A 57,216-nucleotide genomic window follows, 5' to 3' on the forward strand; every position below is an offset into this window, starting at 1 on the left:
GAGACGGTCATGACCTTCAACACCGAGACGGGTTATGTCTATCCACATCGCTGCTGGAGCTGCATGGTTCCTTGCCTGATTCGCGAGGATATCGTCTGTGATGAGGTCGACGGCAAAATCCAGACCTATTGCTCGGAACTCTGCCGCTGGACGCATAAGACGGCTTTCGCTGCCACCTATGAAGGCCGGCCGACACCCGCGATGGGCCGCTTCAGCGGCAGGCGTGAGTGGGAGGAATGCTACCACGGCTGGGATCTGGCGGATGCCATCCAGGATCTCGGCTTCGTGCGGGGCGACGGCAAGACGCTGGTGCCGCAGCCGCATCTGCGGTTCGACGATCGGGAGATGTGGACGCTGGATCATGTCCGCGGCCATACGCTCGGCAGCCCGCTGCTGACGATCCGCGGCATGACGCCCGAGGCGCGGGAAGCGCATCTGGCCGAATACCGCAAGGGCTTCAAGATCAATCCGGTTAACTGATCATTGCCATGCGAAGGGACCCGGCGTCAGCCGGGTCCTGCCCACCCCCGCATCCCGATAAGGGGCCGCCATGAACGATACCATTACCAAGACCGACACTGAGGTTGTGACCCATACTGTGCGTTTCGAGCCGATGGGCATCGAAATGACAGTGGATGAAGGGGAAACCGTGCTCGACGCCGCCTTCCGCCAGGGCATCTCCGTCATGCATGGCTGCAAGGAAGGACAATGCGCGAGCTGTAAATCGAAGCTCATCGATGGCGACATCGAATTGCTGAAATATTCGACCTTCGCTCTGCCGGAATCGGAACGCGACACGGATCATATTCTGCTCTGCCGCACGCTGGCCTATAGCGATATCACGGTCGAATTGCTCAATTACGACGAGGATCTGCTCAGCCGGTCCATCGCGGTGAAGGAGATTGCGGCGACGGTCGTTTCCGTCCAGCCGCTGACGCGGGATATCCGTCTTCTAACCCTGCAGCTGCAGGCGCCTTTGCGGTTCTGGGCCGGGCAATATGTGGATATCACCATTCCGGGCAGCGGGATCACGCGCGCTTTCTCCATGGCGAATGCGCCGGGTCCGCAATCTGCGGGCGGCGTCAAAACCCTGCAATTCATCATCAAACTTTATCCGAACGGCGCCTTCTCCTCCCGGCTGGACGGTGGTCTGGCGGCGGGCGATGCGCTGACAATCAAGGGACCGTACGGGACCTGCTTTCACCGCGAAGGCCGGCCTGGCCCACTGGTCCTTGTCGGCGGCGGGTCCGGCATGTCGCCGCTCTGGTCCATCCTGCAGGATCACATCGCGCAGGGTGACACACGCCCGGTGCGCTTCTTCTACGGTGCCCGCACCAAGGCCGATCTTTTTCATGTGGCTGAGTTCGCGGCCATCGGCGCGGCGCTGCCGGATTTCCAATTCATCCCGGCTCTGTCCCATGCGGAACCGGGGGACGATTGGACGGGGGAGACCGGCTTCATTCACGACGTCGTCGCGCGGGTTCTCCGGGCAGAGGGTTTGGATGGGGAGATCGACGCCTATTCCTGCGGACCGCCGCCGATGATCGATGCCGTGCTGCCGGTTCTGCAAGTGGCCGGTGTCGAGCCCGAGCGCATCTATTTCGACAAGTTCACGACCGCGACGCGCTGATCACCGCTCGTCCAAAAGCAAAAAAAGAAAGGAAAGACAGATGAGTGCAGCAGTGCAACCGCCGGTCAGCCCGGTAAAATCGGGCGCCGCAGGGGCCGCGACTTTTGCCGGGTCGGATAGCCGCAAATACAATTATTTCGATCCCAAGGGCCGGCGCGCGACGCATTACGAGGATATGACCGTCGATGTGCAGCCCGATCCCAAGCGCTATCTGCTGCAGGATTGGATCATTTCTTTCGCGGACGGCACGCCGACCTATTCGGAGAATTGGACGGAAGCCAAATCCTCCGATTGGCATGCCTATCGCAGCATCGATCAGGAATGGGAACGCACGCATTACCAGCGTCAGTCGACCATCTGCGGCATGATCCAGAATGTCGTGGAGAATGGGCGCCGCGCCGGCGCGCCGAAGCGCTTCGACCCCGCCTGGGTCAAGATCCTGCAGGATCATATCGGCGCCTATAAGCATGCCGAATTCGGCCTCGGCACCGCGACCATGCAGGCGCAGCGCTACGGCTATACGCAGATGATCAATAACGCGATCCTGACCAATTCCTCCTACAAAATCCGCTTCGCGCAGGACCTGACGCTGTACCTGTCCGAAATCGGCATGGATATCGAGAATTTCAACGGCGACGCCGGCAAGCAGCATTGGGTGGACGACCCGATCTGGCAGGATACGCGTCGCGCGGTGGAAACCATCGGCGGCGCCACGGATTTCCTGGAGCAGTATTTCGCGGTCAATCTGGTCTTCGAACCGCTGGTGGGTGAGCTGTTCCGCAGCGGCTTCATCATGCAGGCGGCTGCCTCCCAAAACGACTTCATTACGCCGGCCGTCGTGTCGGCGGCCGAGGGCGATTACGAGCGCAACCTTGCCAATGCCGTCGAACTCTTTCGCATGCTGATGCTGGATGAGGGGCATGGCGATCACAACCGCCGGCTGTTCGGTACCTGGCTGCATCGGCATGGCACGCTCGCCATGGCGGCCGCGCAAGGATTGCAGCCGATATGGTCGCAGCCGCGGGTGAAGGTCGCGCAGTTCCCGGAAGCTTTGGAGCTTGCGAAAAATCGTCTCCGCGCGATCGGTGCCGAAACCAATATCGATGTGCGATCGATCGTCGACGCCTGATCTCTTGCCCTGAACGCGAAGGAGCGACCGATGTCTCATACAGATAATATCTTCAAGTCCATGAAGGACATGCAGTTCGAGACGACGATTTCGGACCAGTGCGGCGTGACCATGAATGACAGTGTGGAAGCGCGCGTCATTGCCGAGGTCATGGGCGAAAAGCCCGGCGTGACTGTCACCTATATGCCGGCGATGATCCGCGTCGACGGCCAGGGCCGCATGGAATTCAAGATGGACGAGATTACCGAGCGGCTGGGGCGTGAGATGACGCCCCATCTTTTCGAAATCTCCACCTCCACCCATTACGGAAGGATGGTGATGGTAGACGATAATACCGTCGTTCTATTCGGCAATATGGACGATGTCCGCGACTTTATCTAACGACTCAAGCGAACGTCCGGGATTGGGGAAGAAAAATGTATAAAACAAAAGACGGCGAAGAAATCTTCGTGATCGACGGCCATGTTCATCTTTGGGATGCAAGCCCGGCGAACCAGCGCAATATCCACGGCGCCGAATTCATCAACTGCTTCTACGGCTACCACACCGCGCTCAGCCCCAAGGAGGAGCTGTGGTCGCGGGAGAAGTTCGAGAAATACGGCGCCGAGACGATGTATGAGGATCTTTTCGTCAAAGGCTATGACGATATGGCGATCTTCCAGCCGACCTATCTGAAGGAATTCTACACCAACGGCTTCAATACGCTGGAACAGAATGCCAGCCTCGGCACGCGCTATCCCGAGCGGTTCGTCATCAACGGTGCTTTCGACCCGCGTCACGGCGAAGCCGGGCTTGAGCAGCTGGAGGCGGATGTCGAGACATACAAGCTGAAGGGCGTCAAACTCTATACCGCCGAATGGATCGGCGACAGCAAGGGCTACAAGCTGTCGGATGATCACGCCAAGCGCTATCTGGAACGGGCGGAAAAACTCGGCATCAAGAATATCCATGTCCATAAGGGCCCGACCATCCTGCCCCTGAATCGTGATGCCTTCGATGTCGCGGATATCGATGACGCTGCGACCTGCTTTCCCAATCTGAACTTCATCGTGGAACATTGCGGCCTGCCGCGTCTCGATGATTTCTGCTGGATTGCGGTGCAGGAGCCGAATGTCTATGCGGGTCTGGCCGTGGCACTGCCCTTCATCCATAGCCGACCGGCCTATTTCGCCCATATCATCTCCGAATTGCTGTTCTGGCTCGGTGAGGATCGTATTCTCTTTGGCAGCGATTACGGTATCTGGACGCCGAAATGGCTGGTCGATGCCTTCATGAACTTCGAACTGCCGGATGACGTGCGGAAGGAGACCAAGGTCGATCTGTCATTGACCGCCAAGAAGAAGATTCTCGGCCTCAATGCCGCGCGTATCTACAATATCGACATCGAAGCCAAGAAGGCTGCTTTGGGGTATCGCCAAAGCGTTGCCGCCGAATGAGCCGCGACAGCGAGGTCTGGCGCCAGCTTGGGACGGTCGTTGATCCCGAGCTGGACGAATCCGTGACGGAGCTGCGCTTCGTCACGGCGGTCGCGATCGATGCGGCAGGGGCCGTGCAGGTCACCTTCCGTCTGCCGACCTATTGGTGCGCGGCCAATTTCGCCTTTCTGATGGCGGAGGATATGCGGCTGGCGGTGGCAAGCCTGCCCTGGGTGACCGAGGTTGAGGTCGTGCTCGGCGAGCATATGTATGCCGAAACCATCAATACCGGTATCGCGGCCAAACGCTCCTTCCAAAGTGCCTTCGGTGACGCCGCCGACGGCGATCTGGAAGCGGTGCGCCGCACCTTCCTCGTCAAGGCCTTCCAGCGCCGGCAGGTGGCGCTGGTGGAGCATCTGATGGCGAAAGGCTATGCGCCGGAAGCCCTCGCCGGTCTGGCCATCGCGGGACTTCGCAGCCTCGACAACGACGATGCGCTGACAACCCTCATCGCGCGCTATCTCGACCGTCGCGCGGTCGTGGGACCCGCCGATGATCTGGCACCCGCCTTCGTCGATGAGGCTGGTCTGGCGGTGCCGCCGACGGCCTTCCGCGCCCATATCCGCGCGTTGCGGCGGGTGGCGGTGAATGTGGAGTTCAACGGCGCGCTTTGCCGGGGGCTTTTGGCTGCACGCTTCAATGAGGAGGAGGCGGCGGACCGCGAACCCGGCCTGCTCGACTTCATCCATGCCTTGCCGGCCGAGAAACGCAGCGGAGAGACGCCATGGCCAAAATGATGCTGCATGACGACGAAGCGCGCCAGGCTCTGGGGCGCGGCGTCGCCAAACTGGCGCGGGCGGTGCGCGGCACGCTCGGCCCGCGCGGCATGAATGCGATCATCGACCGGCCGATCGGCACGCCGCTCGTCTCCCGCGACGGCGTCAGCATCGCGCAGGAGATCGAACTGCCTTGCCCCTTCGAGAATATGGGCGCGCAGGTGCTGCGGGAGGTTTCCAAGCAGACCAATGACGTCGCCGGGGACGGCACCACCACGGCGACCGTGCTGGCGGATGCCCTGGTGCAACAGGGCTTGCGGCTGCTGGCCGAAGGGGCCAGCCCGGTCGATCTCGTCGCCGGGCTGGAACTGGCCGTGGCGGAAGCTCTGACCGCTTTGCATCGCAGTGCCCGGCCCTTGTCCGGCGCTGAGGAGACCCTGGCGGTCGCGACCATCGCCGCGAATGACGCTGATCTGGGCAGAATGGTTGCCGAGGCTATCGAGCGCGTCGGCGCGGACGGCATCGTCACTGTGGAATTCGGCACCACGGTCGAAACCCTGCTGGAGGTCGTGGACGGCATGTCCTTCGACCGTGGCTATCTGTCCCATCACATGGTGACCGATATCGAGCGCATGCAGGTGGTGCTGGACGATCCGCTGATCCTGATGACCGATCTCAAACTCTCCAGTGCCGAGGATGCGAGTGCCATCGAGGCGCTGCTGGAAGGCAGTCGCCGGCCGCTGCTGATCATGGCGGAGGAGGTGGCGCCGGGCTGCATCATGCAGCTGCTTGGCCGGCGGGATCGCGGCCTGCCGCCGGTCGCCGCCATCCATCCGCCCGAATACGGCCATTGGCGTCGCGCCATGCTGGAGGATATCGCCATCGTCACCGGCGGCCGGGTCATCGCGCGGGACCTTGGCGGCACGCTGGCCGGCGTCACGCGGCGGGATCTGGGCGAGGCGCGGCAGGTGCGCATTTCGGCGAACCAGACCATCGTCAGCGCCGGCGGCGGGGACCCCGCGACCGTCGCGGCGCGGCGGACGCAGGTCATGCGGCAGCTGGACGCGGCGCCGCAGAATATCGAGCGTGACAAGCTGCAGGAACGGCTCGCCAAACTCTCCGGCGGCTCCGCCATCATTCTCGCCGGCGGCGCCACGCCGGTCGAGCAGAAGCGTCGGGTGCAGATGATCGAGGATGCGATCAACGCCACCCGCGCGGCTGTGCAGGATGGGGTGGTCGCGGGCGGCGGTACCGCGCTCGCGCAGATCGCGGCTGATCTCACGCCGATGATGGAGCGGCTGAGCGGCGGCAAACGCCTGGGGGCGCGGCTGCTGCAAACGGCTTTGACCCAGCCCCTGGCCAGTATCGCGACCAATTGCGGGCTGAAGGCGGAGGAGATCGTGCCGCGCGTTGTCCAGGCGCCGCGCGGCTATGGTCTGGACGCCAGGCAAGGCGAAATCCTGGCTCTGATGCCGGCGGGCATCCTCGACCCCGTGAAGGTGAGCGCCACGGCGCTTCGCAATGCGGCCTCCGTCGCCGGGTTGATCCTGACCACGCAAACCCTTGTCGCCAGTATTCCGGATGGGCATGACCCGACCGCAGGTCCCGCTTTGGGGGGTGGCGCGGAACGGTTGGGCCGGGCCTGATACGACAAGCTGGTAGTTCCCATCTGATCGGCGCTATCCTCCCGGCAAAAGAATGCGCCGCTCAGGCGTCGAACCGCTCGCGGGCTACCGCGAGCGACAGGGAAGGGGTAGCCATGCCAGGCCCACAGCCTGATCCGCAGGGCTTGCGACCGTTCAATATCCAGCACGGCAGTGCTGGCCGCGACACGATGTGCGCCTGGGAAAGGTTCCTGACGGAAGACCCGCAAGGCACCGACCCCGTGCGCAACGTCGTCGTCTCCTCCTGGCTGCGCAGCCGGGAGCTCGGCATCAATCCTCGCGGGCGTTCCGCGCCGCTCGCGGCCCGGGGCGATGCGATGGATCATCTCCGCGACCGCCATGCCGATCTTCTGGGCGCGGCCGCGGATGTTTTTGCCATGTCGGCGCCGCTCCTCGGCGGCTCGCGCTCGCTCATGCTGCTCACCAATCCGGACGGCATCGTCCTGGATGCCATCGGCGACAATCAGACGCTGGATGCCGGGCAGAGCATTCACCTGATGCAAGGCGGGGATTGGCGGGAGGATACGGTCGGCACCAACGGCATCGGCACGGCGCTCGCCACGCGCCGCCCGGCGCAGGTCCATGCGTCGGAGCATTTCTGCGAGGGTATCAAGGCCTGGACCTGCGCCGCCGCGCCGATATTCGAGCTGGGCACGGGGCAGGTTCTTGGCATCCTCGATATTTCCGGCCCGACCACCACCTATCAGCGCAATAATCTTAGCCTTGCGGTCTCGATCGCCCGGCAGATCGAGATGGTGCTGAACGAGCGGGCGAGCCGCGAAAGGATGCGGCTGCTGGAAGTCTGTCTGGAGCGTCTGTCGGCCCGCGACGTCGCGGGACTGGTCGCGATCGATCGTGACGGGCGGCTGGTCCATAACAGCGGGCGCCTGTCCAATCTGGTGCCATTGGGGCATCGGCTGCCGGGGCTGGATCGGCATGCCGCGGTCGAGGACTGGGCTTTGGCTTTGCCGGCGCCGCTCAGCGCCGATTGGTTCGATGTCATCAGGGTTGATGGGCGCGCCATCGGCGCGGTTCTCGTCATCCCCGAGCAACCTTCCCCGCGCTCTGCCCCAGTGGACTTGGCCGAGGCCGGTTTCGGCGCCATCATCGGCCGCAGCCCGGCCTTGGCACAGGCGCTGACCCGCGTCCGCCAGCTGCGCGGCAAGCGCGTGCCGATATTGATCGAGGGCGAGACAGGCACCGGCAAGGAGCTTTTTGCTCGCGCTTTGCATGGTGAGGTGCGGGACAGCCATCCCTTCGTCGTCTTCAACTGCGGCGCCGTGGTCAAGGATCTGCTGGCGAGCGAATTGTTCGGCTATATCAGGGGCGCCTTTACCGGTGCGACGGCCGCAGGCGCCATCGGCCGTTTCGAACAGGCCCATGGCGGCACGCTTTGTCTGGATGAAATCGGCGAGATGCCGCTCGACCTGCAATCCATCCTGCTGCGCGTGTTGGAGGACGGCATCATCTATCGCCTGGGCAGCGGTCAGCCGCATGTCGTCGATGTGCGTTTGGTCGCCATGACCAACCGCAATCTGTTGGAGGAGGTCGCGGCCGGGCGCTTCCGCCGTGATCTTTATCATCGTCTGAGCGTGACCCGCATTCAGCCGCCACCCTTGCGGGACAGGACGGGCGATGTCGATCTGCTGATCGCGCATTTCAACCGGCTCTTGGCGGCCAGACATGGCGTGTCAGAGCGTATGTTCGAGCAGCAGGCCATGCGGCTGCTGCGTGACTACGACTGGCCCGGCAATGTGCGGGAGCTGCGCAATCTAGTGGAAAGTCTGTTGCTGATGTCCGAGACCGCGTCGGTGACGGAGGAGGAATTGGTGCGGCTGCTTGAACCGGCGGCCATCCATTCGGACGGGCTTGGCGCCGCGCAACATGGCAGTGCCAGCCTTGAGGATGCAGAACGCGTGGCCATCATCCAGGCGACGGGCCAATGCCACGGCAATCTCGCGGAAGCCGCCCGCGCGCTGCGCATTTCCCGCAGCACGCTCTATCGCAAAATGGACCGTTACGGCCTGTCACATCGCTGACAGGTGGTCAGGCCTTGCTACTGATAGCGGCCGCCGCGCTGCAATACTTCGATCTTGTAGCCGTCAGGGTCGGTGAGGAAAAAGAAGCGGGCCAAAGGCTTGCCGTCATGCTCCATGGATTTCAGCGGCGTCGGCGTCAGATCGGCGGCCAGCAGGCGCGCATGCAGACCCTCGATATCCTCGACCGACACCGCCAGATGGCCATAGCCGTCGCCGAGGGTATAGGCCTCGTCACGACCTTTATTGACGGTCAGCTCCAGTTCGAAGCCGCTTTCGTCATCGGTCAGATAGATGAGGGAAAAGCTCGCGAAGTCATAACGGTCCTTCACCTTAAGCCCGAAGGCCTTGCCGTAAAAGGCGATCGATCTTGCATCGTCCAGCACACGGATCATGCTGTGGATGAGTTTCATGAGATCAGGCTCCGTACCATCGAGACAGGAAATTGCGGCGGACAAACGTCATCCCGCGTCAGCGATCCTACGCGACAATGAACCGGTCTCGATACTAATTCTCGTGGACCGGACAGGATATTCGGGGAATGTCGTTACCGGTCGGACCAGACGGGCAAAGCCGGTGGCGGCGTGATACCCGCTATCGTCTCGGCGAAGGCGAGCAAAGACGCGTCCTGACCGAAGCCCGCGACCAGCTGAACGCCGATCGGCAGGCGTTCTTTTGATACAGCAACCGGAAGGCTGATGGCGGGAAGCCCGGCGAGATTGATCCAGCCGGTGAAGATCGCATGGTCGCGCGGGCCGGCCTCGCGGCCATCGATGCGGTCAGGGTAAGGGGTATCGGCTGCCCAGGGCAGCGCCGCCGCACTCGGTGTCAGAACCAGATCATACTGCGTGAAAAGATCAGCGAGGCGCAGGCGGAAGGCCGTCACCCATTCCAGGGCTTCGGTGTAATCGGCGCCGGTGATCGCGCGGCCCTCTTGCGCCATGGTCTGCACGGTGGTGCCGGCCTGAGCTTCGAAACCCGGACGCCAACCCATAAGATAGGCGACGCCGGCGCGCGAGATGACGAACCAGGTGCGATTGGCGGCCGTAAGGTCGAAGAAGACCGTACCGTCGAAGACCTCGGCGCCCTGGCCCGCCAGGGTCGCCGCGAAGGCCTGGGTTGCGGACGCTACCTCGGGGTCGACCGGCGCCGCGCCGAATTGCGGAATATAGAGCACGCGCGGTTTGCGGTTCGGCCAGGGCGCCGGTTTCGCGAAAAGGGAGCGGCGGTCACGCGGGTCCGGCCCCTGCAGGATGCTGTCGAGCAGCCGCGCATCGGCCAGGCTGCGGGTCAGCGTGCCGATGACTTCGAAGTCGCTCAGGATCGCGGGAAATCCCCAAAGCCGGGGCATATGCCCGGTCGAGGGTTTCCAGCCGACAAGCCCGGTATGGCTGGCCGGGCGGCGGATCGAGCCGCCGCCATCCGTGCCGATTGCGGCCGGCACAAGCCCGGCCGCGACACCGGCTGCCGCACCGCCGGACGACCCGCCGGGGGTCAGGTCGCGGTTCCATGGGTTGCGGGTGACACCGAAAAGATCGTTCCGCGTATAGCCCTCCAGCGTCAGTTCCGGGACATTGGTCTTGCCGAGAATGACGGCACCGGCCGCGCGCAGACGGGCGACCGGAAGCTCATCCTGCTCCGGCATGAAATCGGCGAGAGCGCGGCTGCCCCAGGTCGCCGGCAGCCCGCGCACCAGGATATTGTCCTTGATCGACAGCGGCACGCCTTCCAATGGGGAGCGCGCGGCCCCTTGCGCCAATCTCGCGTCACTGTCGCGCGCGGCGGCCAGGGCGCTGTCCTTGTCGATGGCGACGAAGCTGTTAAGGCTCGGGTCGCGCTCGGCGATCCGCGCCAGACAGCGGTCGAGCAAAGCCTCCGCCGTCAGGCTGCCCTCACGCAAGGCCGCGGCGATGTCACCCAGATCCTCGGGCATGCGATCCTCCTTGGCCGGAACGAGTGTCACAGCGGCTTGCCGATGAAGGCAGGCAGTTTGGTCGATCGGCCGAGACCCGCCAGCACGGCGATCGCGATCAGATAGGGCATCATCTGCACGACATAGGAGCTGACGGGGATGCCAAATCCCTGCAGCCGAAACTCCAGCGCCTCGGCCGCTCCAAAAACAAGGCAAGCGGCGGCGGCGCCCCAGGGGTGCCAGCGGCCGACGATGAGGGACGCGAGGGCAAGATAGCCGCGGCCGCCGGTCATGCCGTCCGTGAAGGTGCCGACCTGTTGCAGGGACAGCACGGCACCGCCCAATCCTGCGATGGCGCCGCAACTGATGACGGCGATCATGCGCAGGCGCTGCGGATCGGCCCCGGCCACGAAGACGGCTTCGGGGTTTTCACCGGTCGCGCGCAGCAGCAGGCCGGTCTGCGTGCGAAACAGCAGGACGGACAGGCCGGCGCAGCCAAGCACCGCCAGATAGGTCAAGGGCGGGTGGGAAAACAGCAGCGGCCCCGCGACCGGAATGCGGGACAGGCCGGGGATGGGCCAAGGCCCCAGCGGATCGACCTGGATCGCGGCGGTCCCGGCCAGGATGTGCAAAAGATAGGTGGTCAGGCCGAGCGCCAGAATATTGGCGGTCAGGCCCGTCACCATATTATCGGCGCGGTATCGCACGGTGACGATGGCGACGATCAGGCCGATCGCGCCCCCGCCCAGAACGGCGAGCAGAAGCCCGACGGCAGCGCTGGATGACGCCCAGGCGCCGATGACGGCGGAGAATGCGCCCATCAGCATCATGCCTTCCAGCCCGACCGCGAAAACCCCGGCGCGTTCGGACAGGATGCCGCCGAGGGCCGCGAAAATGAGCGGCGTCGCGATCCGGATGGCGGCGGCGAGGAAATCGATCATGCGCGGCGCACCGTGGCGGTGAGGATGAACAGCATGGTGATGCCTTCGATGACGACGACCAGCGCCGAAGGCACGCCGATCTGCCGCTGCATGGCAAGCGCGCCCGTCTCCAGCAATCCCACGAACAGCGCGGCGGGGATCACGGCCGCAGGTTCCAGGGCGCCGAGCAAAGCGACCGTCACCGCCTTGAAGCCGAAACCGGTCGAGAAGCCTTCGATCAGGCGGTGATGAAGGCCGAGGATTTCCACGCCGCCACCGAGCCCGGCAAGGCCGCCGGCGGTCAGCATGACGCCCCAGGTGACGGCGGCGGTCGAAAATCCGGCATAGGCGGCAGCCGCGCGGGATCGGCCGGTGACGCGGATCGCGAAACCCCAGGGCGTCTTCCAAAGCAGGAAGGACAAGGCGAGCGAAGCAAACACGCCGATCAGGATGCCGATGTGAAAATAAAAATGCGGCACGCGCCACAGCCAGACGGCGCGCGGCATGGCCGGGGATTGCAGGAAGCCGGCGCCGGGCTGGCCGAGCGGACCCGAGAGGACGAGTTGCACGAACAGGAGAGCGACAAAGTTCAGCAGCAGCGTCACCAAAACCTCATGGACGCGGCGGCCGAGATGGATGGCGGTCGCAACGGCCGCCCAAAGCCCGCCGCAGAGAATGGCCGCGATCAGGGCCGCGATGGCGGTGATGACGGTCGGCGGTCCGGGCCAGGCCAGCACCGTCGCGGCCGTGCCGATTCCGCCCATCGCGATTTGGCCGTCCGATCCCATATTGATGACGCCGGCGCGAAAGCAAAGCGCGAGCCCTGCACCCGCGAGAAGATAAGGGCAGGTGCGGTTGAGCACGGTGCCGATCTGATAGGGGGACCCCAGCGCCCCGGCGAGCATCGCCCGGAAAGCGGTCAGCGGGTTATGGCCGGCAAGCGCCACCAAAACGGCGGCGCAAAGCATGGACAGGCCGATCGCCACCAGAATGCGCGGAAACAGACCGTCCCGGCGCAGGCGAAAGGCAAGGCGCGGGGCGCCAGCGGTTTCGCTCATGCGGCCCGTCCGGACATCCAAAGGCCAAGCTGCGGCATATCGATCGCCGCGCGGGCCATGATGCCGGCGATGGTGCCGCCGGCGATGACGGCGACGCGGTCGCTGATCGACAGCACTTCTTCAAGCTCCGATGAGATGTAGATCACGCAAGCGCCGGCGTCGCGCAAAGCGATCATGCGTTCCAGCACGAAATGCGTGGCCCCCGGATCCAGGCCCCAGGTCGGCTGATGCGCGATCAGCACGGCGGGATTGCGGTCCAATTCGCGGGCGATGACGATCTTCTGCTGATTGCCGCCGGACAGCCGGCTTGCCGGTGTCGCGGGGGAGGGGGCGCGGATATCGAAACGCTGCATAAGGGCTTTCGCCTTGGTAAGGCCGGCCCGGCCGGCGAGCAGACCGTGGCGGCGATAGGGCGCGCGCCGGCTGTCGCGCAGCATCAGATTATCCGCGATCGTCATGCTGCGGACGAGGGCGGTGCTGCTGCGGTCGGCGGGCATATAAGCGAGGCCCGCTTGCATGCGCGCGTTCACGGTCGCGCGTGTAATCTCCTGCCCGTCGAGGCTGATGCGACCGGCCGTCGCGCGGCGCAACCCGGCCAGGGTTTCTGCCAGTTCCAGCTGTCCGTTCCCGTCGACGCCGGCGATGCCGAGGATTTCGCCGCCGCGCAGGGTGAGGTCGATCGGTCCCAGTCCTGGGCCGCTCAATCCCTGGATATCAAGCCGGATCGGGCCGGGCGCGATCTCGCCGAGGATTTGCGGTGCGGTGACATCGCGGCCGACCATCATGCCAGCAAGCCCGGCGCGGCTGGCCCCGGCAACCGGCGCGCGGCCTGACACCTTCCCCGCGCGCAGCACGGTCACGGTATCGCAGACCGCCATGACCTCCGGCAGCTTATGGGTGATGAAGACGATGCCCTTGCCGTCCTGCCGCAAGCGTCTGAGGATCGCGAGCAGTTCGGTGACCTCGGACGGGGCCAGGTTCGATGTCGGCTCATCCAGAATAAGCAGTTCGGCTTCGCGCAGCACCGCTTTCAGGATCTCGATCCGCTGCCGGCGGCCGAGGGGAAGATCGGCCACGCGGGCGAAAGGATCAAGCGCCAGTCCGAAACGTTCGCTGGTTTCGCGGATGCGCGCGGCCATGGCGTGGCGACCCAGCCACCATCCGGATTCCTTCCAGCCGAGCATGACATTCTCGACGACTGTCATCGCCTCGACCAGCATGAAATGTTGATGGATCATGGCGATGCCGGCGGCCATGGCATCGCCCGGGCGATGGCCGGCCAGTTCCTTGCCGCGAAACACGATGCCGCCGCCGTCGGGTGGCACCATGCCGAACAGCACTTTCATCAGCGTGCTTTTGCCGGACCCGTTCTCGCCGAGCAGGCCGACGATCTCGCCGGCATGGACATCGAGATCGATGCCGTCATTGGCGCGCAGCTTGCCGTAACAACGGACTATTCCGCGCATTTCCAGAAGTGCGGCCATCGGACCTCGACCGGATCTGGCAGCGGTCCGGTGATCTGGACCGCTGCCTTGACCTGTCTCTCTCTTGCCTCAGCTACCGGGGCGGGCGTCGTGGTCGGTCGGCACGACCTTGAGCTTGCCGGAGGCGAAATCCGTCCCCATCGCGTCGATCTCGGTAACGACGGCTGCCGGCACCACAGGATTGAAGGCCTTGCCCGGCAGATAGCCGAAGGAAGCGCCGGTCACGGGGGCGGTGTTATAGCCATATTGCACGAAACTGCCGAGAAGCTTGCCCGCCTTCACCTGATCGGCGACATTGCCGATCATTGCCGGCCAGTCCTCCAGAATATTCGTCAGCACCAGATCGGGCGCGATCTTTGTCTGATCGAAGCCGCGCCCGGTGACATAGACATGCCGTTCCTTGGCGGCCTCGACCAGACCGGCTTCGGCGGCATTCAGCTTGCCGGTCAGGACGTCGGCCCCTTGATCGATCAAGGACAGGGCGGCCTCCTTTGCTTCGGCCGAATCTTCCATATCCTTGATATAGATGATCGAGACCTTGGCGCCGGCCTGGGTGGCGCAGATCCGGAACCCACCGGCCTGGGCGGTGATATTGGGCACGCCCTGCAGACCATAGACGCCCGCGACCTTATGGGTCTTGCTCATGCGCGCGGCCAGCAGGCCCAGCTGGCAGCCGAATTGCGCGTTGTTCCAGTCGATCGACATAACGTTCGGCGCCTGACCTTCGTTGCCGCTGACGGCAATGAATTCGACCTTCGGAAAATCGGGCGCGACTTCCTCCATGGCCGAGACGAAACGCCCGGAATGGCCAAGGACGATGTTATAGCCCTGGCTTGCATAGTCGCGCAGCGCATCCGTCTCGTCGGCATCGGCGACATTCTCGGAATAGGCGATCGTGAAGCCGTGCGGCTCCAGGCTTTTGACGATCGCATAGCCGAGCGCGTTCCAGCTTTGATCGTTGATGCTGCCGGGCAGCAGAATGGCGGCTTTGTCGGCGGCCTGCGCGGGGGACAAGCAGGTGGCGCCGAGCAGGATGGCGGCACCGGCGGCCAGACCTTGGCAGCGACGGACCAGGCGTTTCGTCGTCATGACATTGACCCTCGGGTTGTGACGCTAGTCCGTTTGTGAGATCCGGCTTTGGTCAAGGCCAGTGCGGTCGCCGGACCCGCACCGCGTCTATTCCCTTATAGCTTGACGATGACGGCGATCGGCGCTTCGCCGGGCCGGCATTGATGCTCGGTCCCACCGGAGATGAAAATTGCCGAGTCTCCGGTGACCGAGGTCAGCACGGCGCCGAGTGCCGCGCGGGCGTGACGTTCGTAATGGATATCGGCATCCGACAGCATGGTGGTGCGCCGTCCACGCAATAGGCCATTGGCCGGGGCTTCGGCTTTGGCGAAGATGGCCTGGATACGGTCGATTTGGGGTTGGACGGCGGGGTCGCCCGCCGCGTCCCGTGCCGCCATGTGCACGGCCTCGGCGTCGACGATATCGCGCAGCACGGCATGGCCGATGCGCAGATCGCCGCCGGCCTGGTCGGAATTGCCGAAGACGAGGATCTCGCAATTCCGCAACTCGCCGCCGGCCGAGGTATTCGCGACCGAGGAATAAAGGTCCATGCGCTGGGCGATGACGGTGTCGTCAAGCGCCGCCTCGTCAACCTCACCGAGTGCCAGGGCCACGCCGAGCGCGGTCGCCCCGCGGGCATAGGGTTTGGACCCGTTCGGATCGCGCGTCACCAGCGTCGCGCCGCGACGGTCCGCGTCGGCGACAGCAGCCGGGGTCAGCAACGGCCCCTTGACTTGGACATAGTGGACGTCGCGCGGGTCGGTGATCGCGGCCTCCGCCTGGGCGGACCGCACGGCATCCGCGACCAGGCGCACCTCGGCCATGGTGCCGACTTCCTCGGGCGCGAGGTCGCGGGTGACGGCGATACCCAGTGCCAGGCGCTTCTCGCCGTTGACCGGCGCCTCCGCCGCGCTGCGCGTGAAGATGGTGGCATGGGGGCTCAATACGCCTTCCGTGCCGCCGGACCAGACGAAGGCGATCCTGCGGCCGACCTCTTCCGCCGATATCGCCAGATGGCGGGCGAGAGCCAGGGAAAAGGACAGGGTCGCGAATCCGCGCGTGAAGTCGTTGGCGCCGCCATTGCCTTCCGTCTTGCCGATGAGGGCGACGATTTCGCGCGGATCGACCGCGCCGCTGTCGATCAGACGCTCCAGACCCGAGACATCGCTCGGATTTGCCATCGCTACCTTATGGACGCCTATGCGCAAGGCAAGCTCCTTTATCCTCTAGGCAAGAGTGGACGTCCTTGCTGCGCTGCGCAACTGGGCTGGGGCCGATTTTCTACGCGGCACCCTGCGGCCAGCGGAGTTCCGCTAGGATGCGCTGGCCGGACCGGGCGAGCGCCGCGCGAATAGGCCCGAGGTCGAAGCCAAGCAGCCGTCCGCCGCGTTTATGCCAGCGGCCGGCGATCATCACGCTGTCGATGCTGCCCGTATGGGCATGCATGATGAGCGTGGCGACAGGGTCATGCACCGGCCAAAGATCCAGATCATCCGCCCGCACCAGGATGAGGTCGGCCTGTAACCCTGGCGCCAGACGCCCGATCCGGTCCTGTTGGCCCAGCATGCGCGCGCCGTCGCGCGTAATCCAGGAGAGGGCTTCGCCTGTGCGAATGGTCGTGGTGGGGGGAATGGCGCCGGTCGTTACGCGCGATGCCGCATTGTCGAGCGCCCGTTGATGGGACAGCGCCGCGCGCGCGACCGCGATCATACTGCCGCCGACGACGCTTTCAATATCGACGCCAAGCGACGGCGCGACACCGAGCGCGCGTAATCGTCCGGTGATGGGATGGCCATGACCTTGGATCATCTCATTCTCGGGCGCGACCGAGAATGTCACGCCTTGGGCCGCGAACCGCGCGAGACGATCATCCGACAGGTCATTGCCGTGGACAATGTTGATCAGCGGCCCGAGGAGATTTTCGGCCTCCAGCACGTCCCAGCCTTCCGGCGTCTTGGCGGCACCGCCGCCCTGATGCATGGACGCGATGAGGCCGAACTCACGGGAGAGACGAAAGTCGGCAAGGGCGACCTCCAATGTCGCGTAATGCGGCCCAAGGATTGCCATGCCAAGGCTGAGCTTGCCGCTGCGCGACGAGAAGGGGCCGGCGAGCAGACGCTCGATCTCCCGGCGCGGATGGGGGATTTCGGAGAAATGCCGCTCGCCCGGTCGCGGGTCCGGTTTGGGCGAACCATGAAAGAAGGCCGCACGGATGCCAGATTCCTGCAGGGCCGCGACTGCCGCATCCGTATGGGCGGGCGTGGGGTTGTTATGGCACCAATCCACCAGGGTCGTCGTGCCGCTGTTGATTTGATTGAGGGCGCCGGCGAGCGTCGCGATGCCGATATCCTCGGGCGTGAAACGCGTCGCCAGTCCCGCATGCACCCATCGGAAATATTCGAGCAAGGTCCAATTGGCGGCGGCCGAGCGCAACCCCGTCTGCCAGGTATGCATATGGGCGTTGATAAAGCCGGGAGCGACGATCCAGCCTGGGGCTTCGACGATCTCGGTATTGACGTCGGATAGGTCGAGAGAGGGGCCGATCGCGGCAATGCGATCCTCCTCGATCAGGATATCTCCGCTGGAAAATTCGCCAAGGTGCTCGTCCATCGTGACGATGACGGCGCCTCGTATCATGATCCGATGCATGGCTTTACCAGTCATTTATATTGTGGAATTTGTTTTTGTTATTGCTTGATCAAATTACCAGATGGCCGAATTCAGGCGGTCCATTTGGACTCGTAGTTATTGTCTTTGAACCGGTTGAACAGAAACTCATTGAACAAGCGGACCTTGGCCGGCACATGTTCTCGCGTTGGAAAAGCGATATTCATTGTCAGGCGAGGCAGATCCCAATCGTCTAGTAGCCGGACAAGCTGACCCGATTCAAGCGCCGAATAAATAATATAGGCGGGCTGCGCCAAAATCCCGAGACCGCCGATGGCCGCCGCCTGGATGACCTGCCCGTCATTCGCCGATAAAAGGCTCTCGACCCTGACTGTAAGCTTGGAATCACCCTTGGAAAACGCCAATTCGTTCGGACGATCTGCGAGCGTGTAGAGCAGCATCTTATGATCCGCAAGTTCACTCGGGTGCCGCGGTGTTCCATGCTGCGCGATATAATCCGGCGAGGCCGCCAGCAAGCGCCGCGTTTCCGCCAGGCGGCGGATTGTGACCGAGGAATCGGCTTCAACCCTTCTGGTGCGGATCGCCAGATCCACGCCATTCTCCAAAAGATCATAGTATCGGTTTGAGGCAACGACATCGACGGTGACGTTCGGATAGCGGCGCGTGAAGTCCAGCACAATCGGGGTGAGATGTTCGATGCAGAAAGACAGCGATGCGCTGACGCGCAGTAAGCCGGTGGCGTTCAGCGCCTGTTCGGTCGCGGCCGCTTCCGCCTCACGCATCGTCGCCAGAACGGTTTTGCTGCTCTGGAAAAACTGCTGACCGACCTCGGTGAGATAAAGCTTTCTCGTCGTCCTTTGAACCAGGCGAACGTTCAGCCTTGTCTCCAAAGCCATGAGGTGGCGGCTCGCGGCGGAGTTGGACAGGCCTAACGTCTCAGCGGCCCTGGAGAGGTTTCCGAGTTCAGCCGCCCGCACGAAAAGCTCAATCTCCGCCCATCGATCCATGCCACCCTCATTCTTGCATCAATTGGGATAGTGTTTCCCTTTTTTGCGCTATTTCCCCGCCTTCATCAAGGGTAGTCTCCAAATCCAATGATAAGGGATGCAAGATCCCGGGGAGAAAGCGATCAATGATCCGACAACCTGCGCACGCGATAGCGGCGGCGAGGGACAGTGTGCTGTCCCACTAAAAGTTCAAGAATAAATCGATGAATTGCAGTGGAAGTTAGCATGATAAAGCACATCGTCATGTGGAACCTGCTTGGGGATAGTCCAGAGGAGAAGCTGTCGGCCGCGATGCAAGTCAAAACGGGTTTCGAGGGGCTTATCGGTCAGATTCCAGGCTTGATGCATCTTGAAGTCGGCATCGATATCAGCCGCGTGTCCTATGCCTGCGACATGGTTCTTTATTCTGAGTTTACCGACGGCGACGCCCTGGCCTCCTACGCCAACCATCCCGCCCATCTCGACGTGCGCGACCGCATCGCGGGCCTGCGGATCGCGCGCTATCAGGTTGACTATCCGGCGCCTTCCGATTCCCCGTATCAATCAGCATCAGATTTTCGCTGATCATCATAAAATTCAATTTATGAATAACGAAGACAAGGTCGGGCAGTATCGCATGTGAGGTCTCGTCGGGTAAACCGACAAAGTGCTGCACCGCAATAAGCCAGATGAGGCCAAGCGCGACCGAAGCCAGGTAATGTCATGCGCTTGACGTCACGACCTGCTATCGCGTAACGATTAAAAAAAGAACACTTGTGCGGTTTACGCACAATATCGGGAGGATAAATTGACCTCTATCAACCTATCTCGGTCAGTCTTGCGTGCTGCCGCTCTGGGCCTCGGTCTCGTTGTCGCCGGGGGCCAGGCGCAGGCAGCCGAACCCGTTCTCGGCTATGCGGCGGGCTTCCTCACCGACCCGTTTCAGGCGGTCCTGGTGCAACAGGCATTGGCGACGGCGCGGGCTGAGGGATTTCACACATTGCCGGCGACAAACGCCAATGGAGATGCCGGCAAGCAAATCTCGGACATCCACAATCTTATCGCGACCGGCGCCAAGGTTCTGATCATTAACCCCACGGATAGTGAGGCGATTATTCCGGCTCTTGCCTTCGCGGCCAAGAAGAAGGTTCCGGTGGTTGCGATCGATACGGCGCCGGCCGGCGGGTCGCTGGCCATGGTCGTGCGCGCCGACAATGCGGCCATGGGTGCGCAGGCTTGCCAGCAAATCGGCAAGGCGCTTGGCGGCCAAGGCATCGTGCTCTCGCTGATGGGTGACCAGGCCACGACCAACGGGCGCGACCGCACGACCGGCTTCAATACATGCCTCAAGGCCAGCTATCGGAATATCAAGTTGATTCAGGAGCCGACCAACTGGAAGGCGGACCAGGCGACGGCCATTGCGCAGACAATCGTCACCTCGACACCGAAGCTTTCGGCGATTTATATGCAGAGCGACTCCGTCATGCTGGCCGGCGTCGTCAATGTGTTGAAGACGGCCCATAAGCTCAAACCCGTAGGGCAGCCGGGCCATATCGTGCTTGTCAGCATCGATGGAACGCCTTTGGCTTTGCAGGATATCCGCAAGGATCTGCTGGATTCGGTCGTCTCCCAGCCGCTCAATCTCTACATCAAATACGGCGTCTACTATGCCAAGGCCGCTCTGGCAGGAAAGACCTTCGCACCCGGCCCGACCGACCATGACAGCACAATCATCGCCAAGGGCAAGATCGAGATGGATCTGCTGACGGCGCCGATCGTGACGAAGGCGAATGTCGATGACCCATCCCTGTGGGGCAATCAGACGAAAAGCTGATGATCCTGGTTGAAGGGATAGGCTCATGGTGAGCAGCGTTTTATCCTCCGCTCCGCGGGCGACCGATGGTGCGGCTGCTGCCTTCGCTTTGAAAACGGAGAAGGTCAGCCGCAGCTTTGGACCGACGCGCGTATTGCATGACGTGAGCTTTTCTGTTCCCGTCGGCGACTCGCGTGCTTTGGTCGGCCGCAACGGCGCTGGCAAATCAACCCTTGTGGCCATTGTCACCGGCATGCTGTCGCCGAGTGCGGGGGTGGTGGAACTGGCGGGATTGCCGGCCCCGGCCCTGGGTGACAGGGCGGCCTGGCGAGAGCGCGTAGCCTGCGTCTATCAGCGTTGGACGGTCATCCCCACGCTGACGGTGGCTGAAAATCTCTACCTCAACAGCCAGCCGCGCAATCGTCTCGGTTTGATCGGATGGAACCGGCTTCGCGAGCAGGCGCGTGCGACGCTCGCGGAATGGGGCCTTGACGTCGAGCCGGACCTCATGGCGTCGCGCCTGACGGTGGAGCAAAGACAGATCGTCGAAATCGGTCGTGCTCTGCTGCAGGGAAGCCGGTTGCTGATCTTGGATGAGCCGACGGCGGAATTGGAACGGCGCGAGGTGCATCGGCTCTTCGACCGTATCCGCCATCTGCAGCAGAGTGGCGTCACCTTCATCTATATTTCCCATCATCTCGAAGAAATCTATGAAATCTGCCGCAGCGTGACCGTCTTACGGGATGGTCTTCTGGTGGCCGATGCCCCGCTCGGTGACATGCCGAAGGGCGCGCTGGTGCAGGCCATGGTGGGTGCGGCGGCGGGGGCGGCGCGTGCCGCACCGGTCGGCCGCGAGACGGTCGGGCCGGCTGCGCTCACGGTCAAGGATTTGGCGATCGGCACCCTCGTCCAGGATGTCAGTTTCAATCTCCAGCCCGGCGAATGCATGGGGCTGGCAGGACTGGCGGGGTCCGGCAAGGAGGAGATCGGTGAGGCGATCATTGGCCTTCGCCGCTACAAGGGTCTTATCCAGACGGCACAGCCGGGCGACCGCATCGGCTATGTGCCGCGTGACAGGCATGAGCGCGGCATCCTGCCGCAGCTCTCCATTGCCGAGAATCTTACTGTCACCGTCACGGATAGTTTCGGGCGCTTCGGCTTCATCTCGCCGCGTCGGCAAAACGACCGCGCCAGCGCACTCGTGCGCAGCCTTGGAATCGTCAGCGCATCGCTGAAGCAGCCGATTTCGGAACTCAGCGGCGGCAATCAGCAAAAAGGGCTGATGGGCCGCGCGCTGGCTTCCGCGCCGAAGGTATTGGTTTTGGTCTCGCCGACACAAGGTGTCGACATCGCGTCCAAGGAGGCGTTGTTCGGGATCGTCGCCAAGGCCCAGGCGGAGGGCGCGGCGGTGCTGATCATTTCCGATGATCTTGACGAGCTTGCCGTCTGTGATCGCGTGCAAGTCATATTCCGGGGCCGTCTGACAAGGCAATTCGGTCGAGATCGCAACGACGAGGATATCGTCGCTGCGATCGAAGGATTGGAGGAAGAACAGCATGGTTGATGTTGCTATCGCCGCGCCGCGCGGCCGAGGGAAAAGCAGGGCCTGGGTTTCCCGGTTGCAATTGCGTGAGCTTGTCCTATTGCCTGTGATCATTCTGGCAATGATCGCGGGCGCTATCGTCAATCCGTCATTTCTGACGGCAGACAATCTCATCAATATTCTGCAGCAGTGTTCGGAACTCTCGATTCTGGTCATCGCCGAGTCCTTGATTTTGATGTGCGGCATGTTCGATCTGTCGCTTGAATCCATTGTCGGCTTCTGCCCCATGCTCGCTGCCTGGCTGATCGTGGCCGATACCACGGAGGGCGGCTCCGGCTTCGGGCTGAACGGCTTCGTCGCGATCGCCCTCGTTCTTGTGGCCGGTGCGGTCATCGGCGCCTTCAACGGCTTTCTGGTTGTGCGCCTCAAACTCAATGCCTTTATTGCGACACTCGCGATGCTGATCCTGCTGCGGGGCACCACAATCGGCATGACTAATGGGCGGACGTTGTTCGATCTGCCGCCGGAATTCCTCTATCTCGGCTCGGCGACCTGGTTCGGCATCCCGGTCTCCATCTGGATCGCCGGATTCCTGTACCTGATTTTCGGCCTGCTGCTGCGCTATCACCGGCTGGGTCGGGCGCTTTATGCGATCGGCGGCAATCCGGAAGCGGCAAGGATCGCGGGTATCCCTGTCGAGCGCATCACCTGGGGTGTTTTCGCTTTGGCCGGGCTATTGGCGGCGCTGGCCGGGCTTATGCTGACCGGCCGCATCGCCTCGGTGGTGGCAAGCCAAGGCCAGAACCTGATCTTCTATGTCTTCGCGGCAGCTGTTATTGGCGGCATCAGCCTGAACGGCGGACAAGGGCGACTGCTTGGCGCGCTGACGGGTGTCATTCTTCTCGGCATTCTGCAGAACGTCCTGACCTTGTCGCAGATCGCCGCTTTCTGGATCGACGCCGCCTATGGCGCCATCATCCTGCTGTCCCTGATCGTCACCCGCTTTACCGGTGAGGCGCCGCGCCGGGCCTGAAGCCTGGGACGTGACGCCGCTTAACTCTCTCGTGCGAGGTTGAAATGTCACTTGCTGATCTGATCCGGCTGGATGGTCGCGTTGCCTTGGTGACCGGTGCGGCGCGGGGCATGGGCGCTGCCATTGCCGAGGAGCTTCTCGCCTTGGGTGCGACCGTCGTCCTGTCCGATCAGTCGCCCGCCGTCCGCGACACAGCGGAAGCCCTGGGGCGTGGCGGCGGCAAGACGGACGCGATCGTGACGGACGTCACCGACAGCGCTTCCGTCGACAAGACGATTGCGGAGGTCGTCGCCCGCCATGGCAGCATCGACATTCTGGTCGCCAATGCCGGCATCGCCTATGAGGAGCCGACCACGACGCATTCCGATGAAAACTGGCGGCGTGTCATGGCCGTCAATGTCGACGGTGTGTTCTTCGCGGTTCGTGCGGCTGGCCGCCACATGGTCGCCGCGAAACGCGGTGCCATCGTCGCCATATCATCGATCGCGGGTGTCACCAGCGTGCGGCCGGAATTGCATATCGGCTATGACGTGTCGAAAGCGGCCGTCGCGCATCTTTGCCGGAATGTCGCGGTTGAATGGGCATCCTCCGGCGTTCGCGTCAATGCCGTCGGTCCGGCCTATGCGGATACGGAGATGCTGGCGGAGGTCGGTCGCACCCGGCCGGAAGTTATGCGCGCCTGGCTCGCGGATATGCCCATCGGACGGTTGATTGCACCGCGGGAAGTGGCCCAGACGGTCGCCTTCCTGGTCTCCGACGCGGCGTCCGGAATTACCGGGCAGAATCTGATGGTCGATGGCGGCTACTCCGCCGCCTAACACCCTTTGCAATCGAGAGAAGCTATGATCAGCGACCAGCGTATTCTTGCCGCCTATTGGACCCTGGCCGGGGACTGCTTTCCGGGCGGAAAGACCGAGGTCAGCCCTTATGCGTTTGAAACGCGGGTGGCAGCGGCGGCCGCCGCCGGCTATGGCGGCATCGGCCTTGTGCATGCGGATATCCAGCACTTGCGTGACGCCCTCGGCTTCAGCCGGATGCGGGCCATATTGGATGCCCACGGCATGCGTGATCTTGAGGTGGAGATTTTCAGCGACTGGTTTGCCAATGGCGAGCGCCGCGCGAGATCGGATGTGATGCGCGCGGATCTTCTCATTGCCGCGCAAGAACTAGGGGCCAGCCATATCAAGATCAGCGGCGATATGGACGGTGCCGACTGGCCGCTGCCGGTGATGGCGGATGCTTTTGGCACGCTCTGCGCGGAAGCCGCGCGGGCGGGCACGCGTGTCGGGATCGAGATCATGCCCTGGTCCAATCTCAGCACGATCGCGAATACCATGCCTGTGGTCAATGCGGCCAATGCGAAGAATGGCGGTGTATTGCTCGATGTTTGGCATATGGTACGGGGTCATGTGCCGTTCGAGGATATCGGCCGCCTGCCGGCCGACAAAATCATCTCGATCGAGTTGGATGACGGGCCTGCTCAACCGGCGGCGGACCTCTGGCATGAGACGCTGCATGACCGCCTTCTGTGCGGCGAGGGCGCTTTCGATATTCCTGGCTTCCTGTCTCAGGTTGCGCGGACGGGCTATGACGGCCCTGTCGGCGTGGAGATATTGTCGAAAGATCACAGAATCCTGCCGCTGGACCAGATGGCGCAGCGTGCGTTTGATTCGGTCAAGAAAGTCCTGGCTTAAAATCGGACAGATTGACAATTCCTGGAGAAAGACAGCATGCGCTTTGTGGTCCATTGCCTCGACAAATCGGGCGCACTCCCGCTGAGATTGCAGAATTATGAAGCGCATAAAGCCTATCTTGCCTCGGGGGTCGTGCGGACAGTGGTATCCGGCCCATTGGTCGCGGATGACAGGGAAACCATGATCGGATCGATGTTCATCTTCGAAGCGGACAGCAAGGACGATGTCATCGCTTTCAACACGGCAGATCCCTTTAACAAGGCCGGCATATGGGGATCGGTCAGTATCAACGCCTTCCTGATGCGCGTCGACAATCGCGGATAGATGAGGAGCACCGGCTATGGACGTCATGAATGCGAATATCGAACCGACAGTAGAGCACGGTGGATCCTGTCACACCTATTTCATGGTGCCGAAGGAGGCGATGAGGGCGGCGACAGAGAATTCCTACCTCGAATATATCTCTGAGTTCGAAATAGCGGCGGAGTCTCACCTTGAGCCGCATCGCCATAACACGCACGAATTTTACTACATTCTCAAAGGGCGTGGGATTATGCAGATCGAACGCGACAAGCGCGAGGTTGCGCCCGGCGATCTGATCCATATACCGCCGAATGCCGTGCACAGCATCGCACCGATCAGCGGAACGGGGCCAATCAGGGCCTTGGCTTTCGCGGCGAGTTTCTTGCCGCCGGGCGGCGCCGGAACCGAGGCTGATGCGGCTGAACTTCCGGCCTGATAGCGTTTCAGTCCGGGGCATAGACCTGGCGCAGATCGGCCTGCAGATGCAGAAGATGCGGCAGAAATGAGTCCCGCATCTTCTTCACGCTGACACGGGCGGCCTGAGCGCCGATGTTCAAAGCGGCGACGACATTGCCGCGATTATCGTATAAGGGCAAAGCGATGGAGCGCAGGCCAAGTTCCAACTCCTCGTCGATGATTGCATAACCTTGACGTTTGATCTTGGCGAGTTCGGCCATCAGCGGCAGGATTTCGGTTATCGTCTTTGCGGTCAGTGCAGGTCGGCTCGCTTTTTCGAGCAGCTTTCGCGCTTGGTCCGGCGGCATGAAAGCGAGCAGCGCGCGGCCCATTGAGGAGCAATAGGCGGGCAGCCGGCTGCCAACATTCAGATTGATCGACATGACGCGCTGTCGCGATGCCCTTGCGATGTACACGATGGATTGACCGTCCAATACTGAAACCGAGCAGCTTTCCTCCGTCTCGCGCGACATTTGTTCCAGCAGAGGCTGGACGATGCTCGGCAGCGAGGCTGTATGCAGATAGGAATAACCGAGCCGAAGAATGCGCGGCGTTAACTTGAAGAATTTACCGTCATGTTCCGCATAGCCGAGCGATACCAGCGTTAGCAAAAGACGGCGGCATGTTGCGCGATCCATGTCGGTTTCGCGGGCGACATCCGAAATGGCCAGGCGCGGGTGATCCCGGTCGAAGGTCTCGATAACGCGAAGTCCTTTGATAAGACCGCCGACCATATTGGAGTTGCGATCTTTTGAGACCTTGCTGTCTTCATCGTGCAGATCTGACATTGAAGCCCTTGCGGATATGACGTGCGATTAGCAACACAGATTGACAAAAACGGAAAGATGCGGTGATCTATCTGACAAGGAAACATTGTGCGTATATCGCACAAAATATTCAAGATCGCAATTCGCATCCGTCAAACAGGTTGCGCCAGAACGTCGCCGGTCAACGGGTCAATGGGTCAACGCCGACCGCTGCGGTCTCGCAACTGGCTGCGCCGTCAAATCGCACTGACGAACGGGAGGCTAAGGAGGAATTCGCATGAAGGCTTTGAGATTCCACAAGGCGCAAGACCTGCGGTTGGATGAAGTCGCGGCGCCCCCGGCACCGACGGGGCAGGATGTGCTGGTACGCATAAGCCTTTGCGGTATCTGCGGATCCGACCTTCACGAATATCAAGCAGGCCCCATCATCGTCCCGACCAGCCCGCATCCTTTTACCGGTGCCATGGCACCGCTTATCCTGGGCCACGAATTATCGGCCTTGGTCGAGGCTGTGGGACCGGATGTAGCGACGATCGCGGTCGGCGACCGTGTCGCGGCCATGCCGCATCTCAACAAGCCGGGTGAGTATTTTGCCCGCCGGAATCTCGGCCATATCAGCGCGGAGACCGGCATCATTGGCCTGAGCGGCCCTTGGGGCGGATTCGGGGAATATGCTTTGATCCCCGAGCAGAATCTCGTCCGCCTTCCCGCCGACGTGTCGGACGCACAAGGCGCCATCGTGGAGCCCGCATCGGTTGCCCTGCATGCGATAGATCGCGGCGGCGTATTCCCCGGTGCCTCCGTCCTCATCACCGGCGCCGGCCCGATCGGTGTGCTGGTGGCGCTCGCCGCGCGGGCTGCAGGTGCGACACGGATTTTTCTGTTCGAGCCCAATTCGCAACGCGCGGCACGCGTGCGGGGACTGCCGGGGATTTCCGTTTTCGACAGGCTGGGCGAGGATTTTGTCTATGCCGTGAAAACCGGAACCGCCGCCGGGATCGGTGTCGATATCGCCATCGAATGCGCCGGGCATCGTGATGCGCTGGCACTTTGTCTTGATAAGGTCAGGCGGGACGGCACCATCGTCCAGGTCGGTCTGTTCGTCAAGGAACCGACCTTCGACATGTACAAGCTTTGCGAGAAGGCGGTTCGGCTCATCGGCAATTGGGGCAATCCCATCACCATCGGCCCGAGGGTGGTGGAACTGATCGCCAGCGGGCTCTATCCGGTGGAGATGATCATCAGCGGTCAAGTGCCTTTGGCGGAGGCGGTTACCGAAGGGTTCGACGTACTCTGCAGACCCGGCAATGACAAGCTGAAGATCCTTGTCGCGGTTGGCGCCGCGTGACCGCAGCATCCCTCTCCCACAAGCCCGCAACGCCCGTTCTGGCGGCGCGCGATCTCAGCAAGCGCTATGGCGGGATCATGGCCTTGCAGAGCGTCGGGCTTGATCTGGGCGCGGGAGAGATCCATGGCCTGTGCGGCGAGAACGGAGCGGGGAAAAGCACCTTCATCAAGATCCTCGGCGGTCTGGTGCGGCCGGACAGCGGTGAGATCAGCGTCGATGGCCGACCGCTGGCACTCGGCCAACGTACGGATCCGCAGCTCATCTCGATCGTGCATCAAGAACTTGCCATCGTGCCGACGCTCTCCGTGCTCGACAATATCATGCTCGGCATGGGCGGCACTTCGCCGTTTTACTTCGCCCATCTTGTCCGCACGCAGGTTCGGCAAGGCTTGGACGAGGTCGGGCTTGCGCATATCCCCCTCGACAGGAAGGCGAGCGCGCTCAGTCTGGCCGAGCGTCAGCTCGTCGAAATCGCGCGCGGTGTCGCGCGTCGCGCCCGCGTTCTTCTGCTCGATGAACCGACAGCGACGTTGTCGGATGCGGAAATCAAACGTGTCTTCGATACGGCACGCCTGTTGCGGGATAAGGGCACGGCGCTTGTCTTTGTCAGCCACCGCTTGGACGAAGTCTTTGCGCTGACCGACCGCGTGACCGTCTTCCGCAACGGGCAGCATGTGCTGACGGAAAGAACCAGCGATCTGACGTCGCGTGATCTCGTGAAAGCGATGATCGGTCGCGACCTGGTGCGCGGAACGCAAAAGCCGCTGTCTGTCGCGGCAGACAGACCCGCGCGCCTCGCCATAGCGGGCTTGCGCTGTGGGGACGCGCTGAAACCCATCGACCTTGCTCTGGCACCGGGGGAGATTGCCGGTGTCGTCGGTCAATTGGGGTCGGGCGCCGATGTTCTTGTCGAAGCGCTGGCGGGTCTGCGCGGTCTGGTCGATGGGCAGATCGCAATCGACGGCCGCGCCGTGGTGATCGGCAGCGTGCGCGATGCGATGAAGGCGGGCATTGCCTATGTTCCCGAAGATCGCGCCGGCAAAGGCATTTTTTTGGATGCGCCGGTCTGGATGAATCTCACCGCCTCGGTCATGGGCCGGTTCAGCCGCGGGGGCGTGATGCAGCGGGCGGCCGAGCGCGAGCGGGGCTTGGAATTGGCCGCCATGTTTCGCATCGATCCCGGTCGGTTGGGCAGTGAGGTCGCAACCTTGAGCGGTGGCAATCAACAGAAGGTCGCGCTCGGCAAGGCTGCGGCGCTGACGCCCCGCATTCTCATCCTGAATGAGCCGACCCGTGGGGTGGATATCGGTGCGCGCAGCGAGATTTACGCGACCCTGCGGCGTCTGGCGGAACAGGGTCTCGCTATTCTTTTCTACTCGACCGATCTGGAGGAAGTCCTGGAACTCGCCGACCGCGTCGTGACGATCTTCCGCGGTGAGGTCGTTCGCAGCATCGGCCGCGACGCGCTGGACGGCGGGGAGATCCTGCATGATATCTTGAGGGGGCGAGACGACACTATCGTCTTGACGCAGTGATGGCCGAAGCAATGGCAGTCAAGACAACGGAGGGTTGGGTCAGCGAGCGCCTGCGTCGCATGGTCGCGACGCCGCATGAACTTCATGCGACCTCCATTCGCGGCGGCACACTTGTGCTGATCATTGTGGCTGTCCTCTTCGTTCCGCATTTCGCGGAATTCGGCAATCTCCAATCCATCATGTATTCCCTGGCGGCTGTCGGCATCGGGGCCGTCGGCATGGCGCTGGTGACCCTCAGCGGCAATCTTTTCATGCTGTCGATGGGCGCGACCGCCGCTTTCTCGACAGTTGTCTTTGCATCGCTGATCAGCCTCGGCCTTCTGCCGACGATGCTTCTGGTGGTCGCAGCGGGAACATTGATCGGGCTCATCCAGGGCGTGCTCATCGGTGCGGCGGATACCAATCCCATCATCACGACGATCGCCGCCGCTTCCATGATCACCGGCTTTGGCGTGCTTTGGACCGGCGGCATCACCGTCGTCGGCCATGGACAAGCGACCTGGCTGGGCTTTGGGCGCGTGTTCGGCCTCATTCCCAACCAGATCCTGGTCATGCTGATCTTTGCCGGCATCGCCGGTTTTGTGATGCAGAAGACCCGCCTTGGGCGCGAGATCCGGCTGATCGGCATGCAGCGGGACGTGGCGCGGGTCGCGGGTCTCAGGCTCATAGCCGCGACCATGTTCTGCTATGGTTTTGCGGGTGCGGCAGCGGCCCTTGCCGGCAGTCTCATCGCCTCGTCCTCGGCCCAGGGCAATCTGACCTACGGCATCGATCTCGACTTCAACGCGATTGCCGCTGTTCTGGTCGGCGGTGTCTCTATTCGCGGTGGGCGCGGTCGTGTCGGTGATGCGGTGGTCGGCGCCATGTTTCTCAGCATCATCGGCAATGTCCTGTTGGTCAGTGGCGTCAGTTACGAATACCAGCTGGTCGTGAAAGGCGCGGTCGTATTGGCATCGGTGATCATTGGCGCATTGCTTGGGCAATGGGCGCCAAGGTTGCGTCGTCGCGTGGGAGCAGCGAGATGAGCGGTGCTGCCTGGCTGACCCGATCGATCAGGCTGGTTCTGCTCGTCGCGCTGCCCTTGGGCTTTGCGCTGACCGTGAAACACTTTCTGTCGCTCGACAATCTTTACGCCATCTTCCAGTCCTTCGCATTCCTCGGCCTTTTGGCTCTTGGCCTCTCCGTCACGATGATTGCAGGTGAGTTTGATTTGAGCGTCGCGGCGATGGCGACGGTCGCCGGCCTCGTCACGATCAAGCTAGTCGTGCTTGGTCCGGTCGCCGCGGTGCTTTGCGCGGTCATGGTCGGCACCGTCATCGGCATCGGCAATGCGGTCTTGCTGCCTTGGCTGCAAATCTCCTCCCTCGTCACGACCGTCGGCACGATGATCCTGCTCAACGGCGTCGGCTTCTGGCTCGCTGGCGGGCGGGTGCTGAGTTACGACAATTTCGACGTCAGCGACGCCTTGGATCAGACGCTGCTGGGCATATTTTCACCCCGCAGCCTCATCACCATCCTGTGCTTCCTGCTGATCGCGGCCTTTCTCCAGTTCACCAAACTGGGGCGCGATATCTATGCCAGCGGCGGCCATCGCCGTGCGGCCATTCAGAGCGGCGCCCGGGTGGGTCTGGCCCTTGTCGTGTGCTTTGCGATCTCAGGCGCTTTCGCGGCCCTGGCGGGGTCCTTGATCTCGCTCAGCCTGGCGACGGCCTCGGCGACGCTGGACAGCACGACGCTGCTTCAGGCGGCGGCTGCGGCCATCATCGGCGGGGTGGCGCTCGGCGGCGGCATCGGGTCGCCGGCCAGTGTGGCCACGGGTGTGCTGATCCTGACCATCCTGAACAATGGACTTGGTCTTCTCAGTGCCAGCTCGACGGAACTGCTTCTGGTGAACGGCGCGCTTCTGCTCATCGTCGTGCTGTTGGACGGCAAAGCGGGACAGGCGCTGATGGATCTGCGTCGCAAGACAGCGCAAACAAAACGGAGGAACGTGACATGGCAAGGTTGACAGGTAAGGTGGTGATCGTCACCGGTGCCGCGCAAGGCATCGGCGCCGCTGTCGCCGAACTCTTTGCCCAGGAAGGTGCGACGGTCATCGCCGGTGACGTCAGGGACGTCGCGGCACAGACCGGTATCACGCCGGTCGCGCTGGATGTGTCGTCGCCGGCCGATTGGCAGCGGGTGACGGAGGAGATCATCGCACGGCACGGCCGGATCGACGTACTGGTCAATAATGCGGGCATCGTGGAAGCCTACGGGCCTATTCATGAGACTGACCTCGCAAGCTGGAACCGGGTCATTGCCGTCAACCAGACCGGAAGTTTCCTGGGCATTCAGTCCGTGCTGCCAACGATGCGACAGGCGCGGCGCGGGTCGATTGTCAATTTCTCGTCGATCTGGGGGAATGTCGGCGTGCCCGGGGCGGCCGCGTATAATGCCGCCAAGGGCGCCGTCCGCAATATGACCAAGAATGCGGCCGTGACCTACGCGCCTGAGAATATCCGCGTCAATTCCGTCCATCCTGGCCTTATTCGCACGCCGTTGGTGGAGGCACAGTCGGACGCGATGAACCAGGGCATCATCGGTCAGACGCCGATGGGGCGGATGGGAACACCGCTGGAGGTAGCCTATGGCTGCCTTTTTCTCGCCAGTGACGAGTCGAGTTTTGTGACCGGCAGTGAGCTGATCATAGACGGTGGATATCTCGCGCAATAGCAAGCCCTCTAACGGCGGCGCCATGGAGCCCTCCCCGATGACCGGATTTGTCTACACATCCCATCCTGCGCGCGTGATCTTTGGGTCAGGGACCTTGGCGCGGCTGCCCGAGGAGGTTGAGCGGCTGGATCTGCACCGTGTCCTGGTTCTGGCGGCACCGCAGCAGGCCGATGACGCCCAGCAGATCGCGGCCAGGATCGGGCCTAGGGCGGCGGCAGTTTTTTCGGGTGCGACCATGCATACGCCGGTCTCGGTCACGGAGGAGGCGATGCGCCTTGTCCAGACCGAGAGGATCGACGGGCTTGTCGCCGTCGGCGGCGGCTCTACCACCGGTCTCGGCAAGGCCATCGCTTTGCGAACGGACCTGCCGCAGATCGTGGCGCCCACAACCTATGCCGGCTCGGAAATGACGCCGATCCTGGGGGAGACCCGCGACGGGCAGAAAGTCACGCAGAAAAGCCCGCGCGTGTTGCCCGAGACCGTCATCTACGATGTTGACCTGACACTCAATCTGCCCGTCGCCTTGTCGGGGACCAGCGGCATCAATGCCATCGCCCATGCCGTGGAAGCGCTCTATGCGCAGGATCGCAATCCCATCATGTCTTTGATGGCGCTGGAGGGGATTCGCGCCATGGCGCGCGCGCTGCCGGTCATCGTGCAGTCGCCGGGGGATCGGGCGGCGCGATCGGATGCCCTCTACGGCGCCTGGCTATGCGGGTTGTGTTTAGGAACCGTCGGCATGGCGCTGCACCATAAGCTTTGTCATACTTTGGGCGGCACCTTCGATCTGCCGCATGCCGAGACGCATACGGCGGTTTTGCCTCATGCCGTCGCCTATAACGCGCCGGCGTTGCCGGATGAGATGGCGGCATTGGCGGCAGCCCTCGGGGCCACCGACGCAGCGCAGGGGCTTTTTGATCTGGCAGATGCCGTCGGTGCTCAGCATGCGTTGAAACATCTTGGCATGCCGGAGGCGGGTATCGAGCGCACCGCCGATATGGCCGTCGCCAATCCCTATTGGAACCCTCGTCCGTTGGAACGCCAGGCCATTCGGGATTTGATCGCACATGCCTATGCGGGAGAGCGCCCGCAGATCTGACCGGTGACTTGTCTAGGATCTGCGCGAGAAGAGGAAAAAAGACAGATGGCCAAGGATGATCAGGAAAAAGCGGGAACACCGCGCTATCCCTATTTCACGGAGGAGAATTCTGAACAGGTCGTCAATGCCCGCATGACGGCGGATACCGATCCGCGGCTGCGTGAGATCATGACGATTCTGGTGAAACACATGCATGCGGCGGTGAAGGAAATCAAACCGTCGCATGATGAATGGCTGAAAGGCATAGAGTTTCTGACCAGGATCGGTCACATGTGTACCGATTGGCGCCAGGAATTCATTTTGCTGTCTGACACGCTTGGCGTGTCGATGCTGGTGGATGCGATCAACCATCACCGGCCGGCTGGCACGACACCGAACACCATCCTTGGTCCGTTTCATGTCGACCATGCGCCGCATTATGACAATGGGGCCAATATCTGCCTGGACGGCAAGGGGGAGCCCATGGTCGTGCGCGGTCGTGTTCTGGATGAGCAGGGGGCGCCAGTCGCGGGCGCAACCCTGGATGTCTGGCAGACGAATGATGACGGATTCTACGATGTGCAGCAGAAGGGGCTGCAGCCGGATTGGAATTTGCGCGGCGTCTTTACCTCGGATGCCGAGGGTCAGTATTGGCTGCGCACGGTGAAACCGCGCTTCTATCCGATCCCGGACGACGGTCCAGTGGGGCAGATGCTGGCAGCACTCGGCCGTCATCCGAACCGTGCCGCCCATATCCATTTCATCGTGACAGCACCGAAATTCGATCCGGTGATTACGCATATATTTTCGCCCGACTGCCAATACCTCGCCGAGGACGCGGTCTTCGGCGTTAAGAATGAGCTGATCGGTGAGCTTCAGCGCATCACGGACCCTGAGGTCGCGGCGCGGCTGGGGGTCGCCGCACCGGCTTGGCTCGTCGAATGGGATTTCGTTCTGGCTCCACAAACCACAGGATCGGTGGAAAAAGCCGAACGCGTCTGACTGCGTCATCGTAATCCGCCGCATGAAGCGGCCAAAGGGAATAAGAAAATGAGCCAAGGGCATAAACGGCAAAACTATCTGCGCAATCTGATGCTGGGTACGGTCGCGGCAGGCCTGCTCGGCATCTTCGGTGGCGCGGCACCGGCATGGGCCGCGGCCAAAGGGTCCAAGGTCATCCTTCTGACCGTGAGCCAATCCTGCGAATATTGCGCACTGCATGAACGCGCCTTCCTCAAGGCAGCGGCGGCCGACGGCATCAACGTCGAAGTCAAGATCAACAATTTCGATGCCGGCCAGCAGGCAAGCCAGGTTGATCAGGCGGTCGCTGAGCATCCGGATGCTATCGTGGTTTGGCCTGCGGATGCCAGCGCCATTGTCCCATCGCTCAGGCGGATAAAAAAGGCCGGTATTCCCTTGGTGGTGACCAATTCCATGCCTAACCCGAAATATCAAAGCCTTTGGAACATCTACACCGGCCCGGACGATCTGGGGAATGGTCAACAGGCCGGTGAGGCGATGATCCAGGGATTGAAGGCCAAGGGCTATACCGGGAATACGGATATTTTCGTCATTCTCGGCGTTCTGGGCACGCCCCCGCAAATCAATCGTCTCGACGGTTTCACCGGTGTTCTGAAGGCAAAGGCGCCGATGGTGAAAATCGACGGCAGCCAGCCAGGCAATTGGGATCAGACGCAGGCGACGGACGCGGCGGCAGCTTTGTTTACGCAATATGGCGCCCATATCAAAGGGGTCTATGCGGAGGCCGATAACATGCTGGCCGGGGTTATAGTGGCCGCCCAGCGCGCCGGTCTTGATCCGAAAACGCTCGTTCTGGTCGGCAGCAATTGCAGCGTGGAAGGTGTCAATGCAATCACCGCCGGCACGCAATACGCGACCGTCCTGCAGTCGCCCATTGATGACGGCAATTACGCGGCGCAAGCCGTCGCCGATCTGCTGGACGGCAAATCGGTTCCGAAGACGCGCTTTCTGCCGCATCCCACGATCACGGCAGAGAATGTCGCCATGTGCAATGCCGCGATCGGCCGCTGAGGGAGACGGATGATGACAAGCGCTTTCTCCTTCGCTTTGCCCGGTGCGGTCGCCGTCTCGGGCGCATCTTCGGGTCTTGGTCACGCTGTCTGCCGTCTTCTGGCGGAAGCGGGTGTTCTGACAATCGGCGTGGATCGCGCGCCGGCCTTGAGCGATCTCCTGGAAACGGATGGCTATCGTCATATTCAGGGTGACGTGACACGCGATGAGACATGGGAAGCTGTCGCGCAAGCCCTGTCGGCCAGCGGGCGGGGGTCATATGGTCTCGTCACCGCCGCGGCCATGCTGGATGTCGGAACAATCATTGAAACCGGGCGAGACGATCTGCTGCGGACATTTGACGTCAATGTCGTGGGCACCGCGCTCGCCTTTCGCGCCATCCTGCCGCTCATGATTGCGCATGGTGCCGGCAGCATCGTCGCGGTCGCGAGCGTCGACGCGAGTTTTGCCGAGCAGCAACTCGCGGTCTATGCAGCGTCCAAGGCCGCGGTGCGACAGCTTGCCCGCACGGTCGCGATGGATCACGCGCGTCAGGGAGTTCGCGTCAATGTGCTCAGTCCCGGTCCGATGATGGCAGGGCTGTTCAAGCGCCATCTGGAATCGGCGGCCGATAGCGCTGCCTTCCTGGCCACGCGGTCGGCGCGCCAACCGGGGGGCCGCATTCTGGAGGCGGAGGAGGTTGCGCGCGCAGCCTTGTTCCTGCTGTCGGACGGTGCCGCCGCGCTCAATGGCGCCGATCTCATCGCCGATGGCGGCTTGACGACAAGCTTCGATTTCCGCACGGGCGCCGAAGGCGCTTCAGTCTGAGAAACAAAGGGTAAGCGCAAATGGAATCGGGATTAAAGGGACAGATCGTCCTCATCACCGGGGCGGCCAAGGGCATTGGCAAGGCAACGGCACTCGCCTTCGCGCGTGAAGGCGCGCAACTGGCTTTGCTGGATATCGATGAAGCTGGTCTGGCCGAGGTCAAGGCGGAAGCCGAAGCGATCGGCGTCTCCGTGGCAATCGCCAAGACGGACCTGTCGACGGAGCAGGGGATCAACCGCGGTATTGATGCGGTGCTGTCCGCCACGGGCGGGCAGGTCGATATACTCGTCAATAATGTCGGTTCCGGCTCCGTTCGGCGCTTTGAAGAACTCACTGACAGCGACTGGGACGCGACGATGCAGCTCAATTTCATGAGCTATGTGCGCACCTGCCGAAAACTGCTGCCGGTGCTGCGGCAGAGAGCGAAGCCGGTCATCATCAACAATGCCTCCGATCTTGCCCGCCAGCCGGAGCCGGTGCCGGTGGACTATTCGGCATCCAAGGCGGCGGTACTGGCGCTGACCAAGGGCCTCGCCCGCGCGGAAGGGCCGCTGATCCGCGTCAATGCCGTCGCACCGGGCCCGATCTGGACGCCGTTCTGGACCAAGCCCGGCGGGTTCGCCGATACCATGAGCACCTTCCATGGACGGCCGCCGCAGGAAGCCGTGGAATATGAAATGTCCTTGCGCCAGCTTCCCCTCGGTCGCCTTGGCAAGCCTGAGGAAGTGGCCAATGTCATCGTCTTTCTGGCCTCCGATCTGGCCAGTTTCGTGACCTCGGCTGTCTGGGGTGTCGACGGCGGCAGTATTCGCAGCATCGTGTGATCCAGGCGCTGTCAATACTGCTAGGGATGTCAGGTCTTCCGGTCCCGCAACAACGCAGATTTGGCGATGTATTGGCCGATACTTCGGTATCGGCCAATAACCGGCCCCGCAATGTGCCTGCGGGTCGTTGCAAAGAATCCTCATTGATTTTCGGTGCGGCCATGTCCACACTCACCATCAATATGAACACCTGTGCGGTATACGCACAATTTACATCGCCGGTTCAGTATCGGCGTGAAGCCTGGGATAGGAGATAGGTCGGCATGATCGACAAGATCGTCGGCGATATTGCCGCCGCGCTGGATGGTGTGCGCGATGGCTCGACAATACTGGTCGGTGGTTTCGGCGCGGTGGGGCAGCCGGACGCCTTGATCGAAGGGCTGATCGAGCAAGGCGCGCGCGATCTGACCGTCGTCGCGAATAATGCCGGTGCAGGTCTTGTCGGGCTGGCGAAGCTGCTCGCCGCCGGCCGTGTGCGGAAGATCATCTGTTCCTTTCCGCGATCGGCAGGCTCGGTCGTCTTTGAGGAATTGTTCAAGGCGGGCAGGCTTGAGCTTGAGATTGTGCCCCAGGGCACCTTGGCGGAACGCATTCGTGCGGCCGGGGCCGGCGTCGGCGCCTTCTATACGCCGACGGCCTATGGCACGAAGCTCGCTGACGGCAAGGAGAGCCGCATGATCGCGGGGCGCAATCATGTGCTGGAATTTGCATTGCCGGGTGACGTCGCACTCGTCGAGGCTTGGCGAGCGGATCGTTGGGGCAACTGCGTCTTTCGGGAAAGTGGCCGGAATTTTAACCCGGTCATGGCGACGGCGGCGGGTCTGACCGTCGTGCAGACCCAGCATGTCGCAGCACTCGGCGATCTGGACCCCGAGGCCATCGTGACCCCCGGTATTTTCGTCCAGCGCGTTGTGCATGTGCCGTACGGCGATCCGCGCGGTTAGGAGACAGACCCATGACCGATGTGACGGTTTTGACCCGCCATGAAATGGCCCGTCGTGTGGCGCAGGACATTCCCGAAGGATGGTATGTCAATCTTGGGATCGGAATCCCCACCATGGTCGCGGATTGCATTCCCGACGGGCGTGAGGTGCTGCTCCATTCCGAGAACGGTATTCTTGGCATGGGCGCCGCTCCCGCTCCGGATCAGATCAATCCTTGGCTGATCAATGCCGGCAAGCAGCATGTGACATTGCGGCAGGGCGGCGCGTTTTTTCATCACGCCGATAGTTTCGCCATGATCCGTGGCGGCCATATCGATCTTTGCGTGCTGGGTGCTTTCGAGGTCGCGGAGAACGGGGATATCGCGAATTGGGCGACGTCTGCGGCGGATGCCGCACCGGCCGTCGGCGGCGCGATGGATTTGGCCGTCGGCGCCAAACGCATTTGGGTGGTGACCGAGCATACGACGAAGCAGGGCGCACCGAAACTGGTCGAGCGTTGCGCCTATCCTTTAACGGCACTGGGGGCCGTCAGCCGCATTTACACCAATCTGGCGGTGATCGATGTGACGAGGGAAGGCTTCGTGGTTCTTGAGATGGTACCAGGGCTGACGCTGGAGGCGCTGCAGGCGCAAACCGGCGCGGCTTTGCGACTGAAGGATAAGCAGGATGTCTGAGGCCTTTATCTGCGACTTTACGCGCACGCCGATCGGCCGCTATGGCGGTGCGCTGAAAGATATGCGCGCGGATGATCTGGCGGCGCATCCTCTGCGGGTGTTGCGCGAACGAAACCCGAGTGTCGATTGGGATGCGGTCGATGATTGCTATCTCGGCTGTGCCAATCAGGCGGGGGAGGATAATCGCGATGTCGCCAGGATGGCCGTCCTGCTGGCCGGTTATCCTGTCGGCACGCCGGGGGGCACCATCAACCGCTTATGCGGATCGGGGCTCGACGCGGTCGGCACGGCAGCGCGGATGATCAGGCTCGGCGAAGGCGATCTGGTGCTGGCGGGCGGCGTCGAAAGCATGACGCGCGCGCCCTTCGTGATGGGGAAGGCGCCTGAAGCCTTTTCCCGACAGGCGGCCCTTCAGGACACGACCATCGGCTGGCGATTCATCAACCCCGCCATGAAGGCGATCTATGGCGTGGATAGCATGCCGGAAACGGGTGAGAATGTCGCGGAGCGGTTCGGCGTTTCGCGGGCTGACCAGGACGCCTTTGCCTTCCGGTCGCAACAGCGCGCGGCCGCGGCCCGGCAAGCGGGATATTTCGCCCGAGAGATATCACCGGTCACGGTCAAGGACCGCAAAAGCGAGCTTGTCGTGGCGGAGGACGAGCATCCGCGTCCTGATACCAGCCTGGAGGGGCTCGCCAAGCTGAAGGCGCCTTTCCGCCGCGAGGGCGGGACAGTGACGGCGGGCAATGCGGCCGGCGTCAATGACGGTGCGGCGGCGCTGATTCTGGCAAGTGAGGCCGGCATCCGCCGTCATGGCCTGACGCCACGCGCCCGCATCCTCGCGATGGCGACGGCGGGGGTCGAGCCGGCCATCATGGGGATCGGCCCGGCGCCGGCGGTCGAGAAACTGCTTGCGCAGACAGGACAGTCCTTGCACGGCATCGAGCTCATCGAATTGAACGAGGCTTTCGCGAGCCAGGCTCTTGCGGTGCTGCGCCGTCTTGGCCTGCCGGATGATTCCGGACTGGTCAATCCCTACGGCGGCGCCATCGCTTTGGGCCATCCGCTCGGCATGTCCGGCGCCCGTCTTGCCATGACGGCGGTCAATGGGCTTGAAACGCAAGGCATGAAGCGCGCGGTGGCGACGATGTGCATCGGGGTGGGGCAGGGGATTGCGATGCTGATCGAGCGGGTTTGAAATCGGCGCGCTAACGTTTGATCGCCTGTCCGATGCTGTCTTCTTAATCACAAAGCATTATTTGATCGGGCGCAGGGCAAGTTTTCCCTGCTGTCCAAGCGCTGCAATTGAAATATGGTATTGGAACGCTCCAAACTTCAGTGTATGGCGTGAAAATCATGCAATTGCTTTTTGACAACCCAGTGACGGAATTCATGAACCTGAAGAAAGGAGACCAAACCTTCTTGACGGGTGTTTGGACGATCAAGGCCGTGATCATTGAAGTGCTGACCCCGACCAGGGCCCTCGTCAGGGTGATGGAAGGGACGCTTGCGGGCGATGAGATTGAGGCGGATTTCGATAAAGGCGTGCTGGATTATGCGCAGCCTCACTAATCATCCTGATTGACGCTCGGCCCCTGCCGTATCGCTGTCATCAATGTGATTTATGCAATCATAAAGTAATGCCGCGGTTTCTCGCCGGTTTCCGCGCGCTCAGCCCTTCACCGCGCCGCCCATCAGAAAGCCGCCCGAGAAGCTTCGCGCGAGCAGAAGATACAGAATGACGACGGGCAAGGAATAGATGATGGAAAAGGCAGCAATATCGCCGTAGCGGACATTGGCGGCGGCGATCAGGCCGTAGATCGTCAGCGGACCGGTCTGCTGATCGGGATCGCTGACCAGAACCAAGGGCACGATGAACGAGCCCCAGGCATTGATGAAGCTGAAGATCGCGGCTGAGGCGATGCCGGGCAGCGAAGCCGGCACGACGACATGGATGATCGTCTGCAGAAGGCTGGCGCGTTCCATCAGCGCTGCTTCCTCCATTTCGCGCGGCACGGCGTCCATCGCAGTCTTGATAAGCCAAAGCGCGAAGGGCAGGCTGTTCGCGCCCAGGAAAATGCCGGTGGGCAGAAGGCTGAGCCAGCCGCAGGCCGCGAAGATCTGGAAGACCGGAATGATCATGATACCAACGGGAATCCCAGTCAGAAACAGCACCGTGATCATCAGCCCGTCACGCAGCGGTATGCGTCGCCGCGACAAGGCATAGGCACCGAAAATGCCGGGCAAGACCGCGACAATGGTCGCGACCAGCGCCAGCAGCGTCGTGTTCCAGAGCGAGAGCAGGTAATCGCCGGCGGTCACGTTGCGGAAATGCGCCAAGGTCAGGCTCGGCCAGGTCAGCGCCCAGCTGGCATGAGCGTCGAGCGACGCGACCGCAAGCCAGAGCATGGGGGCGAAGAACAGCAGGGCGATGACGGCGAGCAGCGCGGTCGCCAGGGGATGAGGGCGCATCGCTGTCAGCCTTGCCGTACGGCGCGAACATAAAGATAAGCGAAGCCTGTCGCGATCAGCACCAGAACATCCCCGATCAGCGCGCCATAGCCGAGATTGCTGAAGGTAAAGCCCTGCTGATAGGCATAGATCGGCAGGATCGCCGTCGCATCGTTCGGGCCGCCCGCCGTCATGATATAAGTCAGCGCGTAATTGGCCAGGATGATGAGCGTAACGAGCAGGAGATTGGTCACCAGGCTGCGCCGCATCAGCGGCAGGGTGACGAACAGAAAGGTCTGGATGCGGGAGGCATTCTCCATCCGCGCTGCCTCCAGCACCTCGCGCGATATGCCGCGCAGGCCGCCGCCCAGCACCATCATGGAAAACCCCGCCGTCGCCCAGATATTGGCCAGGATGACGATCAGCATGGGATGATCGTCGAGCGGATCGGCCTGGCCGCCGAACAGCAGGCTGAGTGTGCCGCCCGTGGTGCTGAAAGCGTACCAGATCAGCGCGGCGGTGACGGGCGGCAGCATCCAGGCGAGAATGGCCAGCGCTCCGGCCAACCTTTGCCAGAAGACATGGGCATGCTGCATCAGCATCGCAAGCGCGAGGCCGACGACCGTGACGCCGACGACGGCGGAGCCGAACAGGAAGACGGCCGTCAACCACAGCGAATGCCAGAAGCTATTGTCCTGCGAGAGTCGGCGCAGATTGGCGGCACCCGTGAACCAGTAATGCTGCGCGTGGATGCCGGCGAGCGAGATATTGGTAAGACCGAGATAGAAGGCAAAGGCGACCGGCGCGAGGAACAGCAGAAGCAACAGAAGTCCGGCCGGGGCCAGCAGCAGAAGTCCGACCCCGTCCACACCTTTGCGCGGCACCATTCTGTCTGCTCCCCGCCGGCCGGCTGTTCAGCGCGTCGCGATCTGATCGGCGCCAAGCTGGTTCGACACATAGGACTTCATGGCGTCGATTGCCTGATCAACCGTCATATCCGTGTGCTGCGCCAGATTGCCGGTCGCCTGCTGCAGCGCATGCGACCAGACTTCGTATTCCGCCTTGGCCGGCGTCAGCTTGCCGAAGGGCAGAACCTGCGCGGAGACCGCGTTATAGGGCGGCGCAAAATCGACGAAGGACGCAGCCTTGGTATAGCTCTGCGCTGCCGGCACGAAACCCGCCCAATTCGCGGCATCGATCTGGTTCTGCTGCTCTTCCATCACATCGAGCAGCTTCCAGGCATAGTCCTTATGCGTCGTCGCGGCCCCGATCGCGAGATCCCAGCCGCCGAGGGTGGTGGCAGCCCCCGGCGCCGCGCCCTGCACGGTCGGGATTGCGACCACACCGATCGTCTGCGGCGCTTCGGCCCAGCAGGGCGAGCAGATGGTCTTCGTCCAGTTGCCGCCGTAGTAGTTGGAACCGACGGCGATAGCGAGCTTGCCTTTCTGGAACAGCGCCAGCGGCACGGTGACGGCGGAGGGCGAGAAAAGATCGCTCAGGCTATCGCCCAGGCCTTCGTTATACATCGTCTTGACGAAGGTCAGCACCTCGCGCAGGCCCTTGCTGTCCACGACCCATTTGCCGTTGGCGTCCTGGATGGTGGCGTCGCTGGACCCGTTGAGCAGGTTTCCGGTGCCCTGCAGCAGCCCGTTGTCACCCGAACTGGTCCCGACATTCAGCCAAAGCGGTACCACACCCGGCACCTTCGCCTTGATCGCGCGTGCGGCCGTCAGGATGTCGTCCCAGGTCTTGGGCTGCCAGTCATCGGGCAGGCCGGCCTGCTTGAACATGGCCTTGTTGTAATAGAGTTGGCTGTCGTTCTCGCCGGTGCTGACGGCATAGACCTTGCCGTCGAATTGGCCCTCCGCCTTGATCGCGTCAGGGAATTCTTTCCACCAGCCGGCGGTCGCAAGCTGGTCATCCATCGGCAGCAACCAGCCCGAGGACTGGAACTGGCCCAGGGCCGGCGTCGGCAATTGCGCGACATCGGGCGCCGTGCTGCGGGATCGGTATAACAGGCTGAGCTTGTTGATGATATCGGGATAGCCGCCGGGGATCGGAACAAGTTTGACCTCGGCGTCCGGGTATTTCTTTTCGAACGCCGCCTTGACGTTGTCGTACCATTTCTTGGCGAAGTCGTTGGTATCGAAGACATATTCGGACCCATAGGCCAGGGTCACGATCGTCTTGGTCTGCGCCTGCGCGCGATAGCCGGTGGCGATGAAGGCGCAGCTGGCGAGCAGGGCGAGAGCCAGTCGACGCGGTCCGGTCTTTGGCATGTCACGGTGACTCCAGAGGGTGAAAGGGTGTGTGATCGGTTGTTTGGTCAAGCAGCTCAGGCAGGTAGTCGGCGCGCGGCAAGATCCGCGAGCCCGAAACGGGATCTGTCGATAAGCGCGCGGCCGTCCTCGGCATCGAAGGCGTAGGTGAAACGGCCGTCGAGATAGAGGGTCACGCGCTCGCCCAATCGCAGCGGCGTTCGGCCCGGCGCACGGACCACAACGGTCTCGCGGCCGCAACGCATGGTCGCGAAGGTTTCGCTACCCATGGGTTCGAGAAATTCGACCGCGCCGCTGAAACCCGCCGCACCGGGGTGGGGCGGGCTGAAGGCAATGTCGCCCGGCCGAATGCCGATCCTGACAGGGCTTCCGGCTGGCGCGCGGAGAACAAGCCCCTCGGCCGGGCGGCAGGTCGTGCCGAGACAGGCCAGCATCGTCACGCCGTCGGCCTGTAGCACCTGACCGTCGACGATATTCATCTGCGGTGCGCCGATGAAGGTCGCGACGCGCAGACTTGCGGGATCATCGAAGATCGCGGCCGGCTTGCCGGCCTGATGCAGCCGCCCTTCGAACATGATGGCGATGCGCGTCGCCATCGTCATGGCCTCCACCTGATCATGCGTGACATAGGCGGTGGTGATGCCAAGCCGCCGATGCAGCGAAACGATCTCGGCCCGCATCTGGCCGCGCAGGGCCGCGTCGAGATTCGACAGCGGTTCGTCCATCAGAAACAGCTTCGGCTCCCGCAGAAGGGCGCGGCCAAGGGCCACGCGCTGCCGCTGGCCGCCGGACAGCTCGGCCGGGCGGCGGCCCAGCAGGGGCGTCAGCTCCAGCGTCTGCGCGACCTCGGCGATCCTGGCGCGGGTCGCTGCCTTGTTCTCGCGCCGCATGCGCGGACCGAAGGTGAGGTTGCCCTCCACTGTCATATGCGGAAAAAGCGCGTAGGATTGAAAGACCATGGCGACGTCGCGCTCGCCGGGGGGCACCTTGTTGACGACACGCCCATCGATCCTGATCTCGCCCTCGGACGGCTCATCCAGCCCGGCCAGCATGCGCAGGCTGGTCGTCTTGCCGCAGCCCGATGCGCCGAGCAGGACAAGGAAATCGCCGTCGGCAATATCAAGGCAAAGGTCGGCGACGGCGGTGTGTGGGCCAAAGCGTCGCCAAACATGATCGAAGGAAACGCTTGCCATTTCTGCCTCCCCTTTGCGGCTCGTCTTCCGGCCGTCGACGTTTCTAGAGCAGATACCGGTCAGATAGAATCATCAGACCGGGTGAAGATGCTCGCAAAAACAATAACCTAGAGCAGCACCTGTGAGCGTAAGCGAACAGGAAACGCTCTAGAACCCGCGCGCGCGAAGAAAGGCAAGATTGGCGTGCTGGTCGGCTGCCGGTGTCGCGATGCCGGACGGATCCGGCAGGATATCCTGTTCCACCACAAGCCAGCCGGTGAACTGTTCCAAGATCAAAGCCAATACGGCATCGAGCGGGACATCGCCCTGGCCGAGCGCGCAGAAGGCGCCCCTGTCCCAGATCGCCTCGGCCGGTGCCGCATCGCGCACGATATCGGCAATGACCGCCCGCCGCGCATCTTTCAAGTGAAGATGATTGATGCGGGGACCCCAATCCCGCAAGGCCGATACGGGGTCGCCGCCGCCGATGATGAGATGGCCGGTATCGAGACAAAGACCGACGCTCGTATGCTCCAGCATACGCTCGATCTCCCAGGGGGCTTCGATGAAAGTCCCCGTTTCATTGTGAAAGGTCGGCTCATAGCCACGTCCGCGACAGTAATCGGCGGTTCGTTCGATGCCCGAGACGAAGCGGGCGAAGCCTGCCGCGTCAAGCCCCAGGCTAAGATCCTTGACCGCTTGGCCCGGCCGCGCGCGACGGGCGAGCGTGCTGAAATCGCCAAGCGTCGGCCGCGGCGGCAGAAGGCCGATATCCTTGACGGCATCAAGCGCGTCGAGAAGGCTATCAAGTTCGGGCTGCATCGCCTGCAAGGCCGCCGGCTCGCTATAGGGCAGTTCCAGATAGGCGCCGGAGAGGCCCAGACCGCGCGCGGCGAGGCGGTCTGCCAGCGCCGCGCCCTCCCCGAAATAGCCGACAGGGCCGAGATCGATGCCGCGATAGCCGGCGTCGGCGACGCTATCCAGCACCGCCAGCGCGTCGGGCGTATGGGGATCAATCCCGACGGTCACCTCGAAAGCACCGAAACTGACCGGCGCATTGGCAATGACGATGCGCGGCGCTGGGTTGGGCGGAAGCGTCATCATGTCCGGTCTCCCGCGTCGTCGGACAGAATGACCGGACGCCGGCTGCGATGGCTTTCAAGAATGGCGGCGCAGAGGCTGATATCCTGCAATCCCTCGGTCACCGGCGTGCGCGCCTTGGCACCCTGTGTGACGCAGTCGTGGAAATGCACAAGCTCGGCTTTGAAACTCGCCTCGTGCGACAGAATGCGCTGTGTCGCCTGGGATTGAACGCTGCCCGCGATGCCGGTTTCCTCGGTCAGCTCGGCCGCCGCATTGCGCAGATAGGGGGACGGGAAGGACAAGGTCAGCCGCCGGTCGGGTGCGAAGAAGGCGAATTCCATGCCGTAGCGCGCGATGCCGGGCAGGTCGATCCAGGTCAGCACGGCGCGGGTTTCGCCGAAGCGCAGAATGATCGTCGCGCCATGGCGTCCGAGATCGGCATAGTCCACGCGGTCCGGCGGGCCGAGCAGCGCGCGCAGGGCATTCAGTTCATGCACCATGCTGTCGAGAAGAATGGCATGGTAAAGCCGCTGGCCTTCGGCATCGCCGCCCACCGCCTGTTCCAGCCGTTCGGCATTATCCTGCCGCAACCGGGCCAGAAGCTCTGGCGCCAGGGGCTGGCCGCGCAGCATCGGCAGATGGGCGATATAGGGTTCGAAGGGCGATTCGAAGGTCGTCACCCGCACCAGCCGCACATCCTGCGTTTCCGCAAGCGACGCCTGCAACGCTTCGAAGGCGGGGTCGTAACGCTTGTTATAGCCAAGCATCATGGTCACGCCCGTGCGCGCCGCCGTCGCCAGCACGGCCTCGGCCTCGGCGACCGAGAAAGCGAGCGGCTTTTCGATGAAGACATGCTTCCCCGCTTCCGCCGCGGCAATCGCGATCGGGGCGTGGCTGCCCGGGGTCAGCACCATGATGGCGTCGAGCGGCAGATCCAGCAGCTTCCGCCAGTCGGTGGCGCTGTGGGCCACCTGATACCGGGCGGCGCAGGCGGCGGCGAGGTCGGCGGAAACATCGCAGACCGCCGCTATGACGAAGCGGTCCGACAGCTCGGCCAGGAAGGGCAGATGCATCACCTGGGCGATGACGCCGCAGCCGACTAGCCCGATCCTGAGGCGCCGCTCACTGGTTTCAGTCACGAAAACTCGCTCCGATGGACAATTGGAACGTTCCATATGACCAATTTCGCGTCAACAAAAAGATTCGACATCGGTTGGATCGAATCGCTAGGGAGCGGGGCTGGGACCTGTCGTGCGGCGCTGCAGCAGGGTGAAGGGCAAGCTGTGGCGCTGATGCGCGCCCTGCACCTTGCCGCCGATCCGCCCGACGATCAGATCGACCGCAAGGCGGGCCAGCGCCTCCTTGGGCTGGGCAATCGTGGTGAGATTGATGCGCGCGATGCGGCTGATCGCAATATCGTCGAAACCGACGACGGAGAGGTCCTCAGGCACGCGAAGGCTGGCCTGGTCGGCAGCGTCCAGGATATCGACCGCGTGCAGATCATTGGCGGCAAAGATCGCGGTCGGCCGCTCGGGTGCCGTCAGGGCCGTTTGGATCGTGCAGATGCTGCCCCCCGCCTCCACAAGCTGAGGCCGGTCATGCCAGCGCAGAATGCTGGGCGTCAGACCCGCTTCCTGAAGGGCCAGGGCATAGCCGCCCTGGCGCGCGCGCTCGGCCCGCGCCTCATGCACCGTATCGGCGAAATAGGCGATGCGCCGATGGCCAAGGTCGATCAGGTGCTGCGTCCCTGCCCGCGCGGCGGCAAAATCGTCGACCGCCACGACATCGCCCCAACCGGCATCGCAGGTCAGGAAGACAATCGGCAATTGCTCTCCCACCGCCTGGCGCGCGCTTTCGGCGTCGCCGGCATAGGCCAGGAACAACAGCCCAGCGACACGATGCTCGATCAAGCTCCGAATGCCGTCCAATTCGGTATTCTCATCGACCTGCGTATTGCAGAACATGAGCTGATAGCCGTGCGCCGCCGCGAAGCTTTCGACGAATTTCGCCATCTCGGCATAAAAAGGATTGCTGAGATCGCCGATGACGATGCCGAGCAGCGTGGTGCGCTGCTGCACCAATTGGCGCGCCACCACATTGGGCCGGTATTCGAGGGTGCGGATGGCCTCCTGCACGCGCTCGCGCGTCTCCGGATTGACCCCAGGCACGTCGCGGATGACGTTGGACACGGTCGACTTGGAGACGCGGGCCAGCCGCGCCACGTCATGGATCGTGGCTGGCTTCTGCCGGGCGCGGCGACTGCGCTCCATCAGCCTGCAACCCAGCCTGCGACCTTGACGTCATGGGGTGAAAGCACGACCGTCACTGCCTCCTCGGCTTCCGCCACGACGCTGGCCAAAGGCAGCATGCGCGCGACGATGCAGGGTATCGGGTCCTGGGCCGCCTGTCGCCTCCCGCGCTTTCGCCGGCTGCTGCGCTATCGCCCTTGCCACTGACCCTCGTTCAATGTCGCCGTACCGGCAATGTTGCGAATCATTCGCAATCTGATAGTCTGTTCGCGGGCGGTCGTCCGCCGCAGGCCCTGGGCCTTGGTCTTCCTCGAATGGCTTGAACGGGCGGCCAGTGGCCGAGCAGCAAGGGCTTGTGGTTTAAGTGATATGACCGGCCCATCCGTCAAGACAGCAGCAATCCAGGCCGCGACCCTGGCCCGCCACCGCATCGATCCGGCATGACGTCTTGGGCTGATCGGCTCTCGCGGCTTTTTGCCGCCCATCAGACGCGGCTTGAGAGTTTCGTCCGTCGCCGCACCGGTGACGCGCAGATTGCAGCCGATCTGACGCAGGAGGCCTTCGTTCGGTTCGCGCGAATGCCGGACGGCGAGACGCTGGACAACCCGTCCGGCTATCTCTTCACGATCGCCGGCAATCTCGCTCAGGACCATAACCGGCGGGTCAGCCGCTGGCGTCGCCTCGACGGCGGCCAGGTCGATGACCACCATCCTTCACCGGCCTTGGATGCCGAAGCGGTCGTCGCGGCGCGGGAGCGCGATCAGCTATTGCAGAACGCGATCCTGGCGCTGCCCGAGAGGTCGCGCATCATGTTCCTGCATTTTCATGTCGATGGCTTGTCCTATCAGGAAATCGCCCTGCGGCTGCAGACCACGCCGCGGAGTGTCGAATACCATCTCACGCGGGCATTGGCGCTTTGCCGTGCTCATGTGCAGCAAGCTATGAGCGGCGGACGCCGCCCTCAAAATTAGCATCAGGATAATCGCCGGCTCGTTCGTCTTTATCAGCGCGGGGCTTTCGGGTCGTACCGCGGGTGGAGGAGCCATCTGGGAGTGGGGATGACGGCAAGGGAAGACGACCGGTTGTTTGCGGAGGCCAATGGCTGGTTCCATCGGCTGCGGGCCGATGACGTGACCGACGCAGACCGTGCGGCGTTTGACCTTTGGCTGTCGCAAGGGCCCGCTCAGCGAAGCGCCTGGGATGAGGTGCAAGCTCTGGTCTCGGCCGTGAGAGTGCCGGCCGGCGCCGTGCGTGACGCGCTGACCCTGCATGCCTATTCGCAGATGTCGGGCCGGCAAACCGCAGGGCTCGGTCGGGCGAGGTGGGGGCGACGCATCGGTTTGGCCCTGGCGGCTGCGGTCGCGCTGGTCGCGATCGTGGGCGGTGTCACCGAAGCGCCTGTCTTCTACGATCGCCTGACGGCCGATTATGCGACCGGCATCGGTGACCGGCGGACGGTGACCTTGGCCGACGGTTCGCAGATTGAGTTGAACACGGATACCGCGCTCAGGGTCAATCTGCGCGACGGCCACCGATCTCTGACACTGCTGCGGGGGGAGGCATGGTTCGACGTGATGCATGATTCGGCACATCCCTTTACCGTCACGGCCGCCGGCGGCCAGACGCGTGACATCGGCACGCGCTTCAGCGTCGCCATGCGGGGCGGTGTGACGGCCGTGGAGGTCGATGCGGGGCTTGTCGCGGTGACGGATGCCGGCGCGCGGGACAAGGCGCAGGTGGCAGCGGATCAGGCGGTCGATTACAGCGCGGCCGGTATCTCCGGCGTCTATGCCATCGACCCGACCGTCGCCTTCGCCTGGCGGCAAGGGCAGATCGTCTTCCGGCAGCAACCCTTGTCCAAGGTCGTGGCGGAGCTGAACCGCTACCGGGTCGGCCGCATCGTGATCCTCGATTCTCGCGCCGCGAACCGCGTGGTGTCAGGCACGTTCGAGATCGACCAGCCGGCCGCCATCCTGGACGCCCTGCAGAAGACATTGGGGATCCGGGTGACCGCGATCACGCCCTATCTCGTTCTTCTCCACTAAGGCCGCAAAATTTTTTTACAATTTTACGGGGAAAGGCCGCGCCCGGACGTCCTGATCATCGAACTGCGACTGCATCGCAAACGCATTTGATGCGAATGCGGCAGTCGGATGGGATGGATTGAGAGGAAGCCTGCGGTGACGGACGTGAACAGCCTATCGAAGACAGGTCGCAGCATTGCCCTGGAACGGCGGTGGATCGGTCGATTGATGGCGACCACGATGCTGGTGATGGCGGGGGTGAGCGCCGCCTCGGCACAGACGGCCCAATCGGGCCTGGCCAATGCGACGACAGAAGCGCCATCCGCGCGCTTGTCGTTTGCGATCCCACGGCAATCGCTTGATGCCGCACTCGCCGCCTATTCGCAGGCGACCCATCTGCAGGTGCTGGTCCCGGGTGAGTTGACGCGCGGAGTTTTGTCACCGGGCGTGACGGGTAGCATGTCGGCGCAGGACGGCTTGCGGCACCTCCTCGCCGGCACTGGCCTGATGCCGACGGTCGTCAATGCGCAAACGATCTCGGTCGAGAAAATTCCAACGGATGATCCAAGCGCCATCAACCTGCCGCCGGTGCAGGTGACAGGTCATGAGGGGGTGGGTAACGGAGGCTATGGCCGCGTCTCGGGCTTTGTCGCGCATAGCAGCTCGACCGCGACCAAGACCAATACGCCGCTGATCGAGACGCCGCAGTCGGTCGTCGTCATCACCCGCGACCAGATGAATTCTCAAGGCAATGTGCAGGATATTCGGGGAATCCTGCGCTATGCGCCGGGCACCTATATCAGCGACGACAATGACGAACGCATCGAGACATTGTTGGTGCGCGGATTTCAGCCCGACCAATATCTGGACGGGCTCAAGCTGCTGTCGGGGACCTTCTCCAGTCTGAAGGTCGATCCCTATATGCTGCAGGAAGCCGATCTTCTCGAAGGTCCGTCCTCGGTCCTGTACGGAGAGGGCTCGCCAGGCGGTCTTCTCAATATGGTCAGCAAACGCCCCACCGACGAACCCCTGCATGATGTCCAGATTCAGGCGGGCACCGGCAATCGCTTCGAAGGGGCTTTCGATCTCAGCGGACCGCTGAACGACAGTGGCACCTTGCTCTATCGCCTGACGGGTCTGGCGCGCACCGAGCAGCCTGACGTCAATCATATGACCGAGCAGCGCATTGACATCTCGCCGGCGCTGACCTGGCGGCCCGACGCCGATACCTCGCTGACGATATTGACGAATTACCTGCATGATCCGAAGGGCGGCTTCTATGATCTGCTGCCCTATGAAGGCACGCTGATCCCGACCCCGACCGGCACGATTTCACAAAGCCTTTATCCCGGCCAGCCGGATTTCTACAATCTGGACCGCGAGCAGTTTTCGGTCGGCTACGACTTTGAGCATCGCTTCAACAGCATCTGGAAAGTCAGCCAGAACGCCCGCTACATCTACCAGAATCTTGCCTATTCGGAAGTTCAGCCGATCAGCCTGCAGGCGAACGGCCAAACGCTGAACACGGTGCCTTACGTCGATAACGAGCATGACGGCGCCTTCACTGTCGACAACGAAGCTCAGGCCAGATTCTCGACCGGCCCTCTGGCGCATACCCTGCTGCTGGGGGTCGATTATCAGCGGCAGATGCTGGATACGATGAGCCGCTACAGCAGCGCGTCGCAATACGTCATCCCGCTGGATATCAACGACCCTGACTATAACCAGACGGTTCTGGTGCCGCCCGTCAGCACCGACAACTATCAACAGCTCAATCAGATCGGGGCCTATGCGCAGGACCAGATCAAATTCGGGCGCTGGTCCTTCCTGATGGCGGGCCGAGAGGATTGGGCCAGCACGCAGACCCAGAACTATCTGACGGGCGTGACGACCAATCAATTCGCCCGGGCCTTCACCGGCCATCTGGGTTTGACCTATCTCTTCGACAACGGCTTCGCGCCCTATGTCAGCTATTCGACATCCTTCCAGCCGACCTCGGGCACGGATTATTCCGGTGCGGCCTTCAAGCCGACGACCGGCAAGCAGGAGGAGGTCGGCGTCAAATACCACCCGCCTGGTATCAATGCGCTCATCACCGTGGCAGCCTTCAATCTGCTGGAGGACAATGTTCTCACCACCGATCCCGACCATGCGAATTATAATGTGCAAACCGGGCAAGTGCGGTCGCGGGGGCTGGAGATTTCCGGCGTCACCAGCCTGACCAGCGGTCTCAGCCTGCGCGCGTCCTATACGCATCTCGACAGTGACATCACCTCGGCAAATAACGGCACGCAGGGCAATCAGCTGGCGGATACGCCCAATAACATGGCCTCGATCTGGTCGGACTATACCATCCAGAGTCACCGCTTCGCCGGTTTTGGTTTCGGTGGCGGGGTCAAATACATGGGCACAAGCTATGCCGCGAACACCAATACCTACAAAATCCCGGACTATTTTATCGTCGATACGGTCCTGCATTATGACCTGAGCGGTCTGGGCTCCGATCTCAAAGGCGCGAAACTCGCGCTCAATGCCTATAATCTTTTCAACAACCAGTATGTGTCCTACTGCTCGGCGGTGGGTTGCCGTTGGGGTGTCGGGCGCAGCGTTCTCGTGACGCTCGACTATCAGTGGTGAGGGCTATCGGCGGGCGGCAGAGGGGCAGGGCAGGACAAGTCACCCGCCGCGATTGCCTGGCCGTCGCCGCCGTCTGGACCGTCAGCGGGGTCTGCGCGTCGGCCGCGCAGGCGGCAGTCCCCCACAGGCTTGCGGTTCTCGATTGGGGTCTGGCCGCGACGGTGCTGAGCCTGGGCGTCACACCCATCGCTGTGCCCGCCATCGCCTTCTATGATCGCAATCTGGTCGATCCCGTCATGCCGCCGGGCGTGGTCGATGTCGGATTGCTCTTCACGCCCAATTTCGAACTTCTGTTCGAACTGGCGCCGGATCTCATTCTGATCCCGCCCGGTCTGGTGTCGGCGCGGAGTGCTCTCGCCCGTACGGGACCGGTCGCCGTCTTCAACCTCAATCCTTTCGGTGGTGAGCCCTACACGCAGGCGCGCGCGGAAACCATTCGTCTGGCGGGTGCGCTGGGCCGCGCAAGCAGTGCCACCGCATTGCTGGCGCAAACGGAAGTCAGGATCGATCAGGCCAAAGCAAGCCTGCACGGTTACGATCGGCGACCGGTCTATGTCATCAACATGCTGGACGGTCAGCATATCCGGATATTCGGAAAGCATACGCTGTATCAGGATGTTCTCGATCTGATGGGGGTGCGCAACGCTTGGTCGCGGCCCAGCACTTTCCTGCCGGTCGGGATAGAGGCGCTGACGGAAGTGCCGGACGCGCGGATCGTGATCGTCGCGTCCGTCGGCGATATGACAACGCCCGCGCAACTGGCGGCCAGTCCGTTCTGGTCGGCCTTGCCCAGCGTTCGCGCCGGACGCGTCCATCGGATCGGCAGCGTCTTTCCCATGGGCGGGGTCCCCTCCGCGGCGCGTTTTGCGACATTGCTTTCCGCCGCATTGCTTCAGCGAGAAACAGCCCATGCTTGATCGTCAGGCCGTGAACGGGCGTCGCTCTTTTCCGATGCGGCCGCATTATCTCGCTTTGGTCCTGGCCGGCGCCGCCGCGTTCATGACCCTGTGGATAGTGCAGCATCTCCTGCCGCCCGCCCAATGGTGGCAGGCGGTCTTTCATCCCGCGCGCCAGGACCTGGCGCAGATTGACGTGCATTTCGCGGTCATGCCGCGTCTCTGCCTGGCTTTGCTGGCCGGTGGGGCTTTGGGGCTTGCGGGCGTCATCTTTCAGCAGGTGCTTCGCAACCCGATGGCCGAGCCTGCGACATTGGGCGTATCGGCCGGCGCCTATCTCGCCCTCAGCCTCGCGGCGATTTGGCTGCCCGGCCTGTCCGGCAGCAGCCGGCAGGCGGTCGCCCTCCTGGGCGCGGTCGCGGCCATGGCCATCGTTCTCGGCCTGTCCTGGCGAAAAGGATTGTCGCCGCTGGCCCTTATCCTCGCGGGGCTGATCGTCGGCCTTTATTGCGGCGCCTTCAATACGGCTCTGATCCTCTTCCAGGACAAGCTGCGCACTCTCACCTTATGGGGCAGCGGCTCCTTGGACGGTCAGGATTGGCTGGGGGTGAGGGACCTCGCCTCGCAATCCGCGCTTGTCGTTGTCTTGCTTTTTGTCTTGCGAAGACCCCTCAACCTTCTGGGTCTGGAGGATGCCGGTGCCAGCAGCCTCGGTCTCTCCCTGCAGCGCGCGCGCATGATCGTGCTTGCTTTGGCGGTCATTCTCAGCGCGGCCGTCGTCAGCACGGTCGGTGTCATCAGTTTCATCGGCATCGGCGCCCCCATGCTGGCCCGCATGGCGGGCGCGCGGACCCTGGGACAGCGTCTGCTATGGTCCGCGCTGATCGGTGCCACGCTTCTGTGGTTTGCCGATGATTGTCTGCAAGTCATCGACGGCGCGCTGCATGTCTCCATCCCGACCGGCGCGGCGGCGGCCTTGTTCGGCGGGCCGATCCTTCTGTTCCTCCTGCCGCGGATGCGCCAAATGTCGCGCCCGGTGCTGTCCGGCGGCGGCCGTGGTTTTGACCGGCGCACCCGCGCGCCTTTGCGCGGCATTCTCGTGCTGGTTGCTTGTCTGGTCGGCGCGGTTCTGGTCTCGCTCGCATTCGGCAAGGGGATTTCCGGCTGGCAGTGGAGCGGTTGGCGGCAGATGCAGGCTCTGTCGTTCTGGAGAGGACCGCCGATGGTCGCGGCTGCCGCCGCCGGGGCCATGCTGGCCGTGGCGGGCAGCCTGCTGCAGAGGCTCACCGGCAATCCCATGGCAAGCCCGGAAGTGCTCGGCGTCAGCACGGGCGCGGCGCTCGGCGTCATCGCCCTTGTCCTGATCGCGCCAGGCTTCGGCCGTCCCGTCCAAATCCTCGCGTCCGGCGGCGGCGCGACCGTCGCGCTCGGGCTCATGCTATTATGGGGTCGACGATCCGGCTTCGCGCCGGATCAGATGCTCCTCGGCGGCGTGACGCTGGCCATGGCCTTTACCGGCATCCTGGCCGTGCTGCTGGCCAGCGGCGATCCACGGATGATCGGTCTGCTCGCTTGGATATCGGGATCGACCTACCTCGTCCGCTGGCCGGACGCCCTCTCGGCCTGCCTCATCGGCGGCGTCCTGGCCTTGGCGGTGCCGGTGCAACGCCGCTGGCTGGAGATCCTACCGCTCGGTGACGGTCTCGCCCGCTCGCTGGGCACGCCTTTGGCGTCCAGCCGCCTGGCGATCCTCCTCGTCGCGTCCTGCTTCACCGGTATCGCGACGCTTGTCGTGGGGCCGCTGAGTTTCGTCGGTCTGATGGCCCCGCATATGGCGCGGTCGTTTTGTCAAAGCCGCCCGCTGCCGCAACTTGTCGCCAGTGCAATTCTCGGTGCCCTCATCATGGTCCTGGCGAATTGGGCGGGGCGGGTTCTCCTCTTTCCCAATCAGATGCCGGCAGGATTGGTCGCGACATTGCTCGGTGGCACCTATCTCATGATCCAGCTTGCGCGACGCCCAAGGTGACGGAGCAGCGTCTGGCGTCAGGACAGCGGCTCGACCCCTTGGCCGCCTTTCAAAATGAAACTTGGGCGTTGCAGAACGGCAATATCGTCCAGCGGATTGCCCGCGACCGCGATGATATCGGCAAGTTTTCTGACCTCGATCGATCCCGTCTGTTCGGCAATGCCCAAGGCCTCGGCTGCGATGGTCGTGCCGGCCTTTATCGCATCCGCTGGCCGCATGCCCCAGGCGACCGCCAGTTCGAACTCCTTCGCAGCGACCGCCAGGGGATGGGTCGGTTCGCCGACAAGATCGGTGCCGAGCGCGTAACGGATGCCGGCGGCATAGCCCAGCGTGAAGTCATGCCGCATCGCGGCCCAATGCCGCTCATAGGCGTCGATTTCCCATTGCGGGTAATGGAACGGCGCATAGGCCGCGCGGTGGAAGAACAGTTGCGCGATCGTCGTGACGACGATCTTGCCGCTATCGACCAGCCTCTGCCGCGTCTCCGCCGTGATGCCGTAACCGTGTTCGATGATATCCACACCACCGTCCAGCGCCAGTCTGACGGGCGCATCGCCAATGCAATGCGCGCTGACCTTCAGGCCATTGCGATGCGCTTCGTCGGTCGCGGCCTGAACCTCCTCCAGACTATAGGCGGTGACTTGCCGATAGGGATCGTCGCCCCAGGCGTGATAGCGATCCCCCACACCGCCTTTCGACAGGCCGAGCTTGATGAAGTCGGCGCCTACGCGCACCCGCGTGCGGACAGCGTTGCGGACACCGTCAATACCATCGGCGACCAGCCCGCGTTCCTTAGCCAGGCTGAGCGGCGTCGGTCCGCTGTCCCAGGTGCCGGAGGTCGAGCAGATGAATTCTCCGGCGGCGACAAGACGCGGCCCCGGCACATGCCCTTCCGCGATGGCGCGGCGCAGATCCGGCCCGATTGATGAGCCAAGGCAGCGGGCGGAGGTGAAGCCCGCCTGCAGCAGCCGGCGCAACTCCCCGGCGGCGCGCAGCGCGCGATAGGCCTCGCGCTCGATCAGCAAAGCGCCGAGGCCGGTGCTGGGCAGGCCGAATGTATGCATATGCGCGTCGATCAGGCCCGGCAGCAAGGTTGCGTCGCCAAGGTCGATCACCTGCTGTCCGTCGGACGGCGGCAGGTCAGCGTCAGGCCCGACGGCAAGGATCCGGTCACCGTCGATCAGGACAGCGGCATTCAGCAGCAGGTCGCTGCCCTTGCCATCAAGCAGACGCGCGGCACGAAGACGAAGCATGGGTTTTGTCTCGGACATTTGTTTAAAATAAAACAAACTATTTTGTGGTTATGTTTATAGTTGACTGAATTCTTGCCCCCATGGCAAGAGGCTGATCAAGAATTGATGGGGAGACGGACGTCGAATGACGTCGCCGAAATTGCGCTTAAGGGCGCGGGTTCTTGATGCATTGCAGCAATTCGGACCGCGGTCCCGTGCTGATCTGGCAAGGGAGCTGGGGATTTCGCGCGCGACGGCGGCGGCGGCGGTCAAGGATCTATTGGCCGCGCAACTGGTGGAAGACGGGATGGACGCAGACGCCCAGCCCGTGCGGATCGGCCGCCCCGGTTCGCCGGTTCGTATCAGGACCGAGGCCGCTTATCTGATCGGGATCGATTTCGGCCGCTTGACCTTGCGGATCGGCATCTTTGATCTGGCCTATCAGGCGATACGCGAAGAAGCTTGGGCTTTCGATATCGATGCGCCGGCCGAGGCAGCGCTTGACCGTGCGGCCGAACATGTCGAAGCGATGATCACCGCGGCCGGCATCGCGCGTGACAAAATCCGCGCTGTCGGCGTCGGCGTGCCCGGGCCGGTCGATGCCGCCACCGGCATGCTGCATGCGGGCTCCATCCTGGCCAGTTGGGTCGGCACGGATGTGCCCGGTGGTCTCGCAAGGCGTTTGGATCTCCCCGTCTATATGGATAATGACGCCAATCTCGGTGCCTTGGCTGAGATGACCTTCGGCGGCGCGAAAACCGCCAAGGTCGCGCTGTATGTGCTGCTCTCGGTCGGCGTCGGCCTCGGTATCGTCATCAACGGCCGCGTGTTCCGCGGTGCCAGCGGTATCGCCGGCGAACTCGGCCATGTCGTGA

General features: G+C 62.8%; 54 protein-coding genes (2 of these 54 cut by a window edge). 36 read left to right on the plus strand and 18 right to left on the minus strand.

Going from position 1 to position 57,216, the window contains the following annotated elements:
- The 8 genes from ACELLULO517_RS25150 to ACELLULO517_RS25185 form a co-directional block, all read left to right on the plus strand.
- Positions 1-480, plus strand: the 3' end of a protein-coding gene (locus tag ACELLULO517_RS25150; protein WP_227310204.1) for an aromatic/alkene/methane monooxygenase hydroxylase/oxygenase subunit alpha. It extends 1,191 nt beyond the left edge of the window; only the last 480 of its 1,671 coding nucleotides appear in the window; its start codon lies off the left edge, out of view; it ends in the stop codon at positions 478-480.
- Between the two features lie 70 nt (positions 481-550).
- Positions 551-1,630: an NADH:ubiquinone reductase (Na(+)-transporting) subunit F gene (locus tag ACELLULO517_RS25155; protein ID WP_227310205.1), complete on the plus strand. Its 1,080-nt coding sequence runs from the start codon at positions 551-553 to the stop codon at positions 1,628-1,630.
- Positions 1,631-1,670: 40 nt separating this feature from the next.
- Positions 1,671-2,759 carry an aromatic/alkene monooxygenase hydroxylase subunit beta gene (locus ACELLULO517_RS25160; RefSeq protein ID WP_227310206.1) on the plus strand — a complete coding sequence of 363 codons (1,089 nt, stop codon included), beginning with the start codon at positions 1,671-1,673 and terminating at the stop codon, positions 2,757-2,759.
- A gap of 30 nt (positions 2,760-2,789) precedes the next feature.
- Positions 2,790-3,140 (plus strand): MmoB/DmpM family protein, encoded by a 351-nt coding sequence (locus ACELLULO517_RS25165; RefSeq protein ID WP_227310207.1) that lies wholly within the window; start codon positions 2,790-2,792, stop codon positions 3,138-3,140.
- Positions 3,141-3,175: 35 nt separating this feature from the next.
- Complete coding sequence (locus ACELLULO517_RS25170; RefSeq protein WP_227310208.1) at positions 3,176-4,195, plus strand: amidohydrolase family protein; 1,020 nt, start codon at positions 3,176-3,178, stop codon at positions 4,193-4,195.
- Entirely contained in the window at positions 4,192-4,971 is a 780-nt protein-coding gene (locus ACELLULO517_RS25175) for a metal-sulfur cluster assembly factor (RefSeq protein ID WP_227310209.1), read from the plus strand. The genes ACELLULO517_RS25170 and ACELLULO517_RS25175 overlap by 4 nt, the downstream gene beginning before the upstream one ends.
- A complete protein-coding gene (gene groEL, locus ACELLULO517_RS25180; protein ID WP_227310210.1) occupies positions 4,959-6,596 on the plus strand; it encodes a molecular chaperone GroEL in 1,638 nt (545 codons plus the stop codon). Before ACELLULO517_RS25175 ends, groEL begins: the two co-directional genes overlap by 13 nt.
- Positions 6,597-6,709: 113 nt before the next feature.
- Positions 6,710-8,653: a sigma-54-dependent Fis family transcriptional regulator gene (locus ACELLULO517_RS25185; RefSeq protein WP_227310211.1), complete on the plus strand. Its 1,944-nt coding sequence runs from the start codon at positions 6,710-6,712 to the stop codon at positions 8,651-8,653.
- Between the two features lie 17 nt (positions 8,654-8,670).
- Here ACELLULO517_RS25185 and ACELLULO517_RS25190 read toward each other — a convergent pair whose 3' ends face one another.
- From ACELLULO517_RS25190 to ACELLULO517_RS25230, 9 genes are all read right to left on the minus strand, one after another.
- Entirely contained in the window at positions 8,671-9,063 is a 393-nt protein-coding gene (locus ACELLULO517_RS25190) for a VOC family protein (RefSeq protein ID WP_227310212.1), read from the minus strand.
- 134 nt (positions 9,064-9,197) lie between these two features.
- Positions 9,198-10,583, minus strand: a complete 1,386-nt coding sequence (locus ACELLULO517_RS25195; protein WP_227310213.1) for an amidase — start codon at positions 10,581-10,583, stop codon at positions 9,198-9,200.
- Positions 10,584-10,609: 26 nt separating this feature from the next.
- Positions 10,610-11,503 (minus strand): ABC transporter permease, encoded by an 894-nt coding sequence (locus tag ACELLULO517_RS25200; protein WP_227310214.1) that lies wholly within the window; start codon positions 11,501-11,503, stop codon positions 10,610-10,612.
- Positions 11,500-12,540, minus strand: coding sequence for an ABC transporter permease (locus ACELLULO517_RS25205; protein ID WP_227310215.1), 1,041 nt, complete (start codon positions 12,538-12,540; stop codon positions 11,500-11,502). Before ACELLULO517_RS25205 ends, ACELLULO517_RS25200 begins: the two co-directional genes overlap by 4 nt.
- Complete coding sequence (locus tag ACELLULO517_RS25210; RefSeq protein ID WP_227310216.1) at positions 12,537-14,024, minus strand: ABC transporter ATP-binding protein; 1,488 nt, start codon at positions 14,022-14,024, stop codon at positions 12,537-12,539. The genes ACELLULO517_RS25205 and ACELLULO517_RS25210 overlap by 4 nt, the downstream gene beginning before the upstream one ends.
- Positions 14,025-14,093: 69 nt before the next feature.
- Positions 14,094-15,113: a BMP family protein gene (locus ACELLULO517_RS25215; protein WP_227310217.1), complete on the minus strand. Its 1,020-nt coding sequence runs from the start codon at positions 15,111-15,113 to the stop codon at positions 14,094-14,096.
- Between the two features lie 95 nt (positions 15,114-15,208).
- The gene (atzD, locus tag ACELLULO517_RS25220; protein WP_227310218.1) at positions 15,209-16,300 is read right to left on the minus strand and encodes a cyanuric acid amidohydrolase; all 1,092 of its coding nucleotides are present in this window, start codon (positions 16,298-16,300) and stop codon (positions 15,209-15,211) included.
- Between the two features lie 73 nt (positions 16,301-16,373).
- Complete coding sequence (locus ACELLULO517_RS25225; protein ID WP_264481660.1) at positions 16,374-17,729, minus strand: amidohydrolase family protein; 1,356 nt, start codon at positions 17,727-17,729, stop codon at positions 16,374-16,376.
- An 83-nt stretch (positions 17,730-17,812) separates the two neighbouring features.
- A complete protein-coding gene (locus ACELLULO517_RS25230) occupies positions 17,813-18,727 on the minus strand; it encodes a LysR family transcriptional regulator (RefSeq protein ID WP_227310220.1) in 915 nt (304 codons plus the stop codon).
- A 225-nt stretch (positions 18,728-18,952) separates the two neighbouring features.
- On the opposite strand from ACELLULO517_RS25230, the gene ACELLULO517_RS25235 reads away from it, so the two are divergent.
- The 8 genes from ACELLULO517_RS25235 (at position 18,953) to ACELLULO517_RS25270 (ending at position 25,528) form a co-directional block, all read left to right on the plus strand.
- The gene (locus ACELLULO517_RS25235) at positions 18,953-19,291 is read left to right on the plus strand and encodes a Dabb family protein (RefSeq protein ID WP_227310221.1); all 339 of its coding nucleotides are present in this window, start codon (positions 18,953-18,955) and stop codon (positions 19,289-19,291) included.
- A gap of 253 nt (positions 19,292-19,544) precedes the next feature.
- A complete protein-coding gene (locus ACELLULO517_RS25240) occupies positions 19,545-20,540 on the plus strand; it encodes a sugar ABC transporter substrate-binding protein (RefSeq protein ID WP_227310222.1) in 996 nt (331 codons plus the stop codon).
- Positions 20,541-20,565: 25 nt separating this feature from the next.
- The gene (locus ACELLULO517_RS25245) at positions 20,566-22,083 is read left to right on the plus strand and encodes a sugar ABC transporter ATP-binding protein (protein ID WP_227310223.1); all 1,518 of its coding nucleotides are present in this window, start codon (positions 20,566-20,568) and stop codon (positions 22,081-22,083) included.
- A complete protein-coding gene (locus ACELLULO517_RS25250; protein ID WP_227310224.1) occupies positions 22,076-23,095 on the plus strand; it encodes an ABC transporter permease in 1,020 nt (339 codons plus the stop codon). The genes ACELLULO517_RS25245 and ACELLULO517_RS25250 overlap by 8 nt, the downstream gene beginning before the upstream one ends.
- Positions 23,096-23,139: 44 nt before the next feature.
- Positions 23,140-23,913, plus strand: a complete 774-nt coding sequence (locus tag ACELLULO517_RS25255; RefSeq protein WP_227310225.1) for an SDR family NAD(P)-dependent oxidoreductase — start codon at positions 23,140-23,142, stop codon at positions 23,911-23,913.
- Positions 23,914-23,937: 24 nt separating this feature from the next.
- A complete protein-coding gene (locus ACELLULO517_RS25260; protein WP_227310226.1) occupies positions 23,938-24,789 on the plus strand; it encodes a sugar phosphate isomerase/epimerase family protein in 852 nt (283 codons plus the stop codon).
- A gap of 36 nt (positions 24,790-24,825) precedes the next feature.
- The gene (locus ACELLULO517_RS25265) at positions 24,826-25,113 is read left to right on the plus strand and encodes a YciI family protein (RefSeq protein WP_227310227.1); all 288 of its coding nucleotides are present in this window, start codon (positions 24,826-24,828) and stop codon (positions 25,111-25,113) included.
- 16 nt (positions 25,114-25,129) lie between these two features.
- Entirely contained in the window at positions 25,130-25,528 is a 399-nt protein-coding gene (locus tag ACELLULO517_RS25270; RefSeq protein WP_227310228.1) for a cupin domain-containing protein, read from the plus strand.
- A gap of 7 nt (positions 25,529-25,535) precedes the next feature.
- Here ACELLULO517_RS25270 and ACELLULO517_RS25275 read toward each other — a convergent pair whose 3' ends face one another.
- The gene (locus ACELLULO517_RS25275; RefSeq protein ID WP_227310229.1) at positions 25,536-26,336 is read right to left on the minus strand and encodes an IclR family transcriptional regulator domain-containing protein; all 801 of its coding nucleotides are present in this window, start codon (positions 26,334-26,336) and stop codon (positions 25,536-25,538) included.
- 256 nt (positions 26,337-26,592) lie between these two features.
- On the opposite strand from ACELLULO517_RS25275, the gene ACELLULO517_RS25280 reads away from it, so the two are divergent.
- The 14 genes from ACELLULO517_RS25280 (at position 26,593) to ACELLULO517_RS25345 (ending at position 39,864) form a co-directional block, all read left to right on the plus strand.
- Positions 26,593-27,663 (plus strand): alcohol dehydrogenase catalytic domain-containing protein, encoded by a 1,071-nt coding sequence (locus ACELLULO517_RS25280; RefSeq protein ID WP_227310230.1) that lies wholly within the window; start codon positions 26,593-26,595, stop codon positions 27,661-27,663.
- A complete protein-coding gene (locus ACELLULO517_RS25285; protein ID WP_227310231.1) occupies positions 27,660-29,198 on the plus strand; it encodes a sugar ABC transporter ATP-binding protein in 1,539 nt (512 codons plus the stop codon). Before ACELLULO517_RS25280 ends, ACELLULO517_RS25285 begins: the two co-directional genes overlap by 4 nt.
- An 11-nt stretch (positions 29,199-29,209) precedes the next feature.
- Positions 29,210-30,223 carry an ABC transporter permease gene (locus tag ACELLULO517_RS25290; protein WP_227310232.1) on the plus strand — a complete coding sequence of 338 codons (1,014 nt, stop codon included), beginning with the start codon at positions 29,210-29,212 and terminating at the stop codon, positions 30,221-30,223.
- A complete protein-coding gene (locus tag ACELLULO517_RS25295; RefSeq protein ID WP_227310233.1) occupies positions 30,220-31,206 on the plus strand; it encodes an ABC transporter permease in 987 nt (328 codons plus the stop codon). The genes ACELLULO517_RS25290 and ACELLULO517_RS25295 overlap by 4 nt, the downstream gene beginning before the upstream one ends.
- Entirely contained in the window at positions 31,194-31,913 is a 720-nt protein-coding gene (locus ACELLULO517_RS25300) for an SDR family NAD(P)-dependent oxidoreductase (RefSeq protein WP_227310234.1), read from the plus strand. The genes ACELLULO517_RS25295 and ACELLULO517_RS25300 overlap by 13 nt, the downstream gene beginning before the upstream one ends.
- Before the next feature lie 37 nt (positions 31,914-31,950).
- Positions 31,951-33,012 carry a maleylacetate reductase gene (locus ACELLULO517_RS25305; protein ID WP_227310235.1) on the plus strand — a complete coding sequence of 354 codons (1,062 nt, stop codon included), beginning with the start codon at positions 31,951-31,953 and terminating at the stop codon, positions 33,010-33,012.
- Between the two features lie 45 nt (positions 33,013-33,057).
- Positions 33,058-33,993, plus strand: coding sequence for an intradiol ring-cleavage dioxygenase (locus tag ACELLULO517_RS25310; RefSeq protein ID WP_227310236.1), 936 nt, complete (start codon positions 33,058-33,060; stop codon positions 33,991-33,993).
- A 48-nt stretch (positions 33,994-34,041) separates the two neighbouring features.
- A complete protein-coding gene (locus ACELLULO517_RS25315; protein ID WP_227310237.1) occupies positions 34,042-35,043 on the plus strand; it encodes a sugar ABC transporter substrate-binding protein in 1,002 nt (333 codons plus the stop codon).
- Between the two features lie 12 nt (positions 35,044-35,055).
- On the plus strand, positions 35,056-35,850 hold the full coding sequence (locus ACELLULO517_RS25320; protein ID WP_227310238.1) for an SDR family NAD(P)-dependent oxidoreductase: 795 nt from the start codon (positions 35,056-35,058) through the stop codon (positions 35,848-35,850).
- Between the two features lie 20 nt (positions 35,851-35,870).
- Positions 35,871-36,674, plus strand: coding sequence for an SDR family NAD(P)-dependent oxidoreductase (locus ACELLULO517_RS25325; RefSeq protein ID WP_227310239.1), 804 nt, complete (start codon positions 35,871-35,873; stop codon positions 36,672-36,674).
- Positions 36,675-36,937: 263 nt separating this feature from the next.
- A complete protein-coding gene (locus tag ACELLULO517_RS25330) occupies positions 36,938-37,618 on the plus strand; it encodes a 3-oxoacid CoA-transferase subunit A (protein ID WP_227310240.1) in 681 nt (226 codons plus the stop codon).
- 11 nt (positions 37,619-37,629) lie between these two features.
- Positions 37,630-38,292 carry a 3-oxoacid CoA-transferase subunit B gene (locus tag ACELLULO517_RS25335; protein ID WP_227310241.1) on the plus strand — a complete coding sequence of 221 codons (663 nt, stop codon included), beginning with the start codon at positions 37,630-37,632 and terminating at the stop codon, positions 38,290-38,292.
- A complete protein-coding gene (pcaF, locus tag ACELLULO517_RS25340; RefSeq protein WP_227310242.1) occupies positions 38,285-39,490 on the plus strand; it encodes a 3-oxoadipyl-CoA thiolase in 1,206 nt (401 codons plus the stop codon). The genes ACELLULO517_RS25335 and pcaF overlap by 8 nt, the downstream gene beginning before the upstream one ends.
- Positions 39,491-39,597: 107 nt before the next feature.
- A complete protein-coding gene (locus tag ACELLULO517_RS25345; protein ID WP_227310243.1) occupies positions 39,598-39,864 on the plus strand; it encodes a hypothetical protein in 267 nt (88 codons plus the stop codon).
- Between the two features lie 99 nt (positions 39,865-39,963).
- Here the strand turns inward: ACELLULO517_RS25345 and ACELLULO517_RS25350 are convergent, their stop codons facing one another.
- The 7 genes from ACELLULO517_RS25350 to ACELLULO517_RS25380 all read right to left on the minus strand — a co-directional run bounded on the left by ACELLULO517_RS25350 (position 39,964) and on the right by ACELLULO517_RS25380 (position 47,547).
- The gene (locus tag ACELLULO517_RS25350) at positions 39,964-40,764 is read right to left on the minus strand and encodes a carbohydrate ABC transporter permease (RefSeq protein WP_227310244.1); all 801 of its coding nucleotides are present in this window, start codon (positions 40,762-40,764) and stop codon (positions 39,964-39,966) included.
- A 5-nt stretch (positions 40,765-40,769) separates the two neighbouring features.
- A complete protein-coding gene (locus ACELLULO517_RS25355; protein WP_227310245.1) occupies positions 40,770-41,630 on the minus strand; it encodes a carbohydrate ABC transporter permease in 861 nt (286 codons plus the stop codon).
- A gap of 27 nt (positions 41,631-41,657) precedes the next feature.
- Positions 41,658-43,022 carry an extracellular solute-binding protein gene (locus ACELLULO517_RS25360; RefSeq protein ID WP_227310246.1) on the minus strand — a complete coding sequence of 455 codons (1,365 nt, stop codon included), beginning with the start codon at positions 43,020-43,022 and terminating at the stop codon, positions 41,658-41,660.
- A 56-nt stretch (positions 43,023-43,078) separates the two neighbouring features.
- Positions 43,079-44,215: an ABC transporter ATP-binding protein gene (locus tag ACELLULO517_RS25365; RefSeq protein WP_227310247.1), complete on the minus strand. Its 1,137-nt coding sequence runs from the start codon at positions 44,213-44,215 to the stop codon at positions 43,079-43,081.
- A 147-nt stretch (positions 44,216-44,362) separates the two neighbouring features.
- Positions 44,363-45,298 (minus strand): sugar phosphate isomerase/epimerase family protein, encoded by a 936-nt coding sequence (locus tag ACELLULO517_RS25370; RefSeq protein ID WP_227310248.1) that lies wholly within the window; start codon positions 45,296-45,298, stop codon positions 44,363-44,365.
- On the minus strand, positions 45,295-46,416 hold the full coding sequence (locus ACELLULO517_RS25375) for a Gfo/Idh/MocA family protein (RefSeq protein ID WP_227310249.1): 1,122 nt from the start codon (positions 46,414-46,416) through the stop codon (positions 45,295-45,297). The genes ACELLULO517_RS25370 and ACELLULO517_RS25375 overlap by 4 nt, the downstream gene beginning before the upstream one ends.
- An 87-nt stretch (positions 46,417-46,503) precedes the next feature.
- Positions 46,504-47,547, minus strand: coding sequence for a LacI family DNA-binding transcriptional regulator (locus ACELLULO517_RS25380; protein WP_227310250.1), 1,044 nt, complete (start codon positions 47,545-47,547; stop codon positions 46,504-46,506).
- A 419-nt stretch (positions 47,548-47,966) separates the two neighbouring features.
- Here ACELLULO517_RS25380 and ACELLULO517_RS25385 point away from each other — a divergent pair, with 419 nt between their 5' ends.
- From ACELLULO517_RS25385 to fhuB, 5 genes are all read left to right on the plus strand, one after another.
- Positions 47,967-48,497: an RNA polymerase sigma factor gene (locus ACELLULO517_RS25385; protein ID WP_227310251.1), complete on the plus strand. Its 531-nt coding sequence runs from the start codon at positions 47,967-47,969 to the stop codon at positions 48,495-48,497.
- Positions 48,498-48,584: 87 nt separating this feature from the next.
- Positions 48,585-49,571, plus strand: a complete 987-nt coding sequence (locus tag ACELLULO517_RS25390) for a FecR family protein (protein WP_227310252.1) — start codon at positions 48,585-48,587, stop codon at positions 49,569-49,571.
- Positions 49,572-49,706: 135 nt separating this feature from the next.
- Positions 49,707-52,187: a TonB-dependent siderophore receptor gene (locus tag ACELLULO517_RS25395; protein WP_227310253.1), complete on the plus strand. Its 2,481-nt coding sequence runs from the start codon at positions 49,707-49,709 to the stop codon at positions 52,185-52,187.
- Complete coding sequence (locus tag ACELLULO517_RS25400) at positions 52,184-53,104, plus strand: ABC transporter substrate-binding protein (RefSeq protein WP_227310254.1); 921 nt, start codon at positions 52,184-52,186, stop codon at positions 53,102-53,104. Before ACELLULO517_RS25395 ends, ACELLULO517_RS25400 begins: the two co-directional genes overlap by 4 nt.
- Positions 53,097-55,109, plus strand: a complete 2,013-nt coding sequence (gene fhuB / locus ACELLULO517_RS25405) for a Fe(3+)-hydroxamate ABC transporter permease FhuB (RefSeq protein ID WP_227310255.1) — start codon at positions 53,097-53,099, stop codon at positions 55,107-55,109. Before ACELLULO517_RS25400 ends, fhuB begins: the two co-directional genes overlap by 8 nt.
- Positions 55,110-55,126: 17 nt before the next feature.
- Here the strand turns inward: fhuB and ACELLULO517_RS25410 are convergent, their stop codons facing one another.
- Positions 55,127-56,362, minus strand: coding sequence for a metal-dependent hydrolase family protein (locus tag ACELLULO517_RS25410; protein WP_227310256.1), 1,236 nt, complete (start codon positions 56,360-56,362; stop codon positions 55,127-55,129).
- A 124-nt stretch (positions 56,363-56,486) separates the two neighbouring features.
- Between ACELLULO517_RS25410 and ACELLULO517_RS25415 the strand changes: the two genes are divergently transcribed.
- Positions 56,487-57,216: the 5' portion of an ROK family transcriptional regulator gene (locus ACELLULO517_RS25415; protein WP_227310257.1), read on the plus strand. It continues 479 nt past the right edge of the window; 730 of the gene's 1,209 nt are visible here — the first part of the coding sequence; its start codon is at positions 56,487-56,489; its stop codon lies off the right edge, out of view.

The sequence above is a fragment of the Acidisoma cellulosilyticum genome (assembly GCF_020621385.1).
Lineage (GTDB): Bacteria > Pseudomonadota > Alphaproteobacteria > Acetobacterales > Acetobacteraceae > Acidisoma > Acidisoma cellulosilyticum.

Bases quoted from the DNA above. Each gene is read 5' to 3' on its own strand.
- ACELLULO517_RS25155 (WP_227310205.1), top strand. From the start codon at position 551: ATGAACGATACCATTACCAAGACCGACACTGAGGTTGTGACCCATACT.
- ACELLULO517_RS25160 (WP_227310206.1), top strand. From the start codon at position 1,671: ATGAGTGCAGCAGTGCAACCGCCGGTCAGCCCGGTAAAATCGGGCGCC.
- ACELLULO517_RS25165 (WP_227310207.1), top strand. From the start codon at position 2,790: ATGTCTCATACAGATAATATCTTCAAGTCCATGAAGGACATGCAGTTC.
- ACELLULO517_RS25170 (WP_227310208.1), top strand. From the start codon at position 3,176: ATGTATAAAACAAAAGACGGCGAAGAAATCTTCGTGATCGACGGCCAT.
- ACELLULO517_RS25175 (WP_227310209.1), top strand. From the start codon at position 4,192: ATGAGCCGCGACAGCGAGGTCTGGCGCCAGCTTGGGACGGTCGTTGAT.
- groEL (WP_227310210.1), top strand. From the start codon at position 4,959: ATGGCCAAAATGATGCTGCATGACGACGAAGCGCGCCAGGCTCTGGGG.
- ACELLULO517_RS25185 (WP_227310211.1), top strand. From the start codon at position 6,710: ATGCCAGGCCCACAGCCTGATCCGCAGGGCTTGCGACCGTTCAATATC.
- ACELLULO517_RS25190 (WP_227310212.1), bottom strand. From the start codon at position 9,063: ATGAAACTCATCCACAGCATGATCCGTGTGCTGGACGATGCAAGATCG.
- ACELLULO517_RS25195 (WP_227310213.1), bottom strand. From the start codon at position 10,583: ATGCCCGAGGATCTGGGTGACATCGCCGCGGCCTTGCGTGAGGGCAGC.
- ACELLULO517_RS25200 (WP_227310214.1), bottom strand. From the start codon at position 11,503: ATGATCGATTTCCTCGCCGCCGCCATCCGGATCGCGACGCCGCTCATT.
- ACELLULO517_RS25205 (WP_227310215.1), bottom strand. From the start codon at position 12,540: ATGAGCGAAACCGCTGGCGCCCCGCGCCTTGCCTTTCGCCTGCGCCGG.
- ACELLULO517_RS25210 (WP_227310216.1), bottom strand. From the start codon at position 14,024: ATGGCCGCACTTCTGGAAATGCGCGGAATAGTCCGTTGTTACGGCAAG.
- ACELLULO517_RS25215 (WP_227310217.1), bottom strand. From the start codon at position 15,113: ATGACGACGAAACGCCTGGTCCGTCGCTGCCAAGGTCTGGCCGCCGGT.
- ACELLULO517_RS25225 (WP_264481660.1), bottom strand. From the start codon at position 17,729: ATGATACGAGGCGCCGTCATCGTCACGATGGACGAGCACCTTGGCGAA.
- ACELLULO517_RS25230 (WP_227310220.1), bottom strand. From the start codon at position 18,727: ATGGATCGATGGGCGGAGATTGAGCTTTTCGTGCGGGCGGCTGAACTC.
- ACELLULO517_RS25235 (WP_227310221.1), top strand. From the start codon at position 18,953: ATGATAAAGCACATCGTCATGTGGAACCTGCTTGGGGATAGTCCAGAG.
- ACELLULO517_RS25245 (WP_227310223.1), top strand. From the start codon at position 20,566: ATGGTGAGCAGCGTTTTATCCTCCGCTCCGCGGGCGACCGATGGTGCG.
- ACELLULO517_RS25250 (WP_227310224.1), top strand. From the start codon at position 22,076: ATGGTTGATGTTGCTATCGCCGCGCCGCGCGGCCGAGGGAAAAGCAGG.
- ACELLULO517_RS25255 (WP_227310225.1), top strand. From the start codon at position 23,140: ATGTCACTTGCTGATCTGATCCGGCTGGATGGTCGCGTTGCCTTGGTG.
- ACELLULO517_RS25260 (WP_227310226.1), top strand. From the start codon at position 23,938: ATGATCAGCGACCAGCGTATTCTTGCCGCCTATTGGACCCTGGCCGGG.
- ACELLULO517_RS25265 (WP_227310227.1), top strand. From the start codon at position 24,826: ATGCGCTTTGTGGTCCATTGCCTCGACAAATCGGGCGCACTCCCGCTG.
- ACELLULO517_RS25270 (WP_227310228.1), top strand. From the start codon at position 25,130: ATGGACGTCATGAATGCGAATATCGAACCGACAGTAGAGCACGGTGGA.
- ACELLULO517_RS25275 (WP_227310229.1), bottom strand. From the start codon at position 26,336: ATGTCAGATCTGCACGATGAAGACAGCAAGGTCTCAAAAGATCGCAAC.
- ACELLULO517_RS25280 (WP_227310230.1), top strand. From the start codon at position 26,593: ATGAAGGCTTTGAGATTCCACAAGGCGCAAGACCTGCGGTTGGATGAA.
- ACELLULO517_RS25290 (WP_227310232.1), top strand. From the start codon at position 29,210: ATGGCAGTCAAGACAACGGAGGGTTGGGTCAGCGAGCGCCTGCGTCGC.
- ACELLULO517_RS25295 (WP_227310233.1), top strand. From the start codon at position 30,220: ATGAGCGGTGCTGCCTGGCTGACCCGATCGATCAGGCTGGTTCTGCTC.
- ACELLULO517_RS25300 (WP_227310234.1), top strand. From the start codon at position 31,194: ATGGCAAGGTTGACAGGTAAGGTGGTGATCGTCACCGGTGCCGCGCAA.
- ACELLULO517_RS25305 (WP_227310235.1), top strand. From the start codon at position 31,951: ATGACCGGATTTGTCTACACATCCCATCCTGCGCGCGTGATCTTTGGG.
- ACELLULO517_RS25310 (WP_227310236.1), top strand. From the start codon at position 33,058: ATGGCCAAGGATGATCAGGAAAAAGCGGGAACACCGCGCTATCCCTAT.
- ACELLULO517_RS25315 (WP_227310237.1), top strand. From the start codon at position 34,042: ATGAGCCAAGGGCATAAACGGCAAAACTATCTGCGCAATCTGATGCTG.
- ACELLULO517_RS25320 (WP_227310238.1), top strand. From the start codon at position 35,056: ATGACAAGCGCTTTCTCCTTCGCTTTGCCCGGTGCGGTCGCCGTCTCG.
- ACELLULO517_RS25325 (WP_227310239.1), top strand. From the start codon at position 35,871: ATGGAATCGGGATTAAAGGGACAGATCGTCCTCATCACCGGGGCGGCC.
- ACELLULO517_RS25330 (WP_227310240.1), top strand. From the start codon at position 36,938: ATGATCGACAAGATCGTCGGCGATATTGCCGCCGCGCTGGATGGTGTG.
- ACELLULO517_RS25335 (WP_227310241.1), top strand. From the start codon at position 37,630: ATGACCGATGTGACGGTTTTGACCCGCCATGAAATGGCCCGTCGTGTG.
- pcaF (WP_227310242.1), top strand. From the start codon at position 38,285: ATGTCTGAGGCCTTTATCTGCGACTTTACGCGCACGCCGATCGGCCGC.
- ACELLULO517_RS25350 (WP_227310244.1), bottom strand. From the start codon at position 40,764: ATGCGCCCTCATCCCCTGGCGACCGCGCTGCTCGCCGTCATCGCCCTG.
- ACELLULO517_RS25355 (WP_227310245.1), bottom strand. From the start codon at position 41,630: ATGGTGCCGCGCAAAGGTGTGGACGGGGTCGGACTTCTGCTGCTGGCC.
- ACELLULO517_RS25360 (WP_227310246.1), bottom strand. From the start codon at position 43,022: ATGCCAAAGACCGGACCGCGTCGACTGGCTCTCGCCCTGCTCGCCAGC.
- ACELLULO517_RS25365 (WP_227310247.1), bottom strand. From the start codon at position 44,215: ATGGCAAGCGTTTCCTTCGATCATGTTTGGCGACGCTTTGGCCCACAC.
- ACELLULO517_RS25370 (WP_227310248.1), bottom strand. From the start codon at position 45,298: ATGATGACGCTTCCGCCCAACCCAGCGCCGCGCATCGTCATTGCCAAT.
- ACELLULO517_RS25380 (WP_227310250.1), bottom strand. From the start codon at position 47,547: ATGGAGCGCAGTCGCCGCGCCCGGCAGAAGCCAGCCACGATCCATGAC.
- ACELLULO517_RS25385 (WP_227310251.1), top strand. From the start codon at position 47,967: ATGACGTCTTGGGCTGATCGGCTCTCGCGGCTTTTTGCCGCCCATCAG.
- ACELLULO517_RS25390 (WP_227310252.1), top strand. From the start codon at position 48,585: ATGACGGCAAGGGAAGACGACCGGTTGTTTGCGGAGGCCAATGGCTGG.
- fhuB (WP_227310255.1), top strand. From the start codon at position 53,097: ATGCTTGATCGTCAGGCCGTGAACGGGCGTCGCTCTTTTCCGATGCGG.
- ACELLULO517_RS25410 (WP_227310256.1), bottom strand. From the start codon at position 56,362: ATGCTTCGTCTTCGTGCCGCGCGTCTGCTTGATGGCAAGGGCAGCGAC.